Source organism: Flavobacterium azizsancarii (assembly GCF_027980145.1).
Taxonomy (GTDB): domain Bacteria; phylum Bacteroidota; class Bacteroidia; order Flavobacteriales; family Flavobacteriaceae; genus Flavobacterium; species Flavobacterium azizsancarii.
This window is the reverse complement of record NZ_JAMZNK010000016.1, coordinates 1-57671: the sequence shown is the minus strand read 5'-3', so window position 1 is coordinate 57671 and position 57671 is coordinate 1. Positions and strand designations below refer to the sequence as shown.

General features: G+C 34.4%; 41 protein-coding genes (1 of these 41 running past the window's edge). 20 read left to right on the top strand and 21 right to left on the bottom strand.

Annotation, left to right across the window (positions count from 1 at the left end):
- Positions 1-356, bottom strand: the 5' end (the start) of a protein-coding gene (locus NJT12_RS11705; protein ID WP_271336093.1) for a glycoside hydrolase family protein. It extends 1159 nt beyond the left edge of the window; only the first 356 of its 1515 coding nucleotides appear in the window; its start codon is at positions 354-356; the stop codon falls past the left edge of the window.
- A 128-nt stretch (positions 357-484) separates the two neighbouring features.
- Positions 485-2665, bottom strand: a complete 2181-nt coding sequence (locus NJT12_RS11700) for an HAD-IIB family hydrolase (RefSeq protein ID WP_271336092.1) — start codon at positions 2663-2665, stop codon at positions 485-487.
- Between the two features lie 503 nt (positions 2666-3168).
- Here NJT12_RS11700 and NJT12_RS11695 point away from each other — a divergent pair.
- Positions 3169-4110: a proline dehydrogenase family protein gene (locus NJT12_RS11695; protein WP_271336091.1), complete on the top strand. Its 942-nt coding sequence runs from the start codon at positions 3169-3171 to the stop codon at positions 4108-4110.
- A 92-nt stretch (positions 4111-4202) separates the two neighbouring features.
- Here the strand turns inward: NJT12_RS11695 and NJT12_RS11690 are convergent, their stop codons facing one another.
- The 5 genes from NJT12_RS11690 to NJT12_RS11670 all read right to left on the bottom strand — a co-directional run bounded on the left by NJT12_RS11690 (position 4203) and on the right by NJT12_RS11670 (position 9875).
- The gene (locus NJT12_RS11690; protein WP_271336090.1) at positions 4203-4658 is read right to left on the bottom strand and encodes a hypothetical protein; all 456 of its coding nucleotides are present in this window, start codon (positions 4656-4658) and stop codon (positions 4203-4205) included.
- A gap of 205 nt (positions 4659-4863) precedes the next feature.
- On the bottom strand, positions 4864-5247 hold the full coding sequence (locus tag NJT12_RS11685; RefSeq protein WP_271336089.1) for a YegP family protein: 384 nt from the start codon (positions 5245-5247) through the stop codon (positions 4864-4866).
- 60 nt (positions 5248-5307) lie between these two features.
- On the bottom strand, positions 5308-6822 hold the full coding sequence (locus NJT12_RS11680) for a sensor histidine kinase (protein WP_271336088.1): 1515 nt from the start codon (positions 6820-6822) through the stop codon (positions 5308-5310).
- 556 nt (positions 6823-7378) lie between these two features.
- Entirely contained in the window at positions 7379-8032 is a 654-nt protein-coding gene (locus NJT12_RS11675; protein WP_271336087.1) for a response regulator transcription factor, read from the bottom strand.
- 91 nt (positions 8033-8123) lie between these two features.
- On the bottom strand, positions 8124-9875 hold the full coding sequence (locus NJT12_RS11670) for an ATP-binding protein (RefSeq protein ID WP_271336086.1): 1752 nt from the start codon (positions 9873-9875) through the stop codon (positions 8124-8126).
- A gap of 704 nt (positions 9876-10579) precedes the next feature.
- Here NJT12_RS11670 and NJT12_RS11665 point away from each other — a divergent pair.
- Positions 10580-11083 carry a GNAT family N-acetyltransferase gene (locus NJT12_RS11665; RefSeq protein WP_271336085.1) on the top strand — a complete coding sequence of 168 codons (504 nt, stop codon included), beginning with the start codon at positions 10580-10582 and terminating at the stop codon, positions 11081-11083.
- A gap of 174 nt (positions 11084-11257) precedes the next feature.
- Here the strand turns inward: NJT12_RS11665 and NJT12_RS11660 are convergent, their stop codons facing one another.
- Complete coding sequence (locus tag NJT12_RS11660; protein WP_271336084.1) at positions 11258-14650, bottom strand: trifunctional glycoside hydrolase family 18/polysaccharide deacetylase/glycosyltransferase family 2 protein; 3393 nt, start codon at positions 14648-14650, stop codon at positions 11258-11260.
- 290 nt (positions 14651-14940) lie between these two features.
- Between NJT12_RS11660 and NJT12_RS11655 the strand changes: the two genes are divergently transcribed.
- Positions 14941-17565, top strand: coding sequence for a phosphatidylglycerol lysyltransferase domain-containing protein (locus NJT12_RS11655; RefSeq protein WP_271336083.1), 2625 nt, complete (start codon positions 14941-14943; stop codon positions 17563-17565).
- Positions 17566-17813: 248 nt separating this feature from the next.
- On the opposite strand, the gene NJT12_RS11650 is transcribed toward NJT12_RS11655, so the two are convergent.
- From NJT12_RS11650 to NJT12_RS11635, 4 genes are all read right to left on the bottom strand, one after another.
- A complete protein-coding gene (locus NJT12_RS11650) occupies positions 17814-18590 on the bottom strand; it encodes a polysaccharide deacetylase family protein (RefSeq protein WP_271336082.1) in 777 nt (258 codons plus the stop codon).
- A gap of 99 nt (positions 18591-18689) precedes the next feature.
- Complete coding sequence (locus tag NJT12_RS11645; protein WP_271336081.1) at positions 18690-18950, bottom strand: alpha/beta fold hydrolase; 261 nt, start codon at positions 18948-18950, stop codon at positions 18690-18692.
- Positions 18947-19165: a hypothetical protein gene (locus NJT12_RS11640; RefSeq protein WP_271336080.1), complete on the bottom strand. Its 219-nt coding sequence runs from the start codon at positions 19163-19165 to the stop codon at positions 18947-18949. The genes NJT12_RS11645 and NJT12_RS11640 overlap by 4 nt, the downstream gene beginning before the upstream one ends.
- 21 nt (positions 19166-19186) lie before the next feature.
- Positions 19187-20266: an alkene reductase gene (locus tag NJT12_RS11635; RefSeq protein ID WP_271336079.1), complete on the bottom strand. Its 1080-nt coding sequence runs from the start codon at positions 20264-20266 to the stop codon at positions 19187-19189.
- A gap of 159 nt (positions 20267-20425) precedes the next feature.
- On the opposite strand from NJT12_RS11635, the gene NJT12_RS11630 reads away from it, so the two are divergent.
- From NJT12_RS11630 to NJT12_RS11605, 6 genes are all read left to right on the top strand, one after another.
- Positions 20426-20773, top strand: a complete 348-nt coding sequence (locus tag NJT12_RS11630) for a winged helix-turn-helix transcriptional regulator (RefSeq protein WP_271336078.1) — start codon at positions 20426-20428, stop codon at positions 20771-20773.
- Positions 20774-20865: 92 nt separating this feature from the next.
- Complete coding sequence (locus NJT12_RS11625; RefSeq protein ID WP_271336077.1) at positions 20866-21783, top strand: bestrophin family protein; 918 nt, start codon at positions 20866-20868, stop codon at positions 21781-21783.
- Between the two features lie 34 nt (positions 21784-21817).
- Positions 21818-22510, top strand: coding sequence for a response regulator transcription factor (locus NJT12_RS11620; RefSeq protein WP_072953911.1), 693 nt, complete (start codon positions 21818-21820; stop codon positions 22508-22510).
- The gene (locus NJT12_RS11615) at positions 22500-23867 is read left to right on the top strand and encodes a HAMP domain-containing sensor histidine kinase (protein WP_271336076.1); all 1368 of its coding nucleotides are present in this window, start codon (positions 22500-22502) and stop codon (positions 23865-23867) included. The genes NJT12_RS11620 and NJT12_RS11615 overlap by 11 nt, the downstream gene beginning before the upstream one ends.
- A gap of 865 nt (positions 23868-24732) precedes the next feature.
- Complete coding sequence (locus NJT12_RS11610; protein ID WP_271336075.1) at positions 24733-27948, top strand: TonB-dependent receptor; 3216 nt, start codon at positions 24733-24735, stop codon at positions 27946-27948.
- Positions 27949-28208: 260 nt separating this feature from the next.
- The gene (locus NJT12_RS11605) at positions 28209-28898 is read left to right on the top strand and encodes a VIT1/CCC1 transporter family protein (protein WP_271336074.1); all 690 of its coding nucleotides are present in this window, start codon (positions 28209-28211) and stop codon (positions 28896-28898) included.
- A 51-nt stretch (positions 28899-28949) separates the two neighbouring features.
- Here NJT12_RS11605 and NJT12_RS11600 read toward each other — a convergent pair whose 3' ends face one another.
- Both NJT12_RS11600 and NJT12_RS11595 read right to left on the bottom strand, forming a co-directional pair.
- Positions 28950-30326: a sensor histidine kinase gene (locus tag NJT12_RS11600; RefSeq protein ID WP_271336073.1), complete on the bottom strand. Its 1377-nt coding sequence runs from the start codon at positions 30324-30326 to the stop codon at positions 28950-28952.
- A 258-nt stretch (positions 30327-30584) separates the two neighbouring features.
- A complete protein-coding gene (locus tag NJT12_RS11595; protein WP_271336072.1) occupies positions 30585-30923 on the bottom strand; it encodes a winged helix-turn-helix transcriptional regulator in 339 nt (112 codons plus the stop codon).
- A gap of 97 nt (positions 30924-31020) precedes the next feature.
- On the opposite strand from NJT12_RS11595, the gene NJT12_RS11590 reads away from it, so the two are divergent.
- Positions 31021-31659, top strand: a complete 639-nt coding sequence (locus tag NJT12_RS11590) for a peroxiredoxin-like family protein (protein WP_271336071.1) — start codon at positions 31021-31023, stop codon at positions 31657-31659.
- On the top strand, positions 31656-32459 hold the full coding sequence (locus NJT12_RS11585; protein WP_271336070.1) for a DNA alkylation repair protein: 804 nt from the start codon (positions 31656-31658) through the stop codon (positions 32457-32459). The genes NJT12_RS11590 and NJT12_RS11585 overlap by 4 nt, the downstream gene beginning before the upstream one ends.
- A 65-nt stretch (positions 32460-32524) precedes the next feature.
- Here NJT12_RS11585 and NJT12_RS11580 read toward each other — a convergent pair whose 3' ends face one another.
- From NJT12_RS11580 to NJT12_RS11570, 3 genes are all read right to left on the bottom strand, one after another.
- On the bottom strand, positions 32525-33655 hold the full coding sequence (locus tag NJT12_RS11580; protein ID WP_271336069.1) for an efflux RND transporter periplasmic adaptor subunit: 1131 nt from the start codon (positions 33653-33655) through the stop codon (positions 32525-32527).
- A 4-nt stretch (positions 33656-33659) separates the two neighbouring features.
- Positions 33660-38039, bottom strand: a complete 4380-nt coding sequence (locus NJT12_RS11575) for a CusA/CzcA family heavy metal efflux RND transporter (RefSeq protein WP_271336068.1) — start codon at positions 38037-38039, stop codon at positions 33660-33662.
- Between the two features lie 86 nt (positions 38040-38125).
- Positions 38126-38428: a hypothetical protein gene (locus tag NJT12_RS11570; RefSeq protein WP_271336067.1), complete on the bottom strand. Its 303-nt coding sequence runs from the start codon at positions 38426-38428 to the stop codon at positions 38126-38128.
- A gap of 830 nt (positions 38429-39258) precedes the next feature.
- Between NJT12_RS11570 and NJT12_RS11565 the strand changes: the two genes are divergently transcribed.
- The 4 genes from NJT12_RS11565 to NJT12_RS11550 are packed head-to-tail and all read left to right on the top strand — an operon-like array spanning position 39259 to position 48417.
- Positions 39259-39852 (top strand): phage tail protein, encoded by a 594-nt coding sequence (locus NJT12_RS11565; protein WP_271336066.1) that lies wholly within the window; start codon positions 39259-39261, stop codon positions 39850-39852.
- Positions 39853-39906: 54 nt separating this feature from the next.
- Positions 39907-41046 (top strand): ABC transporter substrate-binding protein, encoded by a 1140-nt coding sequence (locus NJT12_RS11560; protein ID WP_271336065.1) that lies wholly within the window; start codon positions 39907-39909, stop codon positions 41044-41046.
- A gap of 15 nt (positions 41047-41061) precedes the next feature.
- On the top strand, positions 41062-47523 hold the full coding sequence (locus NJT12_RS11555; RefSeq protein WP_271336064.1) for a T9SS type A sorting domain-containing protein: 6462 nt from the start codon (positions 41062-41064) through the stop codon (positions 47521-47523).
- 48 nt (positions 47524-47571) lie between these two features.
- Positions 47572-48417, top strand: a complete 846-nt coding sequence (locus NJT12_RS11550; RefSeq protein ID WP_271336063.1) for a porin family protein — start codon at positions 47572-47574, stop codon at positions 48415-48417.
- 85 nt (positions 48418-48502) lie between these two features.
- Here NJT12_RS11550 and NJT12_RS11545 read toward each other — a convergent pair whose 3' ends face one another.
- Complete coding sequence (locus tag NJT12_RS11545; RefSeq protein WP_271336062.1) at positions 48503-48964, bottom strand: response regulator; 462 nt, start codon at positions 48962-48964, stop codon at positions 48503-48505.
- Positions 48965-49270: 306 nt separating this feature from the next.
- Between NJT12_RS11545 and NJT12_RS11540 the strand changes: the two genes are divergently transcribed.
- The 5 genes from NJT12_RS11540 to ligD all read left to right on the top strand — a co-directional run bounded on the left by NJT12_RS11540 (position 49271) and on the right by ligD (position 53350).
- Positions 49271-49396, top strand: coding sequence for a hypothetical protein (locus tag NJT12_RS11540; protein WP_271336061.1), 126 nt, complete (start codon positions 49271-49273; stop codon positions 49394-49396).
- Positions 49397-49417: 21 nt separating this feature from the next.
- The gene (locus tag NJT12_RS11535; RefSeq protein ID WP_271336060.1) at positions 49418-49876 is read left to right on the top strand and encodes a hypothetical protein; all 459 of its coding nucleotides are present in this window, start codon (positions 49418-49420) and stop codon (positions 49874-49876) included.
- A gap of 79 nt (positions 49877-49955) precedes the next feature.
- Positions 49956-50231, top strand: coding sequence for a hypothetical protein (locus NJT12_RS11530; protein ID WP_271336059.1), 276 nt, complete (start codon positions 49956-49958; stop codon positions 50229-50231).
- Positions 50232-50328: 97 nt separating this feature from the next.
- Positions 50329-50811 carry a hypothetical protein gene (locus tag NJT12_RS11525; protein WP_271336058.1) on the top strand — a complete coding sequence of 161 codons (483 nt, stop codon included), beginning with the start codon at positions 50329-50331 and terminating at the stop codon, positions 50809-50811.
- Positions 50798-53350 carry a DNA ligase D gene (gene ligD / locus NJT12_RS11520; protein WP_271336057.1) on the top strand — a complete coding sequence of 851 codons (2553 nt, stop codon included), beginning with the start codon at positions 50798-50800 and terminating at the stop codon, positions 53348-53350. Before NJT12_RS11525 ends, ligD begins: the two co-directional genes overlap by 14 nt.
- On the opposite strand, the gene ku is transcribed toward ligD, so the two are convergent.
- The 3 genes from ku to NJT12_RS11505 all read right to left on the bottom strand — a co-directional run bounded on the left by ku (position 53347) and on the right by NJT12_RS11505 (position 57378).
- Positions 53347-54117 (bottom strand): non-homologous end joining protein Ku, encoded by a 771-nt coding sequence (gene ku / locus NJT12_RS11515; RefSeq protein WP_271336056.1) that lies wholly within the window; start codon positions 54115-54117, stop codon positions 53347-53349. The two genes, ligD and ku, sit on opposite strands and share 4 nt — an antisense overlap.
- An 11-nt stretch (positions 54118-54128) precedes the next feature.
- The gene (locus NJT12_RS11510) at positions 54129-54497 is read right to left on the bottom strand and encodes a SpoIIAA family protein (RefSeq protein WP_271336055.1); all 369 of its coding nucleotides are present in this window, start codon (positions 54495-54497) and stop codon (positions 54129-54131) included.
- Positions 54498-54969: 472 nt separating this feature from the next.
- Entirely contained in the window at positions 54970-57378 is a 2409-nt protein-coding gene (locus NJT12_RS11505; protein ID WP_271336054.1) for a TonB-dependent receptor, read from the bottom strand.
- Between the last annotated feature and the right edge of the window lie 293 nt (positions 57379-57671).

Below are 57671 nucleotides of genomic sequence, written 5' to 3'. Positions count from 1 at the left end.
CCATATTGATTATCTTTTGTCCAGTGAATTAGATCTGGAGAAACTGCACGCCCTACCTTTTGCGTAATTCCTTTGTCCTGACGTTTTAAGCCTGTATAATACATTTCGTAACCTTCTCCTTCAGAGTTTTTACTAACATGCATTGTCCAAAGCATATCATCATCCCATTCTCCGGGATCTCCCACGAACAAAGCGTTTTTTACTCTTTTCCACGAAAGACCATCTTTTGATACTGCATGTGCAATATAATCGTGATTAGGAATAATTAAATGAAACAAATGATGCACGCCGCTATCATCTATAAATACATCGACATCTCCTATTTCCCAATTACTAAAACCTGAACCTGAATACATATTCTATACTTTTATTTAATTTGCCGAGTGCAGCTGCCATTGTCATTCTTGCGAAATAAGAATCGCCATAAAAAAATCTCCAATCTTTGTTGAATATCATGTGGACAGGGCGCAAACTCAACCATATTTTATTTAATTATTTTGTAATGTTTTAATCCTTCCAAAATACCTTCAGATGCGGAACTTTTTGCCACATAAATACTTTTGGTAGTTTCATATTTGGCTAATTCTAAACTTCTGTTTCCCACGATAATTCCTTTTACAGCGCCTCTGAACATGTCAATATCGTTTCCTGAATCTCCTGCAGCAATTACATTTGTGAGTGGAATCGACCATTTGCGACATAAAAATTTAATCGCATTTCCTTTCGAAGCTCTTTTAGGAATAAAATCAAGAAACTCGCCATGACTTGGGATAATATTTACTTTGTACCATCCTGTGCCTAAAACTTCGATTAGTTGATCGTGATTGTATTTTTCTTTATCATAATAATAAGAGATTTTGTATGGATTTTGGGCTTCTGGTTCTTGTAATCGCAACCACGGAATCTCTTTTAAACGGTTTACAATATCTTCTCTTTTCCAGCGACCGGCTAAAAATTTTGCCCATCCTTTGTCCAGAATATAATCTTTACCATTTGTGTAATAAATTTCGGTCCCAACAGAACAAATAATAAAATCCGGTAAAGGAAATTGTTCTTCTTCCATTACTTTTTTTACCAGCGCCAGGTTTCTTCCGGAGGCGAGTGCAAAAGCCATCTTTTCAGTCCGGTTAATCAAATGTTCCTTTAATTCTTTTAGACCGGGATTATTTAATTTTGGTTCAATAAGTGTTCCGTCTATATCTGAAACAAATAAATGTTCTACCTTTCTTTTAAGTCTTTCGATATTTATGTTAGGATAGTGCTGTTTTTTGATTCCTGAACCGGACGACAGTGATAAATTTTCATTGACCAGTTCAACATATTGGTTAACATGACTTAACCAGCTATAATGTTTTTGAATATTAATTGCTCCGTTATTAGAGTAATATTTCCATTGACTTTCATTGGTTAAGATATTTCGTAAAGCTTTTTTGATTTCATTTTCATTCAACGGATCTACCAATTCTCCGTTCTGGCAAGTAGGAATAATTTCTGATGGTCCACCATTTTTAGTTACCACAACCGGAAGACCGGAACTAGCGGATTCAATTACAGTTAATCCGAAGTTTTCATGTAAAGCTAAATTCACAAAAACACCTCTTTTTTCGGCAGCATAACGATAAATAATCGAAACCTCATTTTCTACGTCATGTTTCTTTGGAATTGCCATTTTTCCGTACAAATCGTACTTATCCATCAAAAGCAAAAGATCTGTCAAAACATCTTTTTCAGATTCCGGCATTTGCGAAATGTCTTTTCTAATTCCGGCAAAAATGACCAAATTAGCAATACTCTGCAGTTCTTTATCCTTACCGTAAACCTCGATTAAGGTGTGAAGATTTTTATGGCGATCAGGTCTTGACAGCGCTAAAATAAATGGTTTGTGTGGATTTATTAAAAACTTCGAAATCGTTTCAGCAACCCAGTATTTCCTTTGCTCCTCTTCCATTTGTTTATCAGAATCCTGTTCTCTGTGATAATAGGGTACAAATTTACTGGTATCAATTCCGGGAGAAATAGCATGGTATTTTCCTAATTCAAAATTTACGTAGGGTTTATAGGTTTCAATTTCCTGCTCTGTAGAAGTGACAATAAATTCAGATAATTCTAATGTTTTTTCTTCTGCGGCAATTCTCTGTGTGAACTTAAATTTCTTTTCGATTTCTTCTTCACTCAAACCGCTTTCAAGTAGTTTATTCTTTTTATGAAAACCTAATGAATGCCCGGTATGAGCAAAAGGGATATTTAAGATGGTCGATAATTCACTGGCGACATATCCGGCGTCTCCGTAATGAGAATGTATCCAATTTGGGAATATATCATGAAGTTTAATATGCTGGACAATTCCATTTACAAAAGTGTCCAAACCGTCCCATAATTGCTCTTTTGGTTTGTATTTTTTTCCTAAAAAAGGAATTCTTCTTATGTCTAATTTTTCATTAATGATTTCGATAGGTACTGCATATTCCGGCGATAGATTTTTGTCATCGATTAACCTTGTAAAAATATGAACATGCTCTACATCTTCATGTTGCGATAAAAACTCGGCAAGTTCATAAACGTATTTAGTTTGTCCTCCATTATCAGCATCTCTACCAATCTCCAGACCCGAACCTTTTAAGAGTCCGTGTATGTTGATTAATGAAATTCGTAATTTTGTCTTCATTGTTTTTATTTGTTAGAATTTTTAAGATACAAAAAATCGGGCAGTCTGACCCAAACTCACAAAAAAAATAACAAGATTCTTAACATTTAAATCCTAAATTGTAAGAAACATAGTCCTCAAAAACGCTAAATGTTGTTATATTTACATTCTTAAACAAATCGATTTTCATCCTTTATCAATAATAATGGTTGTAAATAAAAAAACTAAAAGCGATGTATTTTGATAGGACGTTTTTATATTTGTGACGTGAACATTATCAAAATAAGTAGCTTTATCTAATGTTTTTTCTTCTGCTTAAATGTCCAAAATCAAATATTTTTTTTGCTTTGCGACAATCACGAGAATGTGTTCTGCGTAAAATTTGTTTATAGCAATCGACAATCACAATTTAACGATATTGTATTATATGATTACCAACAATATCCTCTCTGAAAATTTGCAATTAATTATCTCATAACAAACATCTTTTGTTATTAACTTTTATTATATCAAACTAAATAAACATGGAACAGGATTTATTACTAATGGGTGCTAGTGCTTTACGAAAAGCCGCCCTAAATGAGAAAGCAAAAGAGTATATTCTTTCAAATGAAATCTTATTCAAAACAATTAAAAAAGCTGCTGATCGATATATTGGCGGCGAAACATTAGAAGAAACTATTGTCAAGGTCAAGGAACAAAATAAGCAAGGTTTTAAAACTTCTATAGAATTCATGGGCGAAAATACGCTAACTGAAAAAGAAGCGACTGAGGCATCTAATGAATTTATCAGGATAGCGCAAGAGATAAAACAACAACAATTAAACTCGACTTTTTCTCTTGATCTTTCGCATATTGGTTTAGCATTATCAAAAGATTTATGCTTAAACAATTTAGACTTAATATGCCAGGAGGCTGAAAAAGATAATATTGAAGTAACAATCAGTGCAGAAAATATTGAAATAACCGATGCTGTAATTGATGTCTACAAAACAGCTTCTCAAAAATATAAAAATGTTTCCATTACGCTTCAGGCTTATTTACATCGATCAAAAGATGATTTTGAAGATTTAATCCAGCAAAACGGAAGGATAAGAATGGTCAAAGGGGCTTTTGAAACTCCCGAGGGCTTTTCTATTCCAAGAGGAGCAGCACTTGATGAACGCTATTTATATTATGTAGATCAATTATTGTCAAGAAATCATAAATGTGCCATAGCAACGCATCATGATTTAATTCAGAAAGAAGTAGTTGCGATGCTTGAAAAATACAAACCGAGCAAAGAATTATATGAATTTGAAAGTTTATACGGCATTCAGAATGAGCAATTAGCCCAATTAAAAGAGCAAGGTCATCCAACAAAATTATACTTTGTGTATGGTAAAGAATGGTATTTGTATTTGTGCAATAGAATTGCCGAATATCCTTTGAATATTTTTCAGGCTTTGAATGACATTGTCAGTTAATATTTTGTTTCTGAAATAGTTGTATATAAAAAAACCAGTAAAGTTGGCTTTACTGGTTTTTTTATGTTTTAATGAGAATTTCTTCTCCCTGATTATATTAAAAAAAATACCGTTTTAAAAAAACTATGAAATTGTATCTGGTTTTTATACGAATCAGATGTTAATACTTTATTTGATTGGTTTTTAGAATCATAACTTTCTTTAAGATGTGATTTTAAATCCTTAATAATTGTTTTTTTCGTTTTGTAACCGCCCAATACAATCAAATCATTAATTTCTTCTATAAATGGTGTATTGCTATATAAGCGTTTATTAAATAAACATACCAGAATATTTGATCCTTTTTTTTCTAATGCCAAAAAATCGATTAATTCTAATTTATTGTAAACAACAGATATAAAACGATCAAAAGACAAAGTCTCAACTTGACTGTCAACTGCAAAAGAGTTTGTCATAAACTCAAATTCATCCGTCAGTTCTTTACTGAACATTTTTAAGAAATGTCCTTTATCATCATCAACTAAAACTTTTATCTTTTCTATTGCCATATTTTACTCCTTTATGTTATTTTTCAAAAAACCTGCTATTGAAAAACAAGCACAAAAGTATTTTTAAATAAACGCAATTAATGTCATAATAGGACATAAAAACCCCATAATAAGACTTTTATGCTTTAGTTATTAAAGACCAGGAAAATGAAATTGTATAAATTCAGGACTCTTTCCAGCTGAATTAAAGTTTTGGACTTATTTATTAAATCGTCATTTCAGCTGCTGCCCTTCTGTAAATTTTTGGCTCTTTTCTGCTATTTGATCTGTCTTCTATTAAAGTATTTGGCGCTTTTGTTCTAAATGATTCCATTTCCAAATCGCATAAGATCTTGTCATCGAACATTTTACTGATGGCAATAATTTTTCCGTTGAATGCTTTTATATTAAAATATCTTTTATTGGTTTGAGATGTTTTTCTATTAAATTTTGTATTGTCCTGCGAATTGTTTTTTACAGATTCAATCCCTTTTATGCACATAAATTTTCTGGTGTATTCTCCACTACTCAGAATAACTTCGTTATTATTGTTTATAAAATCAAATTGATATTCTCCATTTGCATTTATAGTAATTACAAATTTTTCCATTTTAAAAATTATTTTTTGTGTAACCTTATATTAAATTTCGATTGTAAATCGTAAAAACACTTAATCATTAAAAATGATTTTAAACGTTGTCCCTTTTCCAACCTTGCTTTCTACTGTAACGCTCCCGTTCATGGACTCAATCTGGTTTTTTGTAATGTATAGACCTATACCGTTCGATTTTTCATGATTATGAAATGTCTTGTACATCCCAAATAGCAAATGCCCGTATTTTTCGAGATCAATTCCCAGTCCATTGTCTTTTATGGTCAATACCTTCTTTTCATTTTCCAGGAAAAAATCGAATTCAATTATCAAAAATTTTTCCGGATGCGCATATTTTATTGCATTTGTACATAAATTTTGCAGGACACTTTCGAGATAAGCCGGATTAAAATTAATAGTTGCTTCTGCAGGAATATTGTTTATAATTGTAGCATTATTTCTATGGCTATAAGCGCTAACGATATTGAGAACCCTGCCTAAATAAGCATTTAGGTTCAGCGGTTCAACAATAATTTTATCATTATTCTGAATATTCACTATTTGCGATAAATCTTCTATTGTCTTGTTAAGATCATTAGAAACCGTTCTCAGGTATTTCATCGTTTCGCGCTTGTCAGCGAAATTTTCTTCGAGGTCAATCATGTCCAGAAGCAATTTAAAATTTCCAGCATGCGAGTTTAAATTATGGGATACAATGTGAGAAAAATTCAAAAGCCTGTTATTTTTTTCACTGTAAAACTCCATTTTTTTCATTAGCTCCAACTCTTTCTCTTTTTGAGATGAAACCTCAGTATGCGTTCCTATTATCTTTGATGGTTTGCCATCGATATCACGTTCTATTACTTTCCCTCTGTTTAAAATCCATTTGTATTTATTACCAGATGTAAGTATGCGATGAAAATTTTCGTAGAAAGGTGTTTTATTTTCAAAATGATTATCAAGAGCCTCGCAGTATTTTTTCAGATCATCAGGGTGAACAATTTCTTTCCATTGTTCAGGAGAATTAAAAACTTCGACAGTATCTGATTCTAATATTTTAAAAGATTGTGGTGAATAATAAATAGTATTCGTTTTCATATTCCAATCCCAAATACCTGAAGCCGAAGTTTCCATAACGAACTTAAAACGTTCTTCTGAACTTTGAAACTTTAATTCCTGTTCCTTTAACTCTGTAATATCAGTTACTCTTCCGTACAGTTCAATACTTCCATCATTATTTACTTTTCTTTTTGATGTAATTTTGAACCAGCAAGAACCTTTTTCAGGCAATAATACCCTGAAAATAGTATTCCAGCTTTTCCTTTTTTTAATCGAATCAATCAATGATTGCTTGACTAAGGTCTTATCTTCATGATGAATTTGATTGCAGGCAGAAAGTATTGTATTGGTAAACATATCCTCATGCTGGATTTCAAACATATCATAAGCCGAATTGCTTATAAATGGCATATCGTAATCATTGTGCGCTGAAATCGTTAAAACAAAAAAAGCGTCCTGAATTTCGTCCAATAGTATAGATTTCAATTTATCTACTGTCTTATTTTTTTTGGTTTTATAAAAATCGAATTCCATATCCTCATCTTTTAAAAATAACATTCCTTAATTTCTAAGTATTACAGAATAAGTAAAGGAGAGATTTCTTTATTTTTTTATTAAACCTACTTTTAATAAAATCTCAATCTGGCATATATTCTCTCTCCTTTAAATCATTCTTATAATTCTATCTTTTTCTAAGCTCTAAAAATGATTATTTGTTGATCAGACGGCCACCCTCAAAAAATAAAATTGACCTGCATTGTATAAAGTCCAAAAACACAAACAAAAGCCGTCTGCGACAACAAAAAGATTATTCTTATATCAGGAAAATTTGGCATTAACAGGTAATTAAATATATCTCTTTCTTTAAATTCTTAATTGCTTATTCTTCCTGACGTTACAAAAATACTCTCAATAAAATCAATACTTTATAGAACAATGCACGGAGTTGTGTAGAACTATTTCTACAGAAAATAACTTACAATTCTAAAAATTTATGGCATAAAAAAACAGGAACCTGGCAGATTCCTGTTTTTGATAAATATTCGATAACAAACTGTGCGATAACAGTTAATGCGATAATCAGAGAGAACTATTCGTCATAATAGAGCTGAAAGAACTTTATTAAATCAGCCAGATTGTCAATCTCTAACTTTTCGAAAATCCTGTTTTTATAAGTACTAACGGTTGTTTTTTTTATGTTTAAAAGTTCTAATATTTCCAGATTACCATATCCTTTAATTAATAGCTGTGCTACTTCAATTTCTCTGTTCGATAAAAGATCCAGCGGATTTGTGGGCTTTTTTGAAATATAAGAATCTAAAATTTTGTCTTTTATATTCTGGGTAATATACTTTCCTGATGCAATCATGGTATTGATTGCATTTTTCATTTCATCTTCTGTCGTTTCTTTGTTCAAATATCCCGAAGCACCAGCATTTAAATAGCGCATCGCATAAATATTTTCATCATAAGCCGAAAATATTAATATTTTGACATCGGGCTGAATTGCTTTAATTTCTGAAATGACATTTATGCTATTACCATCAGGAAAATTCACATCCAAAATTAATAAGTTGACTTTTACCTCTTTTAGAATATCAAATGTTTCTTTAAAATTTCCTGCTTTATAAATTGTGGCATTCAAAAATAACTCTTTTATGATCAGAGAAACGCCTTGTCTTACCACGCTGTGGTCATCAGCAACTAAAAAACTATAGTTGTTGGATGTTGATTTCATTTTCATTTGCATAAATTAAAATTGTTGCGGCGCTCTTCCCTTCTTATTACTATTTGATATTGTAAAGTACAAAAATATAAACGTTCTGTTTTGAATTTTAAACCAAACTTATTATAAGATTGAACTTAATCGTTGTGCCTTTACCCTGCTGACTTTGAACACTAATTTCTCCACCAAATAACTCGACTATTTCTTTACATAAATTAAGTCCTAAACCAACTCCAAGATCATTCACTTTTCCTGAAACAGTTCCTTGATAATAGAGTTCGAATATATTCTTTAAATCATTTTCCGCAATACCAATTCCGTTGTCCTGAATTTCAACATTTAGATTAATTTTTTTACCTGAAATCTTATCAGGATCAATCGTAATTGCTATCAATCCGTCTTTTGTAAACTTATTGGCATTACCAATAATATTATAAAAAAGCTGGTGTATTTTTGTAGGATCTGAATAAACTTCAAGATCTGAAACCAAATTAGAACGAAACTCAATTTTATTGCCTTTACTTTCTACCAATGAAGTCATCGCGTAAATGATCTGATTGATTTCTTCGTTTAAATGGAAGTTTTTGTTGTTTAATTTTGGTAAATAATTTTCATCTTTAGAATATTCCAATATCTGATTTGCCAAAAGAAGCAACGAGTTTGTGGTAAACTGAATCGATTTAAAAGTATCTTTTATCTCAGGATCTTTTATCGATGAACTTATCATTTTGCTGTAAATAGAGATGATACTAAGCGGCGATCTAATTTCATGACTGACCATTCCCATAATCCTATTTTTAAAATTTAAGCTTTCGCGTATTTTAATTTGTGCAATGGTTAGTCTTTTCTCATATTGAAAAGCCATTCTGGTAAAACTAAAAAGTACAATCGATATAATAAACATCAATATTATCAGGACTGCAATAGTGTAACTTCTCACTATTTTATTAGAATTGTATTGATTCTGCAACTGTTTTTGGGTGTCGTCTTGCAGCGTGTTCAACGATTTGTTATAATGAGGCATTATCTCTGCTTCTAAATTCAGCAGTTTATTATTAAGCTCCGTTAATTTTGAATCCTGATCCTTTAAACTTGCAAATGACTTTTTTAAATTCTGAAATTGATTTTCGTAGTAATTATTGGTAGTTTTAAACAAATTTGCAAATTGATCTTCGATGCTTCCGGATACCATTTTATCATTGTATTTCATGGTAACCGTAATCTTAAGCTGTTCTTTTTGCACATCCATTTTTCCGGCCAAAGCATTACCTAATCTTGTAAATAATCCTTTTTTTGACACACTGTCAACTTGTATATAAGAATCCGTTTTAATACTATCCAAAATCTTTTTATATTCAAATTTATTGAGTTTGAAAGATTTCGAAGTGTTATTTTTAGACGGATTAATCTGGGTTTCGATAATAGAATCAATATCTGCTTTTAAGGATTCAATGGTATATGCTGATCGATTCTTTTCCATCAGAATCTTCATAAATGCCTTATTATCTGTAGTAATCAAACTCAGGCTGTCTACCAAACGGCTTATTTCGTTTAATGAAACATTGTATTTGTCTAGTGAAGCCTGATCTTTTTGACTTTTATAAGCATTAAAATTCTTTTGAGAATCAATAAATGAATGATTTATTCTACCCGTATATTGCGATATTTTATTCAAAGAAGTCATAGAATCCAAAGCCTTAGACATTTCAGATTCATTTGATGTTTCATTGTACCAAATAATTACAACTATTAACTGCAACAAAATAACAAAAGCTATTAGCGAGTAATGAATTATTTTTCTGTGTTTGAATTTTAGTTTCAATAAACTAAATGTATCATTCAATAAATGCTTTCTAATCAAAATTTATATTTTTAAAATGATAAAAAAATAATGAGTAAAGAAGAAAATCAATAACTCATTCAATTGTTTTAATTAGGTATCTGAAGTATTATCATGAATGATGTACTACATTTTGAATAAATATTATTTATTGGATTTCAATCAGTATTACTGATTAAAATCTAATGCCGGTAAAAGTTGTTGTTCGCTTAAAAATAAACCTGGCTTAAATAAAAACAGCAAAGCTTATCCGGCAGCAAAATCAGCACTAATTATAACGGCAACAAATATTTAAAAGAGACTTGGGGATTCTTTTAATTCATTAAATATGCTATAAACAATTTACATATTTTCAATTATATTTTGAATATATATTTATTTTTATGCTTTTAATTAGTTGCAAAAGTAGCTTGCTCAGGATTAACATTGTGTAGAACAATATAAAACCGCATGTAGAACTTGTTCTACAAATAAAATACTCTTTTTACGATTAAAATTTTCTAAAATATAAATACAATTCAAGTGCAAAAATAGCTAAGTTCCTTTACAAAACAACCAGATAACAATTTAATATAATGATACTGCACAACGGGGCAGCATATTAATTTTGCTCTATTATTTATTTTCTCTAAATTCGGCTGTATTTACAAAAGAAAATCCTGCTCTACATTTCAGCAAAAACTAAAAAAGAACTCAAATCATTTACCTTAATACTATTATAGTTAATGTCTACTTTATATCAAAGCCCAAGAATAATTATTCGAGAATTTTTACCACACGAACAACAGACATTTTTAAATCTTTTTAAAGATGATCAGGTTACACAATACCTTCCTGAGGCTTCGCCAGAAAGATATGCTGAGATGTTTAATGAGTTGCTGGAGAATTATGAAAAGAAAAAACTTAGTCGATGGGCGATTTTCGATACTACAAATAATAATTTTATAGGAATGTGCGTTGCCCGTGTTTTTGTACCCAATACAAGCCAAATAGAAATTGGATATGTACTCAGCAGGCAATATTGGGGAAAAGGTATTGCGACAGAGGTTTGTAAAGCTCTAACTCAATATAGTTTTGCCCATACAAATACGAATGAAGTCGTAGCGATAACTGATCTCAACAATAGTGGATCACAAAATGTATTGCAAAAAGCAGGATTTGAACGATTGAATAATTTAATAAGAGATGAGGAAGAAATAGCTTATTTTAAGATAGAAAGATTGTTGTAGGTTATTCTTTTAATTTAAAATTAAGTGATTTATCTTTCCTATTAACCATTTATGATAATTTATAAAAAGTCAGGAGACTTTTATCAAGTTTACAACTGACAAGAAAACAAAAAAATTGCGCAAAGTCAGAGACATTTGCGCAGCTTTTTATTAAAATCTTCAGGACTGGGAATTCTACCCATCTAAAGACCCCACATTTCCGGTTCTCTTTAGTACTCCCCAACTCTGGCTTTCTCCTTTTATCGCTCTTCTGATTGCTCTGAATAATATCACATACATTAACTGACGGTAGACAAATCGTTGCGGAATCAACCAAAAAAGTTTACTTAATTTTTCCTTTTCAAAAATAAAGGCAATTACGCTTACCAGCATATCTACCAACATAAATACAAGGTAATAGATTCCAATTTTATGAAGACTGTCTGTATTGTTATGATTCCAAATTAAACTGATTATTAGAATTAAATCTGCCAATGGAGCAAAAATTGGAAGCACAATCTGAAAAATTAATACGTTAGGCAATGACACCATTCCGAGTCCTTTGTATTTTGGATTAAAACAGGCGTCACGATTTTTCCAGAATGCCTGCATAATACCATAACTCCAACGGAAACGCTGTTTCATGAATTCATTCAAAGTTTCAGGTGCTTCTGTAACGGCAACGGCTTCGACACAATTAACGATTCGGTAGTTGTTTCGTAGAATTCTTATCGTCAAATCACAATCTTCAGCAAGAGTATCAGTTGTAAAACCTCCTGCTATTTCGATCGCTTCTTTTCTGAAAGCGCCAATAGCTCCCGGCACCACCGTGATTCCGTTAATCAAATCAAAAGCCCTTCTGTCAAAATTTTGAGCTGTAGTATATTCGATACTTTGCCATTTGGCAAGCATGGTATTTTCGTTTCCTACTTTTACATTTCCGGCAACGGCACCTACTACCTGATTGTTTTTAAACTGTAGGGTAAAACACTTCATTAATTGCGAAAGTGCATCTGTTTTTAATTGGGTGTCTGCATCAATACAAACTACAAAATCATTCTGAGTTATCGCAATTCCGTGGTTAAGTGCTGAGGCTTTACCTCCATTTACTTTGGTATGCACTTTTACAATATCATGATTTTTAAACGCTGTATCTACCTGACTGAATGTAGTGTCTTTTGAGCCATCATCGACAAAAATAATATCAAAGTTAGGATAATCCTGTCGTAGCAAGTTATGAAGTGTTTTTACGGCATTTACCTCTTCATTATAAGCAGGTACAATGATACTTACTTTTGGGTAACGTTCTCCTGCTATAGTATAACTTAACGGATATTTGTAATCTTTCCATTTTTTCAGGAAAACCATAATTGCCATTAATAAAATACGGATGAATCCTAAAAAAATAGCAATCCAGAAAAGGGCTGTAATAAAATTACCAAACCAATATCCAAGATCAAAAATGATGTTATCAAGGGTTACCAAATTTCCTTTTGCCTTTGGCATAATTTCATCTTTAGTCTTTCCTAATAACTTAGAAACGGTTGTAAACTGAATTCCTTTGTCTTTAAAATATTTTATGATTCTGGGCAAAGCTTCTACAGTTGCCTGTCTGTTGCCACCGGCATCATGAAGCAGAATAATTCCTTTAGTCGGATCAGCTTCATATCCTCTAATTACCCTGTTATAAATACTGTCAGCAACAACGCCTTTTTCCCAATCGTTAGGGTCGATACTTTCTCCTACAGTATAATAGTTTTGCAATTTACTTAATGCAACAGGTCGCAGCTCTGCTTCTGTTGTTGGCTCAGCATCAGCATTATAAGGCGCTCTAAAAAGTACGGTACTTCTTCCCGTAACCGCTTCGATCAATAATCGGGTCGTTTCCATTTCGGCAGAAGCTCTTTCTTTACTTACCACTGCGATATTAGGATGTGTAAAAGTATGATTTCCTATCTCATGCCCTTCTGTATAAATTCTCTGCAGAAGCGGGATATTGTTTTCTCCCTGAAGTCCGACTACAAAAAATGCGGCATGAATTTTTTCACGCTTTAATATATCTAAAATTTGTGGCGTATAAGTAGGATCAGGACCATCATCAAAAGTTAGAATAACCTCTTTATGTACATTCCCAAATTTGCTTATAACATATTTTGTAGGCAGTTCTACATATTTTTGTTCTGTAATAATTGATTCATTTGGATCTGTCTGCAGATTAATTTTTCCCGGCTGAGGATCCGTAAGCACATTCAGAATTTCTCCTTCACCGATATAATCAGGCGTCGAGAAACTCATATGCACTTTCTCTAATGTTTTAAAATCAAATGGGGTTTTGGCTATGCTTTTATTCGTCAGGCTTCTGTTATAATAATGCCATAACCTGCTGTCTTCACTACCTAATCGCCATAATGCGGTTCCGGCAGTACCATATTCATCTGCAAACCTGATGGTATTAAAATTAGTTGCGGCATCAGTAAAATAAACCTGATGTTTATTCCCTCTTCCGTCAGTATAATTAAACGAGTTATTATAACTGTTATCATTAAAGGTAATTTTCGCACCATATTGTTTGGCCAGCGATAATGCCTCGTCGTATGTAACGGTTACAGCTTCTTTATTTTTTTCCCAATCATAACCATAACCCGCAAAACAGAGAATAATTTTATTAGACGGAATCTCTTTTGCAACCTGATCCAGAATTCTTTCTGTCCATTTTTGACTGCTTATTGCTCCCGGCACACTACCGCTATAATGTTCGTCATATGCCATTAAAAACATATAATCATTATATTGAGATAATGCCTTTATATTAAAATCATCATCATTGGCCATGATATCCTGGGTAACAAGAAATCCCATGGGATGCAATTTTTCATAAAGTTCTTTTTGAAAAGCAATTATAGGCTCGTCGCTATTTTCTTTAAATTCCTCAAAATCAATATTAATTCCCTGAAGATTATATTTTTTAAGATTTTTAACGATATCGTTAATCAGTCTTTCTTTCTTTACGTTGTCATGCAATATTCTATGAACCATATCACCGTCAAACTCTCCTTCGCCTTTAGATTCATTGATATTATTTATAAGAGGAACTATTTTTATTCCTGCTTTTTTCATGACTTTCAAAGCTGCCGTATCAATTTCTACCCGCAGTAAATCTGTTTTTGGATCTAAAAAAAACCATTCCGGAATTACCATATTGAGTTTACCAATATTCTTTTGAAGTGAAAAGAAACTTTGCGGATCCCAATCAACATAAAAAGCAGCACGAATTTCCGGAAAATCAATTCCTACACTTTGCTTTTTTAGTTTTTCCATTTTTGATTTTGATCTCAAAAAACTATTAAAACCTTTGTATTTTATCAGTTCCTTCGCAGTAAGTTCTACTGGTGTACTTGGATTTACCAGTTTTTGTGTCGAAGTATCGTTCCCTAATATTGGCAATGAAGGTTTTAATCCTCTCTGGAGCGTAATAATAAAAACCGGAATCATCATTAAGAGGAGAAAAATAATCAATCTGGTTGACCATTGAAAAGTTCTCCAACGCAATTTAGTTTGCGTTTGAAATACTTGTTTTTTATTGTCCATAATTTTAATTAAATACTGTATAAATTTAAGTCAAAAATCTGATTTAATTCAATTTAGACTTCTATAATGATCTGTTTATTAATCGTAGAAAAATCGCTCCTTTTTCAATTCATTGTTATTATCTTTTATAATTTGAGTTATAAACGAAATACAAGATCGTCTTCAAAAAAGTCTAAAGCTTCAATTAATCCGGTAAATATCTTACTTTTTTTTAATCTTTAATCAATAAAATTACTTTCTCTATTAATTTATATAGTATTTTTATATCAAAGCAAATAAGTGATATTACGATGACAGAAACAAAAAACACCAATAGCACTTTAAGTTTACTCAAAAAAAAAGCGCTGACTTTCTTCTCTAAAAACGGAAAATTATCAGGCCAGGTTATTTTGACATTTTTTTTTATTTTTGTCGGTATTTGGTTCATCAAAGAAGAACATAACGAACTTTATCAAATAAAAAACAGTATTGCCGAAGCCCAGCCACAATGGGTCATTATCGCTTTTCTGGTAACCTTTATATACATTTTTTTACAAGGATTAATGTACGTCGTTTCATTTGCTGCCATTGGTGCAAAAATCACCTGGAAAGATGCAAATATCTTATTCTTAAAGCGCAATTTTATAAGTGTATTTATTCCTGCCGGAGGCATTACCTCTCTGTTCTTTTTTACGGATACGCTGTTAAAAAAAGGAACTACAAAAACAGATGTTCATTTAGCATCAGCGATTTACGGCTTTGTAGGTATCGTATCGGTAATCCTGCTGGCAATACCACTTTTTCTTTTTTCATTATTAGAAGGAAGTGTTAGTGCCAATGAATGGATTGTTTTGGGTCTTGTAATCGTTATTATTCCTTTACTGGTACTTTCGTTTAATTCTTTAATTCAGAAAGGAAAACTGTATAGATTACTCTTAAAAAGTTTCCCTAAAATTGAACCTTTTATAATTGATTTACAAGAACATAAAATAAATAGAACTAAATTTTTAAAGATCGTATTATGCTCTTTGATTATTGATATTATTGGTATTGTACATATTTATATTGCCATGAAAGCGCTTCAATTCGAACCATCACTTTTTGCTGCGGCAATGGCGTATGTTGTTGCTGTTATTTTTTTAATAATCTCTCCATTTTTAAGAGGTTTAGGCGCTGTCGAAGTTTCTATGGGATACCTGTTAATACAATATGGTTTTAGTAATATGGAAGCCGTTGCCTTAACACTTTTTTATCGTGTTTTCGAATTTTGGCTTCCTCTGTTTGCCGGCGTTATTTTATTTATTTCAAAGATTCAAAAACTGCTTCTTCGTGTTGTGCCTGCTTTGCTTCTACTGGTTCTTGGTATTATTAATATCATATCTGTTTTGACGCCTGCAATAAATAGCCGACTTATTCTCCTTAAAGATTTCCTGCCTCTTGAAGCAATACATGCATCAAATTATCTTGTATTGACCACCGGATTATTTTTATTGGTAACAGCAGCTTTTATGCTAAAAGGACTTCGAATGACTTGGTGGTTTGCCCTGATTTTATCTGTGATTTCTATAATAGGTAATCTTACCAAAGCCATAGATTTTGAAGAATCGACCGTTGCTTTTCTGGTTCTTTGTGTTCTAATCGCAACCAGAAAAGAATATTACGTCAAGACCAATCCAAGGCTTGGTATTATAGGTTTGCAAACCTCATTGTTAAGTATTCTGGCGGTTTTGATTTATGGTGTATTAGGGTTTTATTTCTTTGATAAAAAGCACTTTAATATCGATTTTAGTTTAAGTGAATCTATCCGTTATACGTTTCAGAATTATTTTCTGTTTGGGAGTGACAATCTTCATCCAACGGGAACTTTTGCCGAGCACTTTTTACTCTCTCTCAAAATTAGCGGATTCCTTTCTTTCGGTTTTCTAATTTATACACTGGTAAAGCCTTCCATAATAAAGAATACGGTTAGTCCGCAAGAAAAAGAAATTGCGACTGAATTGGTTAACAGCTACGGAAACTCAAGCCTGGATTATTTTAAAACGTATTTCGATAAATTGATTTTTATTTCTAAAAGTAAAAATGCCTTTATTTCTTATCGATTGTCCGGAAATTTTGCAGTTGTTTTAGAAAATCCTGTTGGCAGTAATACTCAGGAAACCTCCCTTTGCATCACAGAATTTGACCAGTTTTGCTATGAATTTGGATTAAGAAGCATTTATTATCGTATACCTGAAGCAAATTTAAAAACGTATACTGAATTGGGTAAAAAATATTTTTTCCTCGGGCAGGCAGCTGTTGTTGATCTGCGGGAATTTCATCTCGAGGGTCAGAATAGAAAATCACTCCGCAATTCCCTGAAAAAAATTAGTGATCTTGGTTTACAGCCCATTATTAACCAGCCCCCTATAAAGGATGGTTTACTGCAGCAAATTAAAGCTGTAAGCGACCAATGGCTTGAAGAAACTTCGAGAAAAGAGTTGCTTTTTTCTCAGGGTATTTTTTTATGGGAAGAACTAAAAAATCAAACCATTATTACTGTTCAAAATAGTGAAGGTAAAATTCTTGCTTTCTTAAATATAATTCCGGATTATGCAAAAAATGAAGGCACGTATGATTTGATCCGCAAAACAAATGATGCTCCTAATGGAATTATCGATTTTATGATGGTGGCACTTTTTGATTATCTTAAATCGAAAGATATTATTTATGCAGATCTTGGTCTGGCACCAATGAGCGGAATCGAAAACCCGCAAACCATACAGGAAAAATCAATGAAATATGCATATGAAAAAGTCAAATCATTTTCGCATTATAAGGGTCTTCGGGATTTTAAGGATAAATTCTCTCCTTCCTGGCACAATCAATATATTGTTTTTACTGATGATTATGACCTAATCCAGATTCCGCGAATTTTGACAAAAGTGATAAAGCCTTAGGTTACAAAATTAGCTACTCCTATACCCTATAGCGAATAGCAAAAGTGTTTTACCCGGTTTGTCAATTTCGACAGAGGAGAAATCACACAAGAGACTCCGTCATAAAAGTCGCTAATCTTTGTCGATTATCGAGTGTGATTTCTCCCTTCGGTCGAAATGACAAACTTTGCGGATAAACTTTGTTATAGACCTTTGTTGTAAACCTTTGTGACAATCTTTAGTGATATACTTTGGCGACATCCTTTGTACTATTCCGGAAGTAGATCATCTAAATCAGATGTTTTATAGAATTTAAGATCATTAAGTTTCATGTATTTACAGATGAACTCTAAGGTTTCTATTTTTGTCTGATAATTTTCGGTTACGTTTTTAACGGGTTTGTGTCCACATAAAAGCAAAATTTTATTGTGCTTTTTGGCGTAATCCAATAATTCTAAAACATACGGAATACTAAAATGAATGTGGCTGTTATCGATATCAAAGGCAAATACAATTTTTGAATTATTAAAAAAACTGTCTTGTTTCTCCGGAGCTTCACCACCAAAAGCTCTTCCTCTTATTATTTTATAATCATCAGATAAAGCTTTATCAAGGGCATCAGATCTTTCTCCGTAAGGATATGCAAAAGTACTTACATTAAATCCCAACCTTTTCATTGAAATGATCATAGGATCAATTTCCTGCTTCATATATTCGTCTATGCCATTTTTCTGAACGAACTTAACAGCATTGTAATGATGATATCCATGTGCAGCAATTTCATGGCCTTCTTTTTGCATTTCGAGCAGTTTTTTAATCTGTGGCGCTCCAATAGAATCTATTCTGCAAACATTAAAGGTAGCTTTCCATCCGTATTTTTTCAAAGCCTGATCAGCTTCATACCATTCATCGACATAAACATCATCAAAAGATAAAATCACACCTGCTTTATATGGTTTAGGATCAGCCTTTTGCTTTTTGGTTTCACAGGAAAAAATAGTAAAGAACATTAAAAGTAATAGTACTTTAGTAAAAAATAGCTTCATAAATGTAATTAAAATAAATGTTCTCTTAAAAATTAAAATGAAAGATACATATTTCTTCATTACTACAAAGAATGAAATCGTAAATTAATTCTAATATATTTACTTACTTTTAAAAAATTCAATTAATCTGTTCGTAAACCATTTCGGATTATCCTCTCCCAAAGCGTGTCCGCTGTCCGGAACTAAATCAGTTGTTACATTATTGGCTACTTCTCTAATACAATCAAATGTTTGCTTGTAGGGTATGCCTTTTTCTCCATTAATAGCAAGAACAGGAATATTTAATTTTCCTTTAAAATTAGCTCGATTTGTTTTTCCGTCTCCAAGAATCGTTGCGTATTGCATAAATCCTGCTTTCATTGCACCTTGTCTGCTGCAGGCCCAGACCCGCAAGTAACATAATGCAATTTAATTCCGTTTACCTGCGTATACTGATCTGCGAATAAAGTATCAGTAGCAATTTTATTAGAAGCTTTATCTTTTGATTGATAATGCGTTTTGTTATTTGGTTTTTGAGCTTTTGTAATATTAAATGATAGCAGTACTATCAACAAAAACAGTATTTTGTATTTCATTTTGTTTAATTGTAAAGTTTATTATTTTAAAAAAGGATAATCTGTATAGCCTTTTTCGTCGCCGCCAGCGTACATTTTTTCAGGATCAGGTTTATTCAAATCTGCGTTTACACGAAATCTTTCCGGCAAATCAGGATTAGCCAAAAACAAAGCCCCAAACGAAACCAGTTGGGCTTTACCATCTTTAACTATTTGCTCTGCAGTATCACGCGTATAACCTGCATTTATGATCAGTGGCTTATGAATTAAATCTCCAAAAGCTTCGACGACATCTTTAGGATATTGAGCAAATTCATCTATCGGAAACATGGGCTGCATTAAATGCACATAAGCTATTGGTAATTTATTGAGTTCTTTCAGCAAATAAGCATATAATTCTACAGGATTTTCATCAAACATACCATGATAGAGAATACTTGGCGATAATTTTATGCCTGCACGATCTGGTCCTGTGATCGCAATTAATTCTTTCATTACTTCAAGTATAAAACGACTACGGTCTTCTATGCTTCCTCCATACTCATCTGTTCTTTTATTGGATGATTCTGATAAAAACTGATTGGGGAGATAACCAAAGGCTGCGTGCAATTCTACCCCATCAAAACCGGCTTCGAGTGCATTAATTGCTGATTGTTTATAATCTGCTATAACTTGTTTTACTTCTGCATGTGTTAATTCATCAGGCGTTTCAAATTCTGACCATCCAAAACCGGTATAAGCTTTCTGATTTTCTATACGAATTGCAGAAGGTGCTACAGGTCTTTCGCCATTCTTATTCGCAGAATGTGCTGCACGACCGTTATGCCATAATTGCGCGATTATTTTTCCGCCGGCTTCATGAACCGTTTTGGTAATTTCTGTCCAGCCTTTTATATGTTCATTGGTATACAATCCCGGTGTAAAAGGCATCCCAATGGCCTGTTTTGAAATATTCAGACCTTCAGATATAATTAATCCTGCCGAAGCTCTTTGTTGATAATAGAGCGACATTAATGGTACAACATTACCCTCATTATCTGCCCTGCTTCTGGTCATTGGAGCCATGACCATACGGTTTTTTAAGTATATTGCCCCTAATGTAATTGGTTCTAAAAGTTTCATTTTTTTTATAAATATTTAATTGTACGTATTTAAAAACAGCTTTTTAAAATGCTGAAAAATCTCTTTTTATTAAAAAGATCTTGCTAAATTACCTCCATTACTTTACTTTTGCAAGTAGGTACACTTTTGTACACTATAGACATAATATAAAGCAATACGATGGACACAAGGGAGACGAAGAAAAAAGAAATTGAAAAAATTTGCGATATACAAACTGCTCTTGCAATTTTGGGAGGAAAATGGACTTTTTTGATCATTTATACTTTACTCGACGGAAAAAAACGTTTTAAAGAACTCGAACGTTCTGTTACAGGAATCAATACCCGAATGTTGGTTAAGGAACTAAAAAGTCTCGAAGAACATAAAATTCTTATTCGCGAAGCTTTTGCAACAGTTCCTCCCACTGTTGAATATTCATTAACCGAAAAAGGAAAAGATTTAAAAACTACAATAAAGAATTTACATCAATGGACTGAAGATTGGCTGGCAATAGACGGGTCGAAATAATTAATATCTCTTTTCATTCTATTCTTTACTGATTTTTTGCAGGAGGTTCTACTTTTTAATTACTTTTATAGCAACAAATCTAGTCACTGCCAATGATTATCAAGAAAAAGAATACCTGGTTTAAAATGCTTTTTGAATGGAAAGGGTCTGTTTTGCCACAATTGCTTCCCAGGCTTTTGTTATTATTGCTGTTTTCTCTTTTGGTAGTTTATTTTAAACCTTATTTAATAAAATACAATCTGCATATTAATCCGGCTATTTTTACGCTTTTTGGGATTGCTCTTGCTATTTTCCTTGGTTTTAGAAACAGTGTAAGTTATGACCGGTTCTGGGAAGGGAGAAAACTTTGGGGAGCATTACTAAATGATACCAGATCGCTTGCCAGACAAAGTATCACTCTTATTAATGATCCCGCATATGAAGCTAAACGTGATAATTTTACTAATTTATTAATTGCATTTGTATATAGCCTGAAGCATCAGCTTAGGGAAACTGATCCGGAGGAGGACCTGAACCGATTGCTGCCGAAAAATTTTATTGAACAGCTCAAAACGGTACAATATAAACCAATTATTATTTTGAGGCAGTTGGGAATTTGGGTGAAAACTGCTAAATCAGAAAACAAAATAGACAGTGTTACGCAATTGGCTTTTGAAGAAAACCTGAATAAACTCTCCGATATTGTAGGCGGATGCGAAAGAATTGCCAGCACTCCAATTCCTTATACCTATAGTGTCTTGCTGCATAGAACAGTTTATATTTATTGTTTTTTATTATCATTTGGTTTTGTAGAAACAATGGGTTGGATTACTCCTTTTATAATTGTTTTTATTGCATATACTTTTGTTGCGCTTGAGGCAATTGCCGATGAATTAGAAAATCCGTTTGGATTACAGCCTAACGATCTCGCACTGGATACAATGGCTCAAATGATAGAGAACACGCTGTTAGAATTAAACGACAAAAAAGTAAGACCAATACAAAATCAAAATCTCTATTGTATTACTTAATTTATACTATTACACACGCCAATTATTTCAAGTTATGAATAAAGTATTATTAGTCGAAGACGATCCAAGAGTTGCCTCCTTTATAACAAGAGGACTTGAGGAACATCTCTATGAGGTAAAAACAATTACAAAAGGTTTTGATGCCATAAAAGAGGTAATGGAGAATACTTATAATATTATTATTCTCGACATTATGTTGCCTGATATTACGGGATTTGAAGTTTGCGAAGTTTTAAGAAGCCGAAAAATTATTGTGCCAATACTTATTTTAAGTGCGCTTGATACGCCACACGAAAAAGTAAAAGGTTTACAAGCCGGAGCTGATGATTATCTGGCAAAACCTTTTTTGTTCGAGGAATTGCTGGCAAGAATAAATGCGCAGCTTCGCCGTGCTGAATTCAGCACCGGAATTTTAGATTTTCAGTCCTATGCCGGAGTTGAAATTAATATGAAAGAACAAAGTGCTTCCAGGGACGGGAAAGAACTGAATTTGTCTTCGAGGGAATTGAAGCTTTTGATTTTTTTTATGAAAAACCGTGAGAAAGCATTGTCCAGAATTGCAATTGCACAAGCGGTCTGGAATATTGATTTTGATACTACATCAAATACTGTCGATGTTTATATTAATTATTTGCGCAATAAAATAGACAAGAACTTCCCTACCCCTTTAATTCATACTATAAAAGGAACAGGATATATGCTCAAACAAAAGAGTCATGAATCTTAAAAATAAATTAGCGGTCAATTCTACTTTGCTTTTTGCTTTTATAGTCGGGCTTCTTATGGCCGGATCTTTCCTCTTGTTTAGAAGTCATATGAAAGATCTTTATTTTGATAATCTTGAAGATCATGCGATGACTGCCGCACTTTTTTATTTTGAAAAAGATGAAATAAAAGAGATGAACAGCGCCCGTTATCAACAAATTGAACTTCAGTACAAACGAATAAACAATGAGTCTATTCGTATTTACGATGCTAAGACCAACAAAATTTATATAAAAGATACAATTGACTTTCAATTAAGCGATAAGGACTTAGAGAATATCAAAAAAGAAAAACTGTTTACTTTTACGAGAGGTAAAAGACAATTTGTAGCTCTTTTTTATACTGACAATCAGGGAGATTTTATCATTGTAGTTTCAGGAATTGATCGTGCAGGTAATAAACAAGTAGAGATATTGGGCTTAATGTTTATTTTATTTTATCTGGTGGGAATCCCTTTAAATTATCTTTTGGGAACATTTCTGGCAAGACAAACTTTTCGTCCCTTTACGGAAGTTATAGCCAAAGTAAATACGATAACAACAGAAAATCTTCATTCGAGATTAGAAATACCACAAACTAACGGTAAAAATGAAATTAAAGAATTGGCTACCACTTTTAATTATCTTCTGGAAAGACTGGAGAGTGGCATAATGATTCAGAATAATTTCCTGAAAAATGCTTCACACGAATTAAAAACTCCTCTTACTATTATTATTGGTGATATTGATGTCTCACTGCAACAACCCAGAACTAACAAGCAATATGAGGAAATACTAAAATCTTTAAGAAAAGATACTCTGCACCTTAAAGCTACTCTGGAAGGACTTCTTGTATTATCAGGACTTGAATTGTCTGAACCTCAACAAATGGAAACGGTACGAATAGACGAGATATTATGGAATGTTCTGGAAAAGAAAGCCATTGAATATCCTGAATCTAAGGTTTCTGTAGATGTAAATGCTGTTGCTGATCATGAACATTTACTTTCTGTTCACGCCAATAAACACATGCTTTTTATTGCCTTATACAATATATTGGATAATGCTGTTAAATTCTCCTCTCCTGCTCCGGTAGAAGTGTTTGCCCTTTTAAACGAAGGAAAACTTATGATAAAAATTACAGATCAGGGTCCGGGAATTTCAGAAGAGGATAAACAATCTATTTTTGATCTTTTTTTCAGAAGTGATAATACACGCCATATTCAGGGTCAGGGTTTGGGTCTTTACATTACCATGCAAATTCTTAAACTTCATAATATAAATTTGACAGTAGATTCTGAACTCGGAAAAGGCACTTCGTTTTCGTTGGTATTTCCTTAAAGAATTATTTTTTTTTTCTCGCAGATTGTGCAGAACCAAAGTAACCATAATTATTGTCATCCCGAGGAACGAGGGATCTCCGCAAGAAACTCCGCAAGCAAAATCGCTAATCTCTGTCGAGCTGCTTGTGTGATCCCTCGTTGCCATAAGTTTGCGCAATGGCATGCGGATGACACGGATTCGCTAATGCGAAAGCACGGATTGATGCGGATTTTTAATAGTAAATTTTGATTACGCACAATCTTGTCATCCCGAGAAACGAGGGTTCACACTATCCCGAAGCCCAATGTCATTAAGTTAAGCTTTTAAAAATAAAATTATTGCAAACCAAATCCATTTTTATCCGCGTATTTACGAAGTAAATCTATTATATCCGCGTCAAAATTAGACGCTGATTTTACTGATTCGCTAAAGCGAAATCGCTGATAAAAACGGATTTTTCCAATTACTTTCTTGATTAAACTGTAAAGTAATTTTATAGATTTCCCCTGAACTTAATGACATCCCGCTAAAGCTGGACGCTATTCAATTTTATGCTCATTTGAAATTATCATTGTCTTAATATATCAAAATATTTACATTTTTACATTAGAATAGTAATATCTAAGGTTATCAATTTTACCGATCGCTAACATTTGCTTAACACTCTAATCTTTTTCTAATCTACTTTAAACTCAAATCTAATCTACTTATTTTTAGATTTTTACACAAAGCGTTGATTCTAAGTAGTTAAAGCGATTTTAAAAAAATAACACGTTCATAATCCTTAGTTAACAATGAATTGTTTTATGATTTTAAGTTAACAAAAAGCTTAAATCAGATCGAAACAAACAGAGTTTCTTTGTCAAATAAAAACTAAAAAACAATGACAAAACTAAAACTCTTTTTTTCGGCTTTAATGCTTCTCGTTATGGGAAACATTTTTGCCCAAATTACAACCTCATCCTTATCTGCAAAAGTTAGCGATGGAACAAGTCCACTTACTGGTGCTGAGGTTACATTAACACATTTACCTACTAATGCAGTTTACAGAGCTGTAACGGATAAACAAGGTAGATTTAGTTTCGAAAATTTAAATGCCGGCGGACCTTACGAATTAGAAATTAAAAGTTCAGGTACCAAAGATTATTCTAATGCACAAATAAATTTAGCATTAGGCGATAATGATTTACCTGCTATTGTGGTTGGTAAAACAGATAATAATGTATTAGAAGAAGTGGTTATTACAGGTTCAAAACCTTCTTCAAAAAATAATGGGACAAGTATTAATGAGAAAAAAATTAATGGTTTACCGTTAATCAACAGAGGAATTCAGGACGTTACAAAATTAGTTCCTCAGAGTTCTAACAACTCTTTTGCCGGAACCAATTTTAGATACAACAACGTTACGATCGATGGTTCTATAAACAATGATGCAATTGGTTTTAGCCCGTCTTTGGGTGGTCAGTCAGGAACATCAGGAATGCCTGGAAGCAGTACACGATCAAATTCTATAAGTCTTGATGCAATACAGGACATTCAGGTTTATATTGCTCCTTATGACATTAAATTAGGAAACTTTTTAGGCGGAAGCGTCAATGCCGTTACGCGCAGCGGTACAAACGAAGTGACCGGATCTATTTATAGCTATGGCAGAAATGCAGCTATGACAGGTCCTAATAATGCAGGTGACGGTTCTAAAATGCCAAAATCTTTTGGTGATTATCAAATTGGTTTCAGATTAGGCCTGCCAATTATTAAGGATAAATTATTCTTCTTTACTAATATGGAATATGCAGAGAGAACGGATCCTTTATTTTACAATGCCGGACAAACAAACTCTGACGGAAAATTAACTTCATTGGTTGATAATACTACAGCAGAACAAATTTCGAATTTCGTTAAGTCAAACTACGGATTTGATCCTGGAAGTTATGGTGCCTACAACAACTTTGCAAAAAGCCAAAAATTCTTCAACAAATTAGATTGGAAAATTAATGACAAACACTCTCTTTCGTTAAGAAACAATACAGTAATTTCTCAGGCATCAAATTTAGAGCGTGACGCAGCAAACTTTAGATTTTCAAGCATGGATTTTACACAAAAAAACGAATCCAGCAGTACTGTCTTAGAATTAAAAAGTCATTTTAACAGTCAATGGTCTAACTCATTCCTTGCAAGTTATTCAGCTATTAAAGATTATCGTGATCCAAAATCAGGAAATGCTATGTTTCCTCAGGCAGAAATTGGATATAACGGAGGAACAATTTTCTTAGGAAATGATCGTGAAGCAACTGTTTTTAATATGAAACAAAATACAGCCGAAATCACAGACAACCTTACTTATAAAACAGGAAACCATACTTTATTATTTGGTACTCACAACGAATTTTACGACATTAATTACGGTTTTGTAAATGCTCTTAATGGAAGGGTTTCATACAAATCACTGGCAGATTTCTACAGCAAAACTCCAACTCGTGTTCGCGGAACGTATCCTTTTGACGGTTCTACAAGAGATGAGATTTTTAATAATCCATACGCTAAATTTAAAGTAAACCTTTACAGTTTTTATGTACAGGATGAGATTAGAATTGGCAACAAACTAAAAGTTACGCCTGGTGTGAGAGTTGATTATACTGATTTGCCAAATAAGCCAAAATTAAGTCCACAAGTACAAAACTCGCCGGCTGACCCTAATTATGGCACAACATATAGTTATACGCCATTAAGCCAGATTAGTAACAACTTTTTTAGCACAGCACTAATTTCGCCAAGAATAGGATTTACTTATAATGTAGACGAAGATAAAACTCTTGTTATAAGAGGTGGTTCAGGAGTATTTACAGGCAGAATTCCGTTTGCATGGTTAGGATATGCGTATTATAATGACGGTGTAGGTTACGGAAGTTACGATAAAAACAACCTTACTCCTGCTCAGGTTGCAGCAGCTGGTGATCCTTTGGCCAACAACGGATTAAACGGATATCATGATGCAACACCAAAGGTACAGGCAGATTTAGTTGACAATAAATTTAAAATGCCGGCTGTTTTAAGAAATTCTCTTGCAATTGATAAAATCATTAACGGATATAAATTTACAACAGAAGGTATTTATACTAAAGTGATTCGTGATCTTGAATTTCAACAAGTAAATAAGACTGATAACCCTACTTATTTTTCTTATGATACGAATCACCAAATGCCAATTTACGCCGCTAATATCAATCCTGCTTTTTCTAATGCTTATTTATTGTCAAATACAAACAAAGGATACAGATATAGTATTACGGAGATGGTTTCTAAAACATATGATTTTGGTCTTAGCTTTATGGCGGCTTATACGTACGGAGATTCAAGAGATGTTACAAACGGAATTCGTAACTCTATGGAAAGTAACTTCCAGATGAATCAGTCATTGACTCCTAATGATCCTCAATTGGCAACTTCTAACTTTAATATCAAACACAGAATCGTTTCTAATGTAGGATATGCTGTAAAACTGGCTGAAAACAATACTTTCTCTGCAAACGTGTATTTTAATGCGCAATCAGGAAATCCGTTTTCATGGGGATTTGTAAACTCAACCATTGCAGGAACAGGACAAGCAGCAGGATTGGCTTATATCTTTAAAGATGCAGCAGAAGCGGCTAAATATATTGGGGTAAGTTCTACTGGTGTTCGATCTGCAACAGCAGCGCAACAAGTAGCAGATTACGAAGCTTTTATTAATGGAAATGATTATTTGAAAACAAGAAGAGGAACATTCACTCAAAGAAATGGTGATACTACGCCTTGGAACATTCAGGCAGATTTGAAATTAATGGATGAAATAAAAGTTTCAAAAGTGGGTACATTCCAAATCTCATTTAGCATGGCTAATGTTGGAAATCTTATCAATAAAGACTGGGGAAGAAGTTATTTCGTTCCAAACACTTACAATTCAACAGCCAACTTAGGATTAACAAAATCAGGAAATTTAGGCGGAGTTGCTACTGGCGATCCAACATATACTTTCCAGAAACCTACGGCTACACCTTATACTGTAGATCAATTAGCCTCAAGATTCCAAGGGCAGCTTGGATTGAGATATTCGTTCTAGAAGATTGTGTTTTATTTTTTTTATTGTCCCCCAGTTTCAACCCTTATGAAACTGGGGGACTTTTTTTATACCTGTATTTTATATTTCGATATATTTTCCGTTCGATTTACATTCTGAGATTTAGTGCTAACTAAAATTAGTCTTCAAAACGTTTTACAAAATTTAGAATCATTCTATTGCTCTTCTTTTGATAACCAAAGCTATTTTGAAGTAAATTTCATTAGGAGAATTCAGAGTCGAATACATTAAAAAATAAAACTATGCAGGCAGAAAATCATTATATCAATAGAAGTGGTTGGCTACGGGCAGCTGTTTTGGGTGCCAATGACGGAATTTTATCAACAACCAGTCTGGTTATTGGTGTTGCCGCTGCCAGTGCTTCCAGAGAGCCTATTTTACTTGCAGCAGTAGCCGGTTTGGTTGCAGGTGCACTTTCTATGGCTGCGGGCGAATATGTATCCGTAAGTTCACAATCTGATGTTGAAACAGCCGATTTAAAAAGAGAAAGAATAGCACTGGAGACTATGCCGAAAGAGGAGCTTGAGGAACTAAGGGATATTTATATTCAAAGAGGATTAAATACAGTATTAGCAAAACAGGTTGCTGAAGCACTAATGGCACACGATGCGCTTGAAGCTCATGCAAGAGATGAACTGGGAATAAACGAAATCACACAGGCTAATCCTCTAATGGCCGCTTTTGCATCGGCGACGTCTTTTATTACCGGAGGATTGCTACCGGTTCTGGTAGCCTTTTTTGCTCCTATCAAAGATATGGTGTTCTATCAATATGGTTTTTCGATACTTTTTCTGGCACTATCCGGAATTTTGGCCGCTAAAGCAGGAGGATCAAAAACGATAAAAGCGGTATTGCGTATTTGTATCTGGGGTACTTTTGCAATGGCAACATCGGCATTGGTAGGTTATATTTTTGGAGTTCAGACTGCTTAAACAAGACCATAAGAATTCTCGTTCTGAATAAGACTAAGGTTTAATTCGAGTTTATCTTTTTATACGCGCCAACGGCAAGATAAACTTGAAAGTACTGCCTTTTCCAAATTCGCTTTCAGCCCAAATTTCGCCCTCATGTTTTTTTATAAATTCACTGCAAAGCAATAATCCCAATCCATTTCCGCTTTCATTTTCTGTTCCTTTTTGAATCACTTTTGCATTAATCTTAAACAGTTTTTCTTTTATGTTATCCGGAATTCCAATTCCATTGTCCGTGATAGATACCTCTACTTTTTGATTTTTCTTTTGTATCGTTACTCTAATTTCGCCTTGTTGTTCTGTAAATTTAATTGCATTGGTCAGTAAATTTCGCAACACCGTATCAATCATATATTTATCCAGTTCAACTTCAATTATTTCATTCCAGTCGAACTTAATAGTTATATTTTTATTTAATGCCGTGTTTCTATTAAGTGCCACATTTTCTTCGATCAATTTATTCAATATCACTTTTTCCGGGCTATACTCAATCATTCCCGTTTGTACGCGTGACCAGTCTAAAAGATTTTCAAGTAACTTATAAATATTTTTGTTCGACTCATGGAGCATTCTGGTAATTTCCTTGATTTCTTCACGGCTGTATACTTCAATTTCTTCAGCCAATATTTCTGACAATGCAACTGATGATCCTAATGGACCTTTAAGATCATGGGCAATAATAGAAAAGAATAAATTTTTATCGTTTAAAAGTTTTTTGATTTTAAGGTCCTGTTTTTCTTTTACCAACAATAAAAATCCTACTGTTCCTATTAATGTAAGCAAGAACAAGCCAATACTATACAAACTATCAAAAAAGCGATACGAAAAAAAATATTCCTGTGGGTTGATATAAGTGTAAACTCCGCGTAAAAAAAGTAAAACTTCGAACACGGCGTAGCAAAGCAAATAAAACATTCGGAAAAGATTATTTCCTTTTTCTCTAAAATAACTGATTGTTGGGGGTAAAAAAATCGTAAATATTCCCATCGACATAATCAAGATGCGAGTATTTATCGGGCTGTCTAAGAATGTTGCAATATTAAAAACTGCAATAGCCGCAATTGTTAACCCTATTTGCAAACGAGTACGTCTCTTTGATCTCGTTTTGAGCATCGATATCATCGCCATGGTTTCATAGCAGCATCCGCACAAAATAATAGAATTAGCAAGACTGATAGAAATGAAATCAGGAATTATATTTCTTAAAAAAATTAGTACCCAACCTATCGTAAGTGCTATTTTTCCATATCCAAAAATGTTTAACTTCTTTTTATTCTCAATCGTAGCATACGAAAACGAATAACTAAATATAAGTACACAAATAAACAGGTTTCCCCAAAAATAAAGCAAGAAAACTGTTTTTGGATCCAGTGGCAAAAAATTGAACATTATAATGTATTAATAACTGATTTCAGCTTGAGTTAGGGATTCTATATTTTTATACTTTTCAGGCAATAAAAGGAATATCCAATTCTTCTTCTTCTTCTTCTTAAAACTTTCCATTTTATAATTGACTAAACTTATATTTTAAGGATCAATAATTACGCCGTCTATGCTTAAAATAACGAACTTCATAGATTTACGTGAATGCGAATTTTAATATGATGTTGGTCTAAGCACAAAAATAAATCTTTTAGTTCTGGAAAACTACACCTTTTCATTGTCAATCAATAATTTACCCCAGTCATTTAACAACCATAAAACATTTACTAATTTTTTTCCAATATCCGTAAGAGAATACTCTACCCTTGGCGGAAGTTCGTTGAAAGATTCTTTAGTCAAAATCCCGTCTTGCTCCATTTCCTTCAGTTGTTGGTTCAAAACACGCCTGTCTACTTTGCCAATACCGCGCAAAAATTCGCTGGGGCGTTTTTTTCCTTCGTATATTTGCCAGACAATAGGAATTTTCCATTTTCCGCTGATAGAATTTACTGCAATCTCTAATGGACAAACTTTATTTTCGGCTGCTTTCTCCTGTGTTTTCATAATAGTGACTTTTTTATCCCTATGAGACAAAATTGTGCGGTATTGCTCATGTTGAATCTATTTTAAACCTTTACAAAAATAAACAAATTAAAAAGACATGAATACTCTGGCAAAGCAAATAGAAAGCCTTAATAATGAATTGGCCCAACAGGTACCTGTAGCGGTATTAGAAATATTCGAAAGATCAATTGCAGCTTTAAAAACTCAAAATATTAAAAATAAAATGGCGCAAATTGGCGATAAAATAATTCCTTTTTCGTTGCCAAACGCATCTAATCATTTGATTCATTCTAAAGACATTCTTGAAAATGGCAAAATGATCCTTGCTTTCTATCGCGGAAGCTGGTGTCCGTATTGCAATTTAGAACTTAGGGCACTGCAAGAAAACCTTTCAAAAATCACCAATAAAAACGTCACTCTTTTAGCTGTTTCACCACAAAGTACAGATGAAAGTATGAAGATTATTGAAAAACATCTTTTGACTTTTGATGTTCTAACGGATAAAAATAACATGCTGGCCAAACAACTGGGAATAAGTTTTGAATTGCAGGAATTTGCTTTGCCAACGTATCAGGCAATGGGAATAAACCTGGAAGATTTCAATAAAAACAAAGAAAATACCTTACCCGTTCCTGCCGTTTTTGTAATAGATTGTGATGGGTCGATATGCTATAAATTTGCTGATGCAGATTATAGAAACAGACTTGATATTGATGAATTATTACAATCATTATGAGTGAAACAAAACGTAAAGGATCGCGCTCTGCAAAGGATATTCCGGCAGTCATTCTAAATCAATTGAACAAAGGAGAAATTGAAACTGCTAATCTAACAGAATGGTTATCTGTTGATCAGAAATTATTGCTTGAAAACCTGCTTCGGCAATGTAAACGAACTGTTTATTTAAAACCTATTCTGGAAAGCATTGACTCATTAAAAAAACAAACTGTCAATACCATAAATGAAACTATAGGAAACGGTCTTCTGGAATTGGCAATACAAGAAAATGATGCTGAAATTTTAATCTTAATACAATCACATCCATCAGATCTGGTGCGTTGTTGGGCCACTTATACTATTGGCAGAAATACCAAGTTATCGATTGAAGAAATACTGATTCAGATTCAGCCTTTTGCTGCCGACAAACATTTTGGGGTAAGAGAAATATGCTGGCTCGCCATTCGACCTGCCTTAATCAAAAATCTGGATGAAAGCTTAGCAATCCTAGCAGAATGGACCAGTCATTCAGACGAAAACATCAGACGTTTTGCAAGTGAAGCGACACGCCCAAGAGGAGTTTGGAGTGAACATATCGAGAAATTAAAACAATATCCGGAATTAGGTTTGCCTATTTTGGAACCATTAAAATCTGACAGCTCAAAGTATGTACAAAACAGTGTAGCCAACTGGCTTAATGATGCCAGCAAAACCAAACCTCAATTTGTTTTGGATATTTGTGCTGAATGGCAAGGAAAAAGTCCTACGAAGGAAACCGCTTATATTCTAAAAAAAGCGTTGAGAACGATTCAAAAATAAAGAGATACAAAAAAGGGAATAGCATTAAAACTATTCCCCCTTTCACAATTAACTAAACTAAACTTTTATTGATCTCCACCGTTCATAAAAGTCATCAAAAGTGTGTAAGCATTTTTTGTTACAATTTTTGATGATGCATTTATCAATGAAGATTTTATCTGACGGTACCCTTCGCTTGCCGTTCCGGGTTCTACTGCCACCATTTTATAATTATTATTCCCGGTCGCAGCAAAAACAAAAAACTTGCCTTGCCATCTTACCACTGCATCTTCCGGAACTGTAATGGCTTTTTCATTTTCAATTTCTGCTTCAGCATTGATAAAAAGCCCCGGAATTAATGAGCTGTCGTATTTATTTACCCTACAAATAACTTCTGCCGCACGATCATCGTTAAGGCTCTTGTTGATATAAGAAATCTTTGCGCTATATCTCTTTTTGGGATTGGCATTAGAAAAAGCAGTTACAGTTTGTCCAACCGAAAGCAAATGAATGTCTTTCTCGAAAGCATTCATTACAAGAACAATGTCGCTCATATCCATCAATTCAAAAAGCATATCTGTTGGTGCCATATATTTACCAACGTTTACATTTACTTTAGAAACCAACCCATTTATAGGCGAAACGATAGCAATCGTTTTACTAATGTTCGAAGCTGTAAGCGTTTTTACATTAATATTCAGTAAGGCTAATTTCTGTGCCAATGATGACATATAAATACGTTGAGTCTGCATTTCTGTTGCTGTCTGCTCAAACAATTTGTCACTGCTTGCTTTTTTTGCATTCAGTTCTTTTTGCCTGTCGTATTCGCTTTTAGCCAATTGAAATTTCTCTTTCGCCGTAAGATAATCCTGTTGCAGTTGTATGTACTGCATGTCCTCAAGTACAGCCAATAACTGACCTTTTTTAACATGCATTCCAGCCATTAAATCAGTTTTTCTGATATAGCCGCCAAGCGGAATACTAACTGTAACTACGCTTTTTGGCGGTACCGTTACCGTTCCCTGAAGCTGCAATATTCCTTTTACATTTCGTTCTTCGGGATTCCCAACAATCATTCCCGCATTCCTGACCTGCTCAGCGCTTAACTGGATACTTTCTTGTTGTTTTGTTTCTGTTTTACTTTCTTGTTCTTTTTTATCTGCTTTACAGGAAACCAGAAGTAAAAGACCTAAAATTGTGATGATATATGTTTTCATTATATTATAAATTATTAAGGGTTTGCAGACTTATGATTGCTTTGTTGTAATCATTAACCCTGTCCAGATATTCATTTTTGATGGTAATGGCCTGATTGACTACCAACACCCATTGCAGATAATCTATATCTCCGTTTTCTAATTGACTGTTGGCGGCATCGATAATAACCGATGCGTTTTTGAGTCCCTCGTTTTCATAATAATTCAGGCTTTCTTTATATTTTTCGACTTCGCTTACAGCATTTTCAATTTCTGTTGTCATTTCGATTTTCGTCGTTTCTGCCATCATTTTATAATTCTCATATTCAATTTTGGCGGCTTTGTTACGGGATGACTGACTCGAAAAAAACAACGGAACTGATACTCCAAGATTTACATAACTAAATCTGTGGCTGCTGCCATAATAAACTTCTTGTCCGGTCGAACTGGTTTGCGCTCCAATAATACTCAGGTTGTTATATCCTACAGTAATGTCCGGCATCATTTTGGCCTGTTCAGTTTTCCACTTCCATTTGGCAGCTTCGGCTTCATGATTAGAAAGTTGTATCTGAGGAAGCTCAGCAGTATTTGCCTTTTCGTTTAACGAAAGAGTAAAATCGTTCTTAATATTGCTCGCTGACGGAACGTGAATTATACTATCCTGAAGAATGGTATTAAAGGACTTCAGCGTAATAGCAATGTCTTTATTGACCATTGTAAGCTGATTGGTATAAAATTGCCTTGCTGATTGCGAAGCGCTTTTCTCTAATACATTGGTTTCTCCTGCCTTGTAACGCAAATCTGATTTTTGCTCCATTAATCTGTAGATAGAATCGGCGTAAGCCAACAATTCTTTTTTGCTGTTGAGCCAGATATAATAATAAAACAGGTTTCTTACATTTGACTTGATCTGTTGTGCTGTTAATTGCGATACTGCTTTTGCGGCATTATAGTTTTCCTGCAACGCTTTCTTCTGATTGCTATACAAGGTTGGAAAAGCAAAAGTCTGGCTCACGCCAAAACGGGTATCATTGACACCGCTGTTAAACTGACCATAATCAGCATCTATAGCTAATTTGGGAATGTCATAAGCTGATTTTTGCAATTGTTCTTTTGATTGTTCGTTCAGTCGGGCAGATTTTACCCTTTTATTATTCTGAATGGCTATTGATAACGATTCATCAAGAGATATCGACGTTTGTTGTGCCTGGGCTGAAGCAGTGATAAATAAAGCAACAAGCAATAAAGTCAGTTTATCCATTTTATGTTTTTTAATTTTTTTCGAAAATACTTTAGTATGGTACGTCATTAAATAAATCGCCGGAAGTACAAATAAGGTTAGCAAAGTTGCTGTTATCAATCCGCCAATCACTACTGTTGCCAGTGGGCGCTGTACCTCTGCTCCTGCTCCGTTACTCAAAGCCATTGGCAAAAATCCTAACGAGGCTACGGCAGCAGTCATTAATACAGGACGAAGCCTGTTTTTTGTTCCTGTAATAATAATTTGCAGTGGATCTGTAATTTCTCCGTGTTTCTGTATTCGGTTGAATTCAGATATTAAAACAATTCCGTTTAAAACCGCTACACCAAACAGTGCAATAAAACCAACTCCGGCAGAAATACTAAAAGGCATATCACGTAAGGCAAGTCCAAAAACACCACCAATTGCTGATAACGGAATTGCGGTAAAAATGATAATTCCTTCCTTAAGAGACCTGAAAGCAAAGTACAATAATGCCAGAATCATGAATAAAGCTGCGGGAACGGCAACACCAAGACGTGCTTTTGCTTGTTGAAGATTTTCGAAAGTACCTCCATAAGTAATATAATATCCCGGATCGAACTTGATCTGACTGTTGACCTTTTTCTGTAATTCTTCGACAATCGATTCTACATCGCGTCCTCTGACATTAAAACCAACAATAATTCTTCGTTTGGCATCTTCACGCTGAATTTGGTTGGGGCCTTCTATTTCTTTTACAGAGGCAACCTGATAAAGCGGAATCTGCATTCCGGAACGGGTTGAGATTAAGAGATTACGAACATCAGAAATATCTTTTCGTCCACTTGCTTCTACCCTTACCACCATATCAAAGCGTTTTTCTCCTTCGTAAATACTTCCTGCCACGGCTCCGGCAAAAGCAGCATTTACGGTTTGGTTGATATCAGAGACATAAATACCGTATTTCGCCATTTCGGCCCAATCATAATCAATTACGATTTGGGGCATTCCGGTTACTTTTTCTACATACAGATCGGTTGCACCTTCGACGGTTTTACTTATTGCGCCTAATTGCTCTGCATATTGGGCTAATTTATCAAGATCTTCTCCGTAAATTTTACAAACCAAATCCTGTTTTGCTCCCGTCATCAATTCATTAAAACGCATTTGCACCGGAAACTGAAAACCGGTTGTAACTCCCGGAGCCACCTCTTTTACCGTTTCGGTCATTTTATCCGCCAGTTCCGGAAAAGATGAAGCACTTGTCCATTCAGATTTATCCTTTAGAACAATAATCATATCACCGCCTTCAATAGGCATTGGATCAGTAGGAATCTCGGCACTACCAATTCTCGAAACTACTTTTTCGACTTCAGGATATTTACTCTTAAGGGCTGATGAAATTTTCTGAATTGTTTCTGTTGTGGTCGAAAGATTGGTTCCTAACAACAAACGGGTTTCTACTGCAAAATCTCCTTCTTCGAGTTGTGGGATAAACTCACCTCCCATTTGACTGAATAACAAAGAGGCTATTCCGAATAAAACAAAGGCCGAAATAACAATTCCTTTTCTGACTTTTAATGCTTTAGACAACCAGATTTCATAATAGAATTCTAATTTGGCCATAATTCTGTCCGAAATATTCGGCTTATGGTTCACTTTTTTACTAATGAATAAAGAACTTACCATTGGCACATAAGTAAGCGATAAAATGAAAGCTCCTAAAATGGCGAAGGCAACAGTTTGCGCCATTGGTTTGAACATTTTTCCTTCGATTCCTTCTAATGATAATATCGGAAGATACACGATCAGGATAATGATTTGTCCAAAAACAGCAGCGTTCATCATTCGGCCAGCTGAACCTGTTACTTCTTTATCCATTTCGTCTTGCGAAATAGTATCAATTCCTTTGTATTTTTTGGCACTGTGAAGATGGTGCAATATGGCTTCGACAATAATGACGGCGCCATCGACTATCAACCCAAAATCAAGGGCTCCAAGACTCATCAGGTTTCCGCTTACGCCAAAAGTGTTCATCATAATAATAGCAAACAACATCGCTAACGGAATGACAGAAGCTACGATAAATCCGGCTCTTAAATTACCAAGAAAAAGCACTAATACCAAAACCACAATCAAGGCACCTTCGATCAGGTTTTTCTGCACGGTGCCAATGGCGTTATCAACCATTTTGGTACGATCCAGAAATGGTTCTATTTTTAGACCTTTTGGTAAGATCTTTTCTATTTCGGCAACACGTTTTTTGACATTTACAATAACATTATTGGCATTTTCACCCTTCAGCATCATTACGATTCCGCCAACAGATTCGCCAATATCATCCGTCGTTAAAGCTCCGTAACGTATAGCCGAAGACATTTTTACCTCAGCAATATCTTTGATCAGGATTGGCGTTCCTGCCTGGGTATTTTTTACGATAATATTCTGGATGTCCTTAATGTTTCGGGTCAATCCTACACTTCGGATATATAGTACGGTTGGTCCTTTTTCTATATAAGCACCTCCGGTATTTTCGTTATTACTGCTTAATGCTGTAAAAACCTCTTTTATGGTAAGGTTTTGCGCTTTTAATCGTGATGGATTTACGGCAATTTCATATTGTTTTAGCTTTCCGCCAAAAGTGGCTACATCAGCAATTCCGGGAGTTCCCAAAAGCTGTCTTCGAATCGTCCAGTCCTGAATCGTACGAAGATCTTCCAGAGAATATTTGGTTTCATAGCCCGGCTGTGGCTTTAGCACATATTGATAAATTTCGCCTAATCCTGTAGTTGCCGGCGCCATTTCAGGAATACTGGCATTTTCTGCGATTTCTACTTTTTGCAAACGTTCTGATACTTGCTGACGTGCCCAATACACATCTGTATCATCTGCAAAAACAATAGTGACAAGCGAAAGTCCAAAACGAGAAATACTGCGGCTTTCCTTAAGTTGTGGGATATTGCTAATCGCCTGTTCTATGGGGAAAGTGATTAAACGTTCTACATCTTCTGCTCCCAGAGACGGAGCCGTTGTAATAATCTGAACCTGATTGTTGGTGATGTCAGGAACGGCATCAATTGGTAAACGGGTAACTTCAAACACGCCATAGATGATCCAAAGCAAGGTGAAGACGCCAATTACCAGTTTATTTTTAACTGAGAACTGAATGATCTTATTAAGCATAATATGATTTAATTTTTTTGAAATTATAATGTCATGATCAAAACATACAAATGCCCTGACCACAATAAAAATTTTAGAAAATTAAATTATGCTATAGGAGGTCTGAATACCGAAAATAATGCGGGATTTGAATACAAATTAGATGTATAGGGAATAATCCTAAACTCAGAAAATCCGATATTGAAAGGGATATAAAATGCAGGTTTGTCTGCAGGTACAAAAACAAGTTGAAACGAGGCACTTGAAATATGCTTAAAAGGAAGCTGCATATCGCGATCTGTATCATTATCATTTAAATCTTCTCCCCAATAATGCATCTCCAGAAAATCGATAAAACTCACGTTTTGCCTTTGCTGATGTTCATTATAATGCTCAATTAATATTGGCAATTTATAAAACTGCTGAAAGAACCCAATATTGGATACGATTAGAAAAATGAATATGTAGATAATACCTTTTCGCACTTCACAAATTTAGTCGATGTCATAAAATAATCCCTTATCCTAAGCAATATCTAAGGAAGTTTTGTCATTTTGCAGCAATAAACAAATAGAAATTTAATTTAAACCATTAATTATTATAAAATACTGAAGTCTTGTCAATTTTGAAGTTATTTTTAACAGTATTTTAATTACATTAAAGTAGTTTGTGCTTTTTTTATGCTGTTTGTATTTTTAGTGATTATTAAATAGTATAGTCGTAAAGCGAATTTAAGCCCATTTGCCCTATTTATTATTAAATAAGATTTTACTTAAAAAAAAGCCTGTGCTTCTGATAGTTACGTTATTTTTTTTTGTAAATTTATTCGCTCAAACAAATAAAACTCCATCTCTACAAGCCTTAAAAAAGACATTACCAATATTAAATCTTCTATAAAATTTACTTTTTTAATTGATAAAGGAGTCTGTTTATTCAGTAAAATTCATCTGACACTAAAAAGTAGATTTCATGACAAAAAAAAACTGTTCTGTAACATCTTTTTCTTGTGATAGGTAATAGATCTCTAATTTTAAAATCGAATTAAACAAACTAAGTAATTAAACGAAAATATTGAATTAACATCACTGTTGTTTTCAATTATTCAAAAACAGGCATAGACACCTGTAAATAAAAACTTTACACAAAGTAACTTAGCCATATAAACGCATACAACGTTGTACTATTAAAATCATATTACCCTTTTATAAATCTAACATTAACCAATTAAAAACTTAAAATTATGAGCGACATTTTTCTAGGAACAATTCTAGCTTTTGGATTTAACTTTAACCCACAAGGCTGGCTTCTTTGTAACGGACAACTTTTGTCCGTATCACAAAACAGTGCTCTTTATGCCTTAATAGGAACATACTATGGAGGTGATGGAATAAATACATTTGCTATACCTGACTTAAGAGGAAGAACTCTTATAGGTCAGGGACAAGGACCCGGTTTAAGTAACTACGTTATAGGAGAAAGAAACGGAAATGAAAACATTACATTAACAATAAATAATGTCCCGGGACACGTACACAATCTTGTGTCAGGAACAAATGCTGGCCAAGCTACTATAACTACCGGAGCTAATGCATTAAGCGGAGGAACAATAACTAATGAAACTGATAACGGTAAAAATACTTTTGCTGCAGCTGGTGATGTTCCTAGCATATATAGTGAACCAGGAGGAACATCAAATAAAATTGCCGGTCTAACCTCTACAATTAGCGGTACTACCGCTATAGCTGGAGGCAATCAACCATTTCCGATACTAAATCCTTATCTGGTTGTAAATTATTCCATAGCTACATCAGGTGTTTTTCCTTCTAGAAATTAATAAATTCAAAATGAAACAGAGGCAATAGTGCCTCTGTTTTTTTAATCTCCTTTTATGGCCAACACTATTAAAATAGGAATTCTAATTCCAAAATCACGGCAATATCCAACATTAGACAGAGACTTTATGAGAGGTTTAAAACTTAATAATCTCAATGTTAAATTTTTTGTTGAAAGTATTGGAATTGGTGCAGATGAGAAAATGATAATTGAGAAAATACAAAAATTAAATTTTCAGGAAGATGTATCTATTATCATTGGCTTTTTTGGCCATCATAACATAGCCGAAGTTTATAATTATGCTTCGAATAATGATATTTTATTGCTTGCCGCAGAAATTGGAGCAACGATGCCTTACGAAACGCAAACTTATAAAGGAGTTTACATTAATTCTTTTGGTTTAGCAGAATCGTGCTATCATTTGGGCAATTATCTAAAAACTAAAAACTATCAAAAAATTGTAAGCTCTACCTCATTCTATGATTCCGGCTATGGTATGTTATCTGCAATTGAATATGGTTTTAAAGAAAAAAATCTTTTTTCAGGACATTATATTACTCCTTTTGTACCCAGAGAAAATGAGTCTGCACATATGGATCAATTTATTAATACTCATGAACCGGATGCTGTTTTTGCTTTCTATAGTGGTTTGTATTCTGAGGAAAATGCCAATTTTGTAAACCAAAATAAAATTACTCAAAAGTATCCCTTTTATGTAACTCCATTTTTTATTAATGATACAATTTTACAAGAATATAAAAATACCCAGTACGAACTTTACGTAGTAAGTTCCTGGATGCAAAATGATACTGATACAACGAACTTTACTAATGAGTATAAAGACAAATACTCCGAGAATCCATCCTTATTTTCGATTTTAGGCTATGAAAACGGGCTAATATTAAAAAACATCCTTCTTAATACCGACAACAACCTTCAGATAAATTCTTTAATTGAAGAAATTAAAAAATTAGAAATTGCAGGTCCCAGAGGAAATATTGAATTTGATAAGGATACAAACACAACACTATTTAACCACCATATCTATCAATTAAATTTTGATTCCGCTAATAGCAATATAAACTTTAAAAAGATCCAAACATTTGTAAATGATGGGCATTTTACTAAAGCTATTACTTCATTTACAAAACCTGATCAAGTGGGTGGTTGGCAGAATGCTTATTTATGTCACTAAACTAAATTTTATGTTATGAAAAGAAAATTACTCACATTTATCGTCATTTTATGTACATTCTTTGTACAACAAAATGCAAATGCCCAAACTATTCTGGCTCCAGGTGATATAGCCTTTATTGGCTATCAAACCGGAACTGCGAATGATGGTTTTTCTTTTATTACCCTCAAAGATATGACTTTAGGAACAGTCTTATTCTTAACCGAAAAAGGATGGGGTAACGGAACTTGGGCTGGCAGTACTACTGAACCACATTTACGGTGGACAGTACCTGCTTTTACTCCTGCAGGTACAATAATATCTATTATTGAAACGGCTACAGACGATGTTTTCACGATAACAGGAACTGCTCAGTCTTCTGTCGTAATAGTACAAAGCGTTAATTTTAATTTATCTGGTGGTGACCAAATACTCGCATATCAGTCTGCTACAGGACCGGAGCCTGCATCGCCGACATTTATTGCAGCTATTCATGGAGATTATAATCTTAATGATTACGACCCATTAACCACATGGAATACTGCAGTTGGAGCAAGTGGAGGAAACGAAAGTTCCTTACCACCTGGCTTAGTTAATGGTGAAACTTGTATTTCTTTATTTCCGGCACCTGGTCCTGAATTGGCTAACAGTAAATACAATGGTACTTTAACCGGTACTGTTGCTAATTTATTACTTAGCATTAATAATCCAGCGAATTGGTTGCACAATCCAGCTGCTACTCCAACTCTTGATTTAGGAATAATTCCTACAAATTACCCTGTACCTGCAGTATCTACTGTTATTGTTGCAACAGTTACAACTACTACAGCTACAAGTGTTAAGGCTGTTTCAGCACTTATGGGTGGAAATGTAAGTCTAAATGGTGGTGACGCAATGGTACAAAAAGGAATCGTTTGGGCTACAACTGCATCTCCAACCATTGCAGATCACAAAATTCAAAATGGAACCGGAACGGGATCATTTAGTGCTACTATTACCGGACTTCCTTCTGGAACGACTATTCATTACAGAGCTTATGCTACTAACAGTGCAGGTACCAGTTATGGTGCTGAATTAACATTTAATACAGGCGCAGGTTTAAGTACAACAGCAACCCCACAAGTTAATGTCCTTTGTAACGGAGCTCCAACTGGTTCAGCCTCTGTAACTGTAACTGGTGGTACGCTAAATTATAGCTATTCCTGGTTACCGTCTGGAGGTACAGGAGCAACAGCCTCTAATCTTACAGCCGGGAATTACACGGTTACAATTACTGATGGTGAAGGAACACAAATCACCAGACCATTCTTAATAACTCAGCCACCAGTACTTGATGGAACTCCTTCAACATCTGCAGTAGCTTGTTTTGGACTACCTACTGGTGTTGCTTCCATTACTGCAAACGGAGGTGCTGGCGGATATACATATCTATGGTCTAACGGAGCAACAACATCTGGCATAAGCGGACTTGCATCCGGAACTTACAGTGTTACTATTACAGATGGTAATTTATGTACAAAAACTATTTCAAATATTAATGTAGGAGGTCCTACAACCGCTCTGACCGCAACGTCTTCTACAACTCCGGTTTCTTGTTTTAATGGTTCTAATGGTACTGCAACTGTTACTGCAGTAGGAGGAACAGGAACAAAAACCTATCTATGGTCTAACGGAGCTACAAGTACCACAGCTACAGGACTTTTGGCTGGAACTTATAATGTTACGGTTAGAGATGCTAATTTATGTAGTACAATTGTAACGGGAATAGTTGTAGAAGGACCTACAGCCGCAGTTAGCGGAACTGTTGCTACTACACCGGTTTCTTGTTTTGGAGGAAGTAATGGTAGTGCTACAGTTACTCCATCAGGAGGTGTCGGAGGATATACTTATTCATGGTCTCCATCTGGAGGAACCGGTGCAACTGCAAGCGGACTTACAGCAGGAACTTACAGCGTTACTATCACAGATAATAATGGCTGCCCATCTACTATTACCGGAATTACAGTAGACGGACCAGTAGCAGGACTATCAGGAATCGCAAGTACAACAGCTGTTAGTTGTTTTGGAGCATCTAATGGTAGTGCAACTATTACTGTATCAGGAGGAACAGGGACAAAAACCTATTTATGGTCAAATGGAGCTACTGGCGCAACAGCCTCAGGGCTTGCCACAGGAATTTACAGTGTTACAGTTACTGATGCTAATGCATGTAGCCGAACTTTCAATAATATTTCAGTAGGATCAGTAACAGCTATAAATCCTACTCCAACACAAGTAAATGTAAGTTGTAACGGTGGTGCTAATGGTTCGGCAACGGTTACTCCTATAGGAGGATCCGGAACCTATTCTTATCTTTGGACGAATGGCGCAACTACACCTACAATATCGAATTTAACGCAAGGGAATTACTCTGTAACTATTACCGATTCTTTTTCTTGTTCAGTAACACAAGCCTTTACAATTACAGAACCACCAGCATTAGTAGCTTCTCAGGACGCAGTTATTAATCCTAGTTGTAATATTGGCGGTAACGGATCTGCAACAGTTGCAGTTACAGGAGGAACTTTACCTTATACTTACTCATGGTCACCATCTGGAGGAACAGGAATTACAGCTTCCGGACTTTCAGACGGTACCTATACTGTTACAGTTACAGACGGAAAAGGCTGTACTGCAACACAATCTTTTACACTTGTAAAACCGACTTCATTAGCGGTAACTACATCTCAAAATGATATATTGTGTAATGGAGACGCGACAGGCAGTGCTAGTGTAATTGTAACGGGCGGAACGCCTGGTTACACCTATTCATGGACACCATCTGGAGGAACTGCAGCTACTGCTTCAAATTTGATAGCAGGAACTTATACTGTAACAATTACAGATAAAAATAATTGTTTTACTACAAGAATATTTATAATAACACAACCTTTAACTCCATTAACTGCTTTTCAAGGAACAACTGTCAATGTAAATTGTCATGGAGATACAACCGGATCAGCTACCGTAAATGTAACGGGCGGAACCGGTTCTTACTCGTACTCTTGGGCTCCTTCTGGTGGGACAGGAACCACAGCTTCAGGCTTATCCGCTGGAAATTACACTGCAACGATATTCGATGATAATGGATGTATGACATCTCAAAACTTTAGCATCAGTCAGCCTGCAGCAGCACTTTCTGCAACTACAGCTTCAACAGGAGTTAGCTGTTTTGGCGGATCAAATGGTACTGCAAGCGTAACGGTATCTGGAGGAACTCCTAATTATTCTTATTCATGGACACCTTCTGGAGGAACTGCAGCTTTTGCTACAGGACTTTCTGCCGGAAATTATACTTGTACAATTACAGACTCAAAAGGATGTATATTGATTCAACCTGTCACTGTTGGTAGTCCTTCTGCATTATCTCCTACAATAGCAAAAACCGATGTTTCTTGTAATGGAGGAACAAACGGAACTGCAACTGTTACTGTAAGCGGAGGAGTTGGTTCATATACCTATTTATGGTTACCTACCGGAGGTAACGCTGCAACTGCATCAGGACTTTCCCAGGGAACGTATACTGTAACTATTCAAGATGGAAATACATGTACTACTACGGCAAGTATTACAATATATGAACCTACACCTTTAATGTCGTCAATTACTAAAACAGATGTATTATGTAATGGTGGAGCAACCGGAACAGCAACTGTAGCTCCTTTGGGCGGAAATGGTAACTATACTTATGAATGGTCACCTTCGGGAGGTACTGCACCAACAGCAACCGGTCTTACAATTGGAACTTACACCTGTAAAATTACTGATGCTAAAGGTTGTTTTGTATCGAATTCAATTACTATTGGTCAACCTGCAACCTTAAGTGCTACAACAAGCCAAATAGATGCAACCTGTTTATTACCTGGACAGGCAAGTGTAACTGTTAGTGGCGGTGTAAGCCCTTATTTTTATTCATGGTCTTCGGGTCAAACAACTGCAATAATAACAGGAATAGCAGCAGGAAACTATAGTGTTATAATTACGGATGCTAATGGTTGTACAATCACTAAAAACTTTACTATTAATACAACCAATACACTCGTTGCTACCACATCACAAACAGATGTTTTTTGTAACGGTTCAGATACCGGTTCAGCTACGGTAGTGCCATCAGGTGCTCCAGGTCCTTTTACTTATGTGTGGTCGCCTTCAGGAGGTTCTGCAGATACTGCAAGCAATCTTACAGCTGGTAATTATAGTGTAACAATAACATCTTCTAATGGTTGTTCAACTGTAAAAAACTTTACTATTACTGAACCAACTGTTATTGTAGTTACTCCATCTCAAATTAATCTAACTTGCAATGGCGGAACAAACGGATCAGCTTCTGTAATTGTAACTGGCGGAACCGGAGCTTATACTTACTCTTGGTTCCCAACAGGCGGAACTGCTGCAACAGCAACGGGACTTACCGCAGGAACTTACACCGTAACTGTAAAAGATGCCAACTTATGTCAAACGACACAAACTTTTACCATAACAGAACCTGCTGCATTTACTGCTACTACTACAACAACAAACGTAAATTGTAACGGAGCAAATAATGGTGCTGCAACCGTAACTGCAACCGGAGGAACCGGAGCTTATACTTATTTATGGTCGCCTACAGGAGGATCTGCAGATACAGCAACAGGATTGTCTCCCGGTAATTATACCGTAACAATTACAGATGCAAATAACTGTAGTACAACTGAAAACGTTTCTATAACTGAACCAGCTCAATTAACTGCTGCGGTTACGCAAACGAATGTAACTTGTATTGGCTCAGCTGACGGATCTGCAACTGTTACTGCAACAGGCGGAACTGGTACTTATTCTTACGCATGGTCACCATCCGGAGGAACTGCAGCTACAGCAACAGGACTTGCTGCAGGGAATTATACGGCAACAATTACTGACGCTAACGGATGTCAAATAACAAATTCTGTTACTATAATAACAACCCCGGATGTTACGGCACCCGTTTCTGATGTAACAAATCTACCAGACATTACGAGTACTTGTTCGATTTTATCTTCTCAGATTCCAGTGCCAACAGCTACTGATAACTGTGCAGGAATTATAAATGGTACAACCACTGCCCCTTTAAACTACAATGCTGTAGGAAGCTACATCATTAAATGGAGTTATGATGACGGTCAGGGAAACATTTCGACTCAGAATCAAACAATTAATGTAATAGCATCTCCATTAAGCCAGGTAACTTTTAGTGATTCAGCCTTTACTTATGATGGAAATATTCATGAATTAAAAGTCGCAAATCTTCCTGTTGGAGCTAACGTAACATATTCTGTTACACCAACTGCAAGTAGTCAAAACGGAGCAACTAATGCTGGTGTTTATACTGTTACTGCAATCGTATCTCCCCTAGCAAGTACGCCTAATTGTTCTGCGGTTACACTTACTGCTCAACTTACGATCAATAAGGCTGCACAACAAATTACTTTTGACGCAATACCTGCAAAAATTCTTGGAGCGATCAAAGACTTCAATTTAGAAGCTACGGCCAATTCAGGCTTGCCAGTTCGTTACTCTTTTACATACACTTCTGCCCTGCCGCCTGCTAATGTTTCAGCAATTGGGTTAGTTAATATGTTAAGATCTGGTGACTTATTAATTACAGCACATCAGGATGGTAATGACAATTTTTTAGCTGCTCAGGCTGTCGATCAGCTTCTTGTTATCAAGAATAATGACATAACTATTGCGAAAATTATTATTGGAAACAAGGATTACCAAAATCCTGCCAAGGAAATCACGTATGTTATGAGTTGTGATGAAAACAACGTAAATGTTGCCATTCTAAACGAAACAAGTGCAATTATCACGCCTTCTGCCAATTTCACCATTACTACACCAAAACCGGGAATATACACTCAAAATGTAGTAGTTACTTCTCAGGATGGTACTGCAACGGCCAATTATACTTTAACTGTAGAAAAGCCATTTGGTTTTTATGACATCGTTCGTCAAAAATTCAATAACGTTCTTATTGTCAACAACAATCCGCAAACCAACGGTGGGTACGAATTTGTTTCTTACCAATGGTTTAAAAATGGACAACAAATAGGAACCGGTCAATATTATACAGCAGGAGATTCTGAGGGAAATACATTAGATCCATCAGCTGATTATAGCGCGAAAATGACGACTAAAGACGGAAAAGTCCTTGCTACATGCAGCGCTAAAATCACTACACAAAAATCAGTAGCAGCTAAGCTTTATCCTAACCCAATTCAGGCAGGAAAAGTGATTACTGTTGAGGCTGATTTTCCTAAAGAGGAACTGGCAAACATGCAAATAAGCCTGTATTCTGTTTCCGGACAATTGATAAAAACGCTGAAATCTTCATCAGTATTAACTGAAGTTCAGCTGCCAGATGCAGAAAGTAATATGTACGTAGTTGTTATTGAAACTGCCAATATCAAGAAAACACTAAAAGTAATTGTAAATAAATAAAATCTACCAGTGCTATTTAAAAACAGCACTGGCATAAAAAAAAATAAGATGAAAAAATATATACGAAACTATATAACATCCATATCAATTGTTACTCTACTTTTAGGTTGCGGTCTAAATAGTTATGGACAGGATAAAAAACAGGAATTATCAATTGCCGTTGGAGGACCATTTTCATTTCTCAAAAGCAATACTGGAGATGTAGTGCCTGGAAATGGTATAAATGCAGGAATACGATATTCCTATTATCTAAGTGAAGGTCTTAGTATTGGCATTGGTGCGGAATATCAAACCTATAAATCTGATGCAAAATATCAGTTTATTGGCGGACAATATAATGCTGTTGATGCTGAAAATGAAGCTTTCCAGTTTAGATATAAAGCAACTGGTCTAAGAGAAACACAAAAATTAGGATACGTTAATATTCCAATTGGAATTCAATTTGAAACGCCCGGAACAACAAAATTATATCTTGCAGCAGGAGCCAAAATCGGGTTTGCAACCAGTGGAACGTACGAAACCACCATGCAAAACCTTACAACAAGTGGTTATTATCCGCAATATAATGTTGAGTTATTTAATCCGGCATTTGCAGGTTTCGAAAATGTAAACAATCTAAAAACAAGTAAACAGGATTTGAACACAGACGTTTCTTATTCTGCTACTTTCGAAACCGGATTAAAACAAAATCTTGGTGACAGAAGCGCAATTTATATAGGCATTTATTTAGATTACGGATTAAATAATATCTATAAAGACAAAGAAAACAAAAATCTGGTACAATATGCGCCTGAATTACCTGTGCAACTGCAATACAACAGCATACTTGATTCTTCAGATTCAAATATAAGATTGGTTTCTTATGGATTAAAACTAAGATATGCGATTCGGTAAACATCATTAATCCTGGAACTTAAAAAACATTCTTGAATATATAAAAAGATCCATTTGCTGCGGCGAATGGATCTTTTTTTTATAACTATTTAATCTGACTCGTTGTTTTAGTCTCCTTCTTATTGTATTGGGCAATCGATTTTGATTTACGCCAATATTCGATTATCGTCTTTATAACCTGTTTAAATTTTTCGTAATTATAAGGCTTAACAAAATAACTGTGAGTAGGCAAAGAATACGGATCAATGATGAAACTCTGCTCAAACAAAGTCGTAAAAAATAAATACGGACAATTAAATATAGTCCCTACCCCATTATTATCAGGATTTGTTTCCATCACCTTATAATTCATGACATTCAATAACACAATATCAGAGAAAACCATAAAAGGTTTAATTTGATGACGAAGCATATAATTGCAAGCCGTTTCGGCAGTATTAAAATATATAATTTGGTTGGAGTAGTTAAGTTCGCTAAAAACCTCTATAAATAATTTACGGTCTTCCTGTTTATTCTCTATTACTACAATGGGTCCTTTTTTATTCATAATCAAAACCTTTAGATTCTTATTTAGTAATGTGCTCCTGTTTATGCACAAAATTCTATGTAAATATTTTAAAAATAAGAATAAATAACTTACAAAATATTCATTTCTCCTTATATAATTTTCATTTAGAGCACTTTTAACGAAGAACATTTTTCATGAAACATAAAGTGCTGAAAATTATATAATTACTAGTTTAAATTTTATAAGTATATAAAATCACTACCGCCTAATTTTGACTTAACCTTTTAGAATTCAATCAAATGAATAAAGGTTTTTTATTTATCTATTAATTTAATATTAAATATCATGAACACTTCAAATCACAAAAACAGCAGCACTACGAGTGCAAAATCAACAGATAAAAAAATGGGCACTTCAAAAAGTACAACAAAATCTGCCGATTCAAAAAAGTCTCCAACGACAAAAAAATAACTCTTTAAAATCACTGACAATATGATAACAGGAAACAACGAGAATTACGGTCGGGATGACCGTAATTTTTATCATCCGGAAGACGATATGCGTATCGAATCTGAAAAAATAGAAAATAATCTCTATGCTATTAGCCATAACAATGATGAAAGCTATGTCGATGAATATCAAAAAAACAACGACGAAGAATTTTCAGATCAGGACCAAATGCTAAATCAGGAAGAAGATCAGGAAGATTTAGATGACGATTTCTCCAACGCACTTGACAGAGACGATGACGACGAAGATTATTTTGAAGAAGAAGAAGATCTTGACGAAAGCGATTTAGACGATGATCTAACAGAAGATTATGACGAAAATGATCGTGAAATAGACAATTTTTCCACAAATAATTTAAAACAAGATGAACTCGATCAGGAATACGACATTGATCAGGATCTTGAAGAAAAAGATCCTGTAAATAGTCCACGAGAATTTTAGTTTCATACATTATTTAGAAACAAATATCCTGATCCTAAAAGTGATCCGTATAAAAATGTTTAATTATAAAATCGAAATCATGGAAAATATTTTTAATCCAAAAACCCGTGAAAATATTGGTTATGGCATAAAAGAAAAACCTGATGGAATATCAGCCAATAAAATATTATACGCAACCGCAGGTTCTTTACTTCTGGGCTTAACGCTAAAAATAGCGGGGAAACGAAAAACAGCTTCTTCAATAGGAAAATGGGCATTACCGCTTTTGGCCTTGGGAGGTTATAAAAAATTCTCAGGTTCTAATGCTTCAAAAACAGAAGAGAATGCTGAAAATGATCTTAAAGGAAATAGCTAACAAGTCATGTACTTCAAATTGCTGATTTAAAAAGAAACCAATTTGAAGTACATGATTTTTTTATTTGAACTCCTGACGAACAACTAAAAAACGCATTATGGATATCTATATTTTTTTTCAATTAATAATAGTTTCAATCGCGGCAACATCAGCCATGACATTATTTAGTTATGCAGCATCTGCAAGCTTTCGCGAACTGTACAAAGAACCTGTTTTACTCACATTTATGTTAACCAGGTTAAATATCGAATTACCAGCGAAATCAAAAGCTACACTAGCCTGGTTGCTGCACTATTTTATTGGTTTTCTGTTTGTACTGGCGTATCATTTATTATGGATAAAAAATATTTTGCCTGTTTCGTTTTTGAGTGCCTTCCTACTCGGTTTTATTAGCGGTATTATTGGTATTCTGGGCTGGATGATTATGTTTAAAATGAGCAATCATCAACCTCCTATCGATTTTAAAGGATATTATTTTCAGCTCCTTCTTGCCCATATTATTTTCGGATTAGTTGCAACCGCTACATACTCCCTTTCCTCCACTTTTTTAATCCTAACAAAAGCTTATGTCACTGTCTAAATACAATCAAAAAAGAGATTTTAAACAAACTCAGGAACCAAAAGGCAAAAGAGAAAAATCAGCTAAGGAATTGGTTTTTGTTGTGCAAAAACACGCTGCATCGCACTTGCATTATGATTTTAGATTAGAAATGGATGGCGTGCTAAAAAGTTGGGCGGTTCCTAAAGGTCCCTCTATGAATCCTGACGATAAACGCCTGGCAATGATGGTCGAAGATCATCCGTACAGCTATAAAGATTTTGAAGGAACAATTCCTGAAGGAAATTATGGTGCAGGAAATGTTATTGTTTGGGATAATGGCACGTACACCCCTGGTGAACCTTCATCAAATCCAGAAAAGACATTATTGGCAAATCTTCATAAAGGGCATTTAAGTTTTATTCTAAAAGGAAAAAAACTAAAAGGGGAATTCTCCTTGATAAAACTAAAAGGGAAACAGGAAAATGCCTGGTTACTGATAAAAAAACAAGATCCGCATGCAACGGAAAGCGATATTCTGAATAAAAATAAATCAGTGATTTCTCAGAGAGCCCTCGAAGAACTGGAAAAAAATTCAAAAAAAACAGCTGAAGCCAATAATCAAAAGAAAAGTTCAAAAAAAAGTAATCATTCAGCCCAAACACCCGCCGTTTTTATCAAACCAATGCTTGCCAATACAAAAGAAAAAGCTTTTGATGATGCTGACTGGGTTTTTGAAAATAAATATGACGGTTACAGAGCTATTTCTGTAATTAATCCTTCTGATGTACAATTATTTAGCAGAAATAGACTATCTTTTAATTCCAGTTTTAAACCCATCGCAAATGAATTACAAAAAATAGATCATATTGCAGTTTTAGATGGTGAAATTGTTGTTGAGGACGAAAATGGAAAGGCAAATTTTCAACTCCTACAAAACTACCTTAAAACCGGTTTAGGCACTTTAAAATATTACGTTTTTGATCTTCTTAATCTGGATGGAAACAGCATCACAGAACTGTCTTTGCTCGAAAGAAAAGAACTGCTGAAGATTTTATTTAATAAGTACGATTTTACCAATGTTTTTTATTCAGAACATACCATAGAAAAAGGTCTTGACCAGTTTAACCTTTCGATAAAAAATAAAGGAGAAGGTATTATTGCAAAAAAAGCCGATAGTACCTATACTCCCGATAAACGAAGCAATTACTGGCTCAAAATTAAAATCTCAAATGAAGAAGAAGCAATTATTATTGGAATCACGCAACCAAAGAAATCGAGAAAATATTTTGGAGCCATTTTACTTGGTCAATATTATGGAAAAAGACTGGAGTTCATAGGCAAATGCGGAACGGGTTTTACAGACTCTTCGCTAAAGGAATTGTATGCAAAGCTAGAACCCTATTTTGTTGATGAATCTCCGCTGAGCGAAAAAATTGGAATTAGAGATGAAATTCAATGGGTAAAACCAAAATTGGTCTGCCAGGTAAAATTCTCAGAATGGACAAATGACAAACACTTAAGACATCCTGTTTATCTGGGTTTAAGAATTGACAAGAAACCAGCAGAAGTTTTTGTACCCTCTAATATTAAATCAAATGCTACAACCAAAACGAAAGTAAAAGAAGATACAATGAAAGAAAAACCAACTCACACCACAGAAAATGATTATGACTTAAAAATTGGCAAAACGACTTTGCACCTTACCAACCAAAACAAAATATATTTTCCTGATGATGGCATAACAAAAGGCGAAATTGTACAGTATTATAATGAAGTTGCCGACTTAATATTACCTTATCTTAAAGATCGTCCGCAATCTATGAATCGTTTTCCTAACGGAATTAACGCGCCGGGATTTTATCAAAAAGATGTCGATGTGGACAAAATTCCATCTTGGCTTAAAACAAAAAAAGTATTCTCAGAATCGAATGAGGAATATTTAAATTATCTGATTTGCAACGACAAGGCAACTTTGCTATATATGGCAAACTTAGGCTGCATTGACATGAATCCGTGGAATTCTACCATAAAACATATCGAAAATCCGGATTGGCTCGTAATTGATATTGATCCTGAAAAAGACAATTTTGAAGAAGTTGTAAAAACAGCTTTAATAGTAAAAGAGGTTCTTGATGAACTTGAAACCGATTGTTATTGCAAAACATCAGGAGCTACGGGATTACATGTTTACATTCCGCTTGGAGCACAATACGATTATGATTCAATCAAAATCCTGAGCGAATTACTGGCCAGGGAAATACATTCACGTTCGCCTGAAACAACCTCGCTGGAAAGAAGTATCAAGAAAAGAAACCATAAAATTTATGTCGATTACTTGCAAAACCGACGCGGGCAAACATTGGCAGCGCCATATTCCGTAAGACCTAAACCGGGCGCAACAGTTTCGACCCCATTAGAATGGAGCGAAGTAAATTCGAAACTAAGTCCATCACAATTTACCATTAAAAATGTTCTGAACCGTTTCGAGAAAAAAGGAGATTTGTGGAAGCCTGTATTAGGAAAAGGCGCAAATATCAAAAAGATATTGCATAAACTGGAAAACAAAAGTCCGGATTAAGAAGATTTCTTCTTATCCAGACTTGCTTTTAACATTGCCATTAAATCGTCGCTTTGTTTGTGAACGACTTTTAATTTTGGCGCCGCTTGTTTTTTGCCTTTGGCTTTATTTTTAATAATCTCCAAAAGCTTAGCCGTATATTCATCTTTATAAGCGCTGATATCGAATTTTTCAGTCAGCTGATCGATTAATTTTTCAGCCATATCCATTTCTTTTGTCGCTTTTTTAGAAGCCGGCGGAAGTTTCAATTCTGAAGTATCCCTGATTTCCTGCTCAAAACGTATTCGGTTTAAAAGAATAACATTTTTATACGGTTTTAAAATCGCCAGACTTTCTTTATTTCGCAAAACAAAACTCGTTACTCCTACTTTTCCAGATGCTTCAAGTGCATCACGAAGCAAAGCATAAGCATTCATCGCCCCTTTATCAGGTTCCAGATAATAAGGCTGCTCATAATAAATGCTGTTTATTTCTTTCTCGAAAGCAAAACTCTGAATGTCAATCGTTTTGGTTTTCTCCGCATCTGCGGCTTCAAAATCAGCATCTTCCAGAATTACATATTGATCATCAATTTTATATCCCTTCACGATATTGGCATACGCAACCTCTTTTCCCGTATTTTCGTTTACCCTTTTAAACTTGATGTTTGCATGATCCTTTTCATCCAGCATATCCATATCGATACTGCTTTCCTGCACGGCAGAAAATATTCTGATGGGAATATTAATTAACCCAAAACTAATTGATCCTGTCCATATTGCTCTCATAACTCAATAATTTATAAATTTGAACTTCCCCCAACCCATTTCAGGGCTTTATTAAACGCTAGCTTTTTAAAACCACGAAATTCTCCGGTAGTATTAAAAGTAAATCCGTCGCTAAAATTCATTTCTTCAGAATCAGAAACAATCGCCACCCTATTCCAGTTTTGAAATTGTTTTAATCCAAGCACAGCATCATTCAACCACGAACTTTCAGTAAAATTCTGATTATCTGTATCCAACGCAAACAAAAAATTAATTTCATTGGATTGTTTCGATAATCCCTCAATTTCAGATAGTACAACACGTTTAAAATCAGCTGTTGTAACCTGACCAAGTGCTCTAAAAGCAATTAAATTATTCGCAGTTTCTATTTTATGTATCATAATGATTATAGTTTGAATTGTTGTTCTAATAAATTCTCTTACAGAGGATTAAAATTAATTCAAGAACGAATCAGAAATCTTACACGATTATGGGCGGAGATTACAAAACTTCAATAAGATTTTTTGGATTAATTGAAAAAAAGAAAAATCCATAATGTTATGGCGAATAAATCGGTTGCTGCAAAATAACCCATTCCTCCGGAATTTTAGAAAGAGTTCCGGAGAAACAAAACATATTACAGGGGTGGATTTTAATACATTCTTCGCAATAATAACCAAAATTATTGTCGAGCTTCTCGCGGAGATTTCTCCTGCGTCGAAATGCAATATTACATTTAAGTAATTCTTTACTAAGTAATTAAACTATATAAAAAAAATCGCATCTCTGTAAAATATTAAATTCAAAATAGAAAAGGAGAATATTTCAAAAATGAAATATTCCCCTTTTTATTATTTTAAAACTCTTAAAAATTTAAAATTTAAAAGTAACATTTGCCGTAACACGAGTTGGGTTTTGAGCCGCAAGCCTGTACGACCAGTATTTTTCATTTGTCAAATTATCTACTTTAAGACCCAATCTGTATTTGGGCTGATCATAAAAAAGTGAAGCATCTAAAACCGTATAGGACGGAATAGAAAATTTGAAACTTGTCGTATTCGTCTGGTAATATTCGCTGCCATAAATACCTCCAAAACCAAATCCCAGACCTTGCGCAGGACCATTTACGATCCTATAACTAGCCCATAAATTTGCCGTTCTTGGTGATCCTGCCGTTGTTGGCCGCAAACCCTGAACACTGGCATTACTTTTTTCATATTTACTGTCATTATAAGTATAACCCGCCACAATATTTAATCCTGAAATAGGATTCGCAATCAACTCAGCTTCAAAACCTTTACTTACCTGAGTTCCGTCCTGAATAGAAAAATTAGCATGATCAGGATCATCACGCGTGATATTTGTAACCTGAATATCATAATAACTAAGTGTTGCTGATATTTTATTCAAATCAAATTTAAAACCTCCTTCATATTGATTTGCCTGGTTTGGTTTGAACGTATTTCCGTTAAAATCAGAACCTGAAACATTGCTGAAACCATTCATATAATTACCAAAAACAGAAACTTTATCCTTTACAATTTGATATACCAATCCTACTTTTGGCGAAAATGCTGTTTGATTGTAGTTTCCGGCAATAGAATCTTTACTAGGATAATACGTTCCTTTATTTTCGTAACGATCCATACGAATACCTCCCATAACCAACAATTGGTCCGTAACATTCAAAACATCAGAAACATATGCGCTATAGGTGTTTTCATTATTAGATACAAAATTGTTGAATTTTATCTTAGGATCAAGAAACAGCGGAGCCACTTTATCCAGGTTAAAGTTGTTATAAGCGTCACCTGGTTTTTTATAATCCATTGCGGGCATATTTACAATAGCATCGTTACGTGTGGCACGCAGACTATAAAAATCTAAGCCGGCTACAACTCTATTTTTCAATTGTCCTATTTTAAAAACACCAATAAAATTCTGCTGAATATCAGTTCCGTAAAAAGGAGATTCCTGATACGTAACTTGTTGTCTCAATGTAGTTGGAGACATCATTTGTAATAACACCACATAACCATCAGATGATGATCTTGTTCTGGACAAGATAGTTTGAGACGTCCATTCGTCAGACATTTTATACTTTAACTGTACAAAAACATTATACTGTTGGCTTGTATAATTGATAGTATTATTCGCAAAAGATAATTTGTACGGAATATCAAGTGCTTCGATACTGCTTACTGTATTTTTTACAGCAAATGGCAAAAGTCTTGTTGGAGAAGTTGCCTTATACATACTAAATTCGGCATCGATCAAAAGCGTTAAACGATCATTTATTTCATAAGAAAAACTTGGAGCAAAAGAAAAATTTCTATTAAATCCCGCATCCTGAAAACTTCTTTCGCTATGAAAAGCCGTATTAATTCTCAACAAAGCCGTTTTATCTTCATTTATTGGTGTATTGATATCAGCTGTTAATCGATTAAGGTCCCAACTTGCTGCTGAATAGGATATTTCGCCTTTAAAACTGTCAAAAGGTTTTTTGGTAACACGATTAAACAATCCGCCAAAAGATGATAATGTACTTCCAAAAAGTGTAGCCGATGGCCCTTTAATAACCTCGATACGTTCTAAATTTGAAGGGTCAACTGTTGTATAAGTAAAACTACCAACACCATTTCTAACCAATTGCGGCGTAGCAAAACCTCTTGAGATAGAAGTTGTACGACCTTGATTTCTTACCTCGGCAATACCTGCTCCGGGAACATTTTTAAACGCACTATTATAATCCGTTATTACTTGTTCCTTCATTAATTCCTTGCTTACGATAATGTAAACCTGTGAATTTTCGATGTTTTTTAAAGGCATTTTCGCCACATCCATACTCTCTTTTTTCGCAAAACGATTTCCTCCTGTACGAATTACAACATCTTCAAGATTCTGTACAGACGAATTTACCCTGATATCTACGGTCGCAGATGGCGCTTGTTCTGTAATCTGAGCCGTTTCTGTAGAAGAAGCATAACCTGACATTGTAACTTCTAAAGTATAGGTTCCAAAAGGCACTTTTTTAAACTCAAAATTACCCGATGCATTAGTTACAGCACTCTTATTAATTTCAATTAATTTTACGATAACACCCTGACTTGCATTTCCGTCATTAGTTATAATTGTACCCCTTATTTGCCCGTTTGATTCCGTTTGAGCCTGAAGAAACCCTCCGCCCTCCAGTAAAAACATCATTAAGACGAAAATAAAATTTTGTATCTTTTTACCTGAAATTATTATTACACAGGAAGTTGATGCTGTTTTTGTAGCCATGTTATTGTTATTTAAACCAATTCTAAATTATGGCGCAAATGAACAATATTTTTTCTTATCTATCAACTGCAACTAGGCAATTTTTTCTAGAAAATTTCATTAAAATAAATGTCGAAATAACACTAAAACAAGTGATTAAGAATTGTATTACTTAAAGGATTTTTTTGGTAAGAAAGACATTGAGGTTTCAGGTTTCAGGTTTCAGGTTTCAGGTTTCAGGTTTCAGGTTTCAGGTTTCAGGTTTCAGGTTTCAGGTTTCAGGTTTCAGGTTTCAGGTTTCAGGTTTCAGGTTT

What these genes read in the sequence shown, in the direction of transcription:
- NJT12_RS11700 (WP_271336092.1), bottom strand. Translation starts at nt 2,665, where the DNA reads ATGAAGACAAAATTACGAATTTCATTAATCAACATACACGGACTCTTA.
- NJT12_RS11695 (WP_271336091.1), top strand. Translation starts at nt 3,169, where the DNA reads ATGGAACAGGATTTATTACTAATGGGTGCTAGTGCTTTACGAAAAGCC.
- NJT12_RS11690 (WP_271336090.1), bottom strand. Translation starts at nt 4,658, where the DNA reads ATGGCAATAGAAAAGATAAAAGTTTTAGTTGATGATGATAAAGGACAT.
- NJT12_RS11685 (WP_271336089.1), bottom strand. Translation starts at nt 5,247, where the DNA reads ATGGAAAAATTTGTAATTACTATAAATGCAAATGGAGAATATCAATTT.
- NJT12_RS11680 (WP_271336088.1), bottom strand. Translation starts at nt 6,822, where the DNA reads ATGGAATTCGATTTTTATAAAACCAAAAAAAATAAGACAGTAGATAAA.
- NJT12_RS11675 (WP_271336087.1), bottom strand. Translation starts at nt 8,032, where the DNA reads ATGAAAATGAAATCAACATCCAACAACTATAGTTTTTTAGTTGCTGAT.
- NJT12_RS11665 (WP_271336085.1), top strand. Translation starts at nt 10,580, where the DNA reads ATGTCTACTTTATATCAAAGCCCAAGAATAATTATTCGAGAATTTTTA.
- NJT12_RS11660 (WP_271336084.1), bottom strand. Translation starts at nt 14,650, where the DNA reads ATGGACAATAAAAAACAAGTATTTCAAACGCAAACTAAATTGCGTTGG.
- NJT12_RS11655 (WP_271336083.1), top strand. Translation starts at nt 14,941, where the DNA reads ATGACAGAAACAAAAAACACCAATAGCACTTTAAGTTTACTCAAAAAA.
- NJT12_RS11650 (WP_271336082.1), bottom strand. Translation starts at nt 18,590, where the DNA reads ATGAAGCTATTTTTTACTAAAGTACTATTACTTTTAATGTTCTTTACT.
- NJT12_RS11645 (WP_271336081.1), bottom strand. Translation starts at nt 18,950, where the DNA reads ATGAAAGCAGGATTTATGCAATACGCAACGATTCTTGGAGACGGAAAA.
- NJT12_RS11640 (WP_271336080.1), bottom strand. Translation starts at nt 19,165, where the DNA reads ATGAAATACAAAATACTGTTTTTGTTGATAGTACTGCTATCATTTAAT.
- NJT12_RS11635 (WP_271336079.1), bottom strand. Translation starts at nt 20,266, where the DNA reads ATGAAACTTTTAGAACCAATTACATTAGGGGCAATATACTTAAAAAAC.
- NJT12_RS11630 (WP_271336078.1), top strand. Translation starts at nt 20,426, where the DNA reads ATGGACACAAGGGAGACGAAGAAAAAAGAAATTGAAAAAATTTGCGAT.
- NJT12_RS11625 (WP_271336077.1), top strand. Translation starts at nt 20,866, where the DNA reads ATGATTATCAAGAAAAAGAATACCTGGTTTAAAATGCTTTTTGAATGG.
- NJT12_RS11620 (WP_072953911.1), top strand. Translation starts at nt 21,818, where the DNA reads ATGAATAAAGTATTATTAGTCGAAGACGATCCAAGAGTTGCCTCCTTT.
- NJT12_RS11615 (WP_271336076.1), top strand. Translation starts at nt 22,500, where the DNA reads ATGAATCTTAAAAATAAATTAGCGGTCAATTCTACTTTGCTTTTTGCT.
- NJT12_RS11610 (WP_271336075.1), top strand. Translation starts at nt 24,733, where the DNA reads ATGACAAAACTAAAACTCTTTTTTTCGGCTTTAATGCTTCTCGTTATG.
- NJT12_RS11605 (WP_271336074.1), top strand. Translation starts at nt 28,209, where the DNA reads ATGCAGGCAGAAAATCATTATATCAATAGAAGTGGTTGGCTACGGGCA.
- NJT12_RS11600 (WP_271336073.1), bottom strand. Translation starts at nt 30,326, where the DNA reads ATGTTCAATTTTTTGCCACTGGATCCAAAAACAGTTTTCTTGCTTTAT.
- NJT12_RS11595 (WP_271336072.1), bottom strand. Translation starts at nt 30,923, where the DNA reads ATGAAAACACAGGAGAAAGCAGCCGAAAATAAAGTTTGTCCATTAGAG.
- NJT12_RS11590 (WP_271336071.1), top strand. Translation starts at nt 31,021, where the DNA reads ATGAATACTCTGGCAAAGCAAATAGAAAGCCTTAATAATGAATTGGCC.
- NJT12_RS11585 (WP_271336070.1), top strand. Translation starts at nt 31,656, where the DNA reads ATGAGTGAAACAAAACGTAAAGGATCGCGCTCTGCAAAGGATATTCCG.
- NJT12_RS11580 (WP_271336069.1), bottom strand. Translation starts at nt 33,655, where the DNA reads ATGAAAACATATATCATCACAATTTTAGGTCTTTTACTTCTGGTTTCC.
- NJT12_RS11575 (WP_271336068.1), bottom strand. Translation starts at nt 38,039, where the DNA reads ATGCTTAATAAGATCATTCAGTTCTCAGTTAAAAATAAACTGGTAATT.
- NJT12_RS11565 (WP_271336066.1), top strand. Translation starts at nt 39,259, where the DNA reads ATGAGCGACATTTTTCTAGGAACAATTCTAGCTTTTGGATTTAACTTT.
- NJT12_RS11560 (WP_271336065.1), top strand. Translation starts at nt 39,907, where the DNA reads ATGGCCAACACTATTAAAATAGGAATTCTAATTCCAAAATCACGGCAA.
- NJT12_RS11555 (WP_271336064.1), top strand. Translation starts at nt 41,062, where the DNA reads ATGAAAAGAAAATTACTCACATTTATCGTCATTTTATGTACATTCTTT.
- NJT12_RS11550 (WP_271336063.1), top strand. Translation starts at nt 47,572, where the DNA reads ATGAAAAAATATATACGAAACTATATAACATCCATATCAATTGTTACT.
- NJT12_RS11545 (WP_271336062.1), bottom strand. Translation starts at nt 48,964, where the DNA reads ATGAATAAAAAAGGACCCATTGTAGTAATAGAGAATAAACAGGAAGAC.
- NJT12_RS11540 (WP_271336061.1), top strand. Translation starts at nt 49,271, where the DNA reads ATGAACACTTCAAATCACAAAAACAGCAGCACTACGAGTGCAAAATCA.
- NJT12_RS11535 (WP_271336060.1), top strand. Translation starts at nt 49,418, where the DNA reads ATGATAACAGGAAACAACGAGAATTACGGTCGGGATGACCGTAATTTT.
- NJT12_RS11530 (WP_271336059.1), top strand. Translation starts at nt 49,956, where the DNA reads ATGGAAAATATTTTTAATCCAAAAACCCGTGAAAATATTGGTTATGGC.
- NJT12_RS11525 (WP_271336058.1), top strand. Translation starts at nt 50,329, where the DNA reads ATGGATATCTATATTTTTTTTCAATTAATAATAGTTTCAATCGCGGCA.
- ligD (WP_271336057.1), top strand. Translation starts at nt 50,798, where the DNA reads ATGTCACTGTCTAAATACAATCAAAAAAGAGATTTTAAACAAACTCAG.
- ku (WP_271336056.1), bottom strand. Translation starts at nt 54,117, where the DNA reads ATGAGAGCAATATGGACAGGATCAATTAGTTTTGGGTTAATTAATATT.
- NJT12_RS11510 (WP_271336055.1), bottom strand. Translation starts at nt 54,497, where the DNA reads ATGATACATAAAATAGAAACTGCGAATAATTTAATTGCTTTTAGAGCA.
- NJT12_RS11505 (WP_271336054.1), bottom strand. Translation starts at nt 57,378, where the DNA reads ATGGCTACAAAAACAGCATCAACTTCCTGTGTAATAATAATTTCAGGT.